The 56606-nt window shown below is 73.3% G+C and carries 50 protein-coding genes, 1 tRNA gene and 1 pseudogene (1 of these 52 only partly in view); 15 read left to right on the forward strand and 37 right to left on the reverse strand.

All coding sequences use genetic code 11. The features are described 5' to 3' along the window. Window positions 1-132 precede the first annotated feature (132 nt). Both ACIGO8_RS29650 and ACIGO8_RS29655 read right to left on the reverse strand, forming a co-directional pair. Window positions 133-495, reverse strand: coding sequence for a VOC family protein (locus ACIGO8_RS29650; RefSeq protein ID WP_399737046.1), 363 nt, complete (start codon window positions 493-495; stop codon window positions 133-135). Next, entirely contained in the window at window positions 495-1325 is an 831-nt protein-coding gene (locus ACIGO8_RS29655; protein ID WP_399737048.1) for a trans-aconitate 2-methyltransferase, read from the reverse strand. Before ACIGO8_RS29655 ends, ACIGO8_RS29650 begins: the two co-directional genes overlap by 1 nt. A 163-nt stretch (window positions 1326-1488) precedes the next feature. Here ACIGO8_RS29655 and ACIGO8_RS29660 point away from each other — a divergent pair, with 163 nt between their 5' ends. Next, the gene (locus ACIGO8_RS29660) at window positions 1489-1986 is read left to right on the forward strand and encodes a MarR family winged helix-turn-helix transcriptional regulator (protein WP_399737050.1); all 498 of its coding nucleotides are present in this window, start codon (window positions 1489-1491) and stop codon (window positions 1984-1986) included. Here the strand turns inward: ACIGO8_RS29660 and ACIGO8_RS29665 are convergent. From ACIGO8_RS29665 to ACIGO8_RS29700, 8 genes are all read right to left on the reverse strand, one after another. Then, entirely contained in the window at window positions 1945-2679 is a 735-nt protein-coding gene (locus tag ACIGO8_RS29665) for a LuxR C-terminal-related transcriptional regulator (protein ID WP_399737052.1), read from the reverse strand. The genes ACIGO8_RS29660 and ACIGO8_RS29665 overlap by 42 nt on opposite strands. 280 nt (window positions 2680-2959) lie before the next feature. Beyond that, entirely contained in the window at window positions 2960-4105 is a 1146-nt protein-coding gene (galK, locus tag ACIGO8_RS29670) for a galactokinase (RefSeq protein WP_399737054.1), read from the reverse strand. Between the two features lie 34 nt (window positions 4106-4139). After that, on the reverse strand, window positions 4140-5111 hold the full coding sequence (gene galE / locus ACIGO8_RS29675; protein WP_399737056.1) for a UDP-glucose 4-epimerase GalE: 972 nt from the start codon (window positions 5109-5111) through the stop codon (window positions 4140-4142). Continuing rightward, window positions 5108-6148, reverse strand: coding sequence for a galactose-1-phosphate uridylyltransferase (galT, locus tag ACIGO8_RS29680; RefSeq protein WP_399737058.1), 1041 nt, complete (start codon window positions 6146-6148; stop codon window positions 5108-5110). The genes galE and galT overlap by 4 nt, the downstream gene beginning before the upstream one ends. A 161-nt stretch (window positions 6149-6309) precedes the next feature. Further along, window positions 6310-6984, reverse strand: a complete 675-nt coding sequence (locus ACIGO8_RS29685; protein ID WP_399737060.1) for a LuxR C-terminal-related transcriptional regulator — start codon at window positions 6982-6984, stop codon at window positions 6310-6312. A gap of 161 nt (window positions 6985-7145) precedes the next feature. Continuing rightward, window positions 7146-9023, reverse strand: coding sequence for a PQQ-binding-like beta-propeller repeat protein (locus tag ACIGO8_RS29690; protein WP_399737062.1), 1878 nt, complete (start codon window positions 9021-9023; stop codon window positions 7146-7148). A gap of 40 nt (window positions 9024-9063) precedes the next feature. After that, window positions 9064-10875, reverse strand: coding sequence for a hypothetical protein (locus ACIGO8_RS29695; RefSeq protein WP_399737063.1), 1812 nt, complete (start codon window positions 10873-10875; stop codon window positions 9064-9066). A 134-nt stretch (window positions 10876-11009) separates the two neighbouring features. Then, a complete protein-coding gene (locus ACIGO8_RS29700; protein WP_399737065.1) occupies window positions 11010-12806 on the reverse strand; it encodes an ABC-F family ATP-binding cassette domain-containing protein in 1797 nt (598 codons plus the stop codon). 108 nt (window positions 12807-12914) lie between these two features. On the opposite strand from ACIGO8_RS29700, the gene ACIGO8_RS29705 reads away from it, so the two are divergent. The 3 genes from ACIGO8_RS29705 to ACIGO8_RS29715 are packed head-to-tail and all read left to right on the forward strand — an operon-like array spanning window position 12915 to window position 15844. Continuing rightward, the gene (locus tag ACIGO8_RS29705) at window positions 12915-14000 is read left to right on the forward strand and encodes a hypothetical protein (protein WP_399737067.1); all 1086 of its coding nucleotides are present in this window, start codon (window positions 12915-12917) and stop codon (window positions 13998-14000) included. Beyond that, a complete protein-coding gene (locus ACIGO8_RS29710) occupies window positions 13997-15142 on the forward strand; it encodes a hypothetical protein (RefSeq protein ID WP_399737069.1) in 1146 nt (381 codons plus the stop codon). The genes ACIGO8_RS29705 and ACIGO8_RS29710 overlap by 4 nt, the downstream gene beginning before the upstream one ends. Window positions 15143-15166: 24 nt before the next feature. Then, window positions 15167-15844, forward strand: coding sequence for a TetR/AcrR family transcriptional regulator (locus tag ACIGO8_RS29715; protein ID WP_399737071.1), 678 nt, complete (start codon window positions 15167-15169; stop codon window positions 15842-15844). A gap of 60 nt (window positions 15845-15904) precedes the next feature. Here ACIGO8_RS29715 and ACIGO8_RS29720 read toward each other — a convergent pair whose 3' ends face one another. After that, window positions 15905-17353 carry an acyltransferase gene (locus ACIGO8_RS29720; protein ID WP_399737073.1) on the reverse strand — a complete coding sequence of 483 codons (1449 nt, stop codon included), beginning with the start codon at window positions 17351-17353 and terminating at the stop codon, window positions 15905-15907. A 180-nt stretch (window positions 17354-17533) separates the two neighbouring features. Between ACIGO8_RS29720 and ACIGO8_RS29725 the strand changes: the two genes are divergently transcribed. Continuing rightward, window positions 17534-18559 (forward strand): hypothetical protein, encoded by a 1026-nt coding sequence (locus ACIGO8_RS29725; RefSeq protein ID WP_399737075.1) that lies wholly within the window; start codon window positions 17534-17536, stop codon window positions 18557-18559. A gap of 11 nt (window positions 18560-18570) precedes the next feature. On the opposite strand, the gene ACIGO8_RS29730 is transcribed toward ACIGO8_RS29725, so the two are convergent. The 6 genes from ACIGO8_RS29730 to rsmI all read right to left on the reverse strand — a co-directional run bounded on the left by ACIGO8_RS29730 (window position 18571) and on the right by rsmI (window position 24237). Next, entirely contained in the window at window positions 18571-19572 is a 1002-nt protein-coding gene (locus ACIGO8_RS29730) for a 4-(cytidine 5'-diphospho)-2-C-methyl-D-erythritol kinase (RefSeq protein ID WP_399737077.1), read from the reverse strand. Beyond that, window positions 19569-20453 (reverse strand): 16S rRNA (adenine(1518)-N(6)/adenine(1519)-N(6))-dimethyltransferase RsmA, encoded by an 885-nt coding sequence (gene rsmA / locus ACIGO8_RS29735; protein ID WP_399737079.1) that lies wholly within the window; start codon window positions 20451-20453, stop codon window positions 19569-19571. The genes ACIGO8_RS29730 and rsmA overlap by 4 nt, the downstream gene beginning before the upstream one ends. 81 nt (window positions 20454-20534) lie before the next feature. After that, window positions 20535-21692 carry a ubiquitin-like domain-containing protein gene (locus ACIGO8_RS29740; protein WP_399737081.1) on the reverse strand — a complete coding sequence of 386 codons (1158 nt, stop codon included), beginning with the start codon at window positions 21690-21692 and terminating at the stop codon, window positions 20535-20537. A 76-nt stretch (window positions 21693-21768) separates the two neighbouring features. Then, on the reverse strand, window positions 21769-22638 hold the full coding sequence (locus tag ACIGO8_RS29745) for a TatD family hydrolase (protein WP_399737083.1): 870 nt from the start codon (window positions 22636-22638) through the stop codon (window positions 21769-21771). Between the two features lie 128 nt (window positions 22639-22766). Then, the gene (locus ACIGO8_RS29750) at window positions 22767-23219 is read right to left on the reverse strand and encodes a hypothetical protein (RefSeq protein WP_399737085.1); all 453 of its coding nucleotides are present in this window, start codon (window positions 23217-23219) and stop codon (window positions 22767-22769) included. A gap of 139 nt (window positions 23220-23358) precedes the next feature. Beyond that, window positions 23359-24237, reverse strand: coding sequence for a 16S rRNA (cytidine(1402)-2'-O)-methyltransferase (gene rsmI, locus ACIGO8_RS29755; RefSeq protein ID WP_399737087.1), 879 nt, complete (start codon window positions 24235-24237; stop codon window positions 23359-23361). A gap of 209 nt (window positions 24238-24446) precedes the next feature. Here rsmI and ACIGO8_RS29760 point away from each other — a divergent pair, with 209 nt between their 5' ends. The 4 genes from ACIGO8_RS29760 (at window position 24447) to ACIGO8_RS29775 (ending at window position 29431) form a co-directional block, all read left to right on the forward strand. Further along, window positions 24447-26204, forward strand: a complete 1758-nt coding sequence (locus tag ACIGO8_RS29760; RefSeq protein ID WP_399737089.1) for a dolichyl-phosphate-mannose--protein mannosyltransferase — start codon at window positions 24447-24449, stop codon at window positions 26202-26204. Window positions 26205-26350: 146 nt separating this feature from the next. Beyond that, window positions 26351-28006: a penicillin-binding transpeptidase domain-containing protein gene (locus ACIGO8_RS29765; protein WP_399737091.1), complete on the forward strand. Its 1656-nt coding sequence runs from the start codon at window positions 26351-26353 to the stop codon at window positions 28004-28006. An 88-nt stretch (window positions 28007-28094) separates the two neighbouring features. Next, window positions 28095-28583 carry a YbaK/EbsC family protein gene (locus tag ACIGO8_RS29770; RefSeq protein WP_399737093.1) on the forward strand — a complete coding sequence of 163 codons (489 nt, stop codon included), beginning with the start codon at window positions 28095-28097 and terminating at the stop codon, window positions 28581-28583. Further along, window positions 28580-29431, forward strand: a complete 852-nt coding sequence (locus tag ACIGO8_RS29775) for an EamA family transporter (protein WP_399737095.1) — start codon at window positions 28580-28582, stop codon at window positions 29429-29431. Before ACIGO8_RS29770 ends, ACIGO8_RS29775 begins: the two co-directional genes overlap by 4 nt. 36 nt (window positions 29432-29467) lie before the next feature. Here the strand turns inward: ACIGO8_RS29775 and ACIGO8_RS29780 are convergent, their stop codons facing one another. From ACIGO8_RS29780 to ACIGO8_RS29795, 4 genes are all read right to left on the reverse strand, one after another. Then, entirely contained in the window at window positions 29468-30634 is a 1167-nt protein-coding gene (locus tag ACIGO8_RS29780; protein WP_399737147.1) for a serine hydrolase domain-containing protein, read from the reverse strand. Window positions 30635-30824: 190 nt separating this feature from the next. Next, on the reverse strand, window positions 30825-31574 hold the full coding sequence (locus ACIGO8_RS29785; RefSeq protein ID WP_399737097.1) for an energy-coupling factor ABC transporter ATP-binding protein: 750 nt from the start codon (window positions 31572-31574) through the stop codon (window positions 30825-30827). After that, window positions 31571-32332, reverse strand: a complete 762-nt coding sequence (gene cbiQ / locus ACIGO8_RS29790; RefSeq protein ID WP_399737099.1) for a cobalt ECF transporter T component CbiQ — start codon at window positions 32330-32332, stop codon at window positions 31571-31573. Before cbiQ ends, ACIGO8_RS29785 begins: the two co-directional genes overlap by 4 nt. Before the next feature lies 1 nt (window position 32333). Further along, the gene (locus tag ACIGO8_RS29795; RefSeq protein WP_399737101.1) at window positions 32334-33377 is read right to left on the reverse strand and encodes an energy-coupling factor ABC transporter permease; all 1044 of its coding nucleotides are present in this window, start codon (window positions 33375-33377) and stop codon (window positions 32334-32336) included. Window positions 33378-33537: 160 nt separating this feature from the next. Here ACIGO8_RS29795 and ACIGO8_RS29800 point away from each other — a divergent pair, with 160 nt between their 5' ends. Then, the gene (locus ACIGO8_RS29800; protein WP_399737103.1) at window positions 33538-33900 is read left to right on the forward strand and encodes an SsgA family sporulation/cell division regulator; all 363 of its coding nucleotides are present in this window, start codon (window positions 33538-33540) and stop codon (window positions 33898-33900) included. A 106-nt stretch (window positions 33901-34006) separates the two neighbouring features. On the opposite strand, the gene ACIGO8_RS29805 is transcribed toward ACIGO8_RS29800, so the two are convergent. Both ACIGO8_RS29805 and ACIGO8_RS29810 read right to left on the reverse strand, forming a co-directional pair. Further along, complete coding sequence (locus ACIGO8_RS29805; protein ID WP_399737105.1) at window positions 34007-36220, reverse strand: MMPL family transporter; 2214 nt, start codon at window positions 36218-36220, stop codon at window positions 34007-34009. Between the two features lie 108 nt (window positions 36221-36328). Further along, the gene (locus ACIGO8_RS29810) at window positions 36329-36901 is read right to left on the reverse strand and encodes a TetR/AcrR family transcriptional regulator (protein ID WP_399737107.1); all 573 of its coding nucleotides are present in this window, start codon (window positions 36899-36901) and stop codon (window positions 36329-36331) included. Between the two features lie 161 nt (window positions 36902-37062). Between ACIGO8_RS29810 and ACIGO8_RS29815 the strand changes: the two genes are divergently transcribed. Next, window positions 37063-40653 carry a S41 family peptidase gene (locus ACIGO8_RS29815; RefSeq protein ID WP_399737109.1) on the forward strand — a complete coding sequence of 1197 codons (3591 nt, stop codon included), beginning with the start codon at window positions 37063-37065 and terminating at the stop codon, window positions 40651-40653. Here ACIGO8_RS29815 and ACIGO8_RS29820 read toward each other — a convergent pair. The 5 genes from ACIGO8_RS29820 to ACIGO8_RS29840 form a co-directional block, all read right to left on the reverse strand. Further along, window positions 40596-41153: a GNAT family N-acetyltransferase gene (locus tag ACIGO8_RS29820; RefSeq protein WP_399737111.1), complete on the reverse strand. Its 558-nt coding sequence runs from the start codon at window positions 41151-41153 to the stop codon at window positions 40596-40598. The genes ACIGO8_RS29815 and ACIGO8_RS29820 overlap by 58 nt on opposite strands. 169 nt (window positions 41154-41322) lie before the next feature. Next, complete coding sequence (locus ACIGO8_RS29825) at window positions 41323-41517, reverse strand: hypothetical protein (protein ID WP_399737113.1); 195 nt, start codon at window positions 41515-41517, stop codon at window positions 41323-41325. A 218-nt stretch (window positions 41518-41735) separates the two neighbouring features. Continuing rightward, the gene (locus ACIGO8_RS29830; RefSeq protein WP_399737115.1) at window positions 41736-42620 is read right to left on the reverse strand and encodes an SDR family oxidoreductase; all 885 of its coding nucleotides are present in this window, start codon (window positions 42618-42620) and stop codon (window positions 41736-41738) included. After that, window positions 42617-43627, reverse strand: a complete 1011-nt coding sequence (locus ACIGO8_RS29835) for an alpha/beta fold hydrolase (RefSeq protein WP_399737117.1) — start codon at window positions 43625-43627, stop codon at window positions 42617-42619. The genes ACIGO8_RS29830 and ACIGO8_RS29835 overlap by 4 nt, the downstream gene beginning before the upstream one ends. Further along, the gene (locus ACIGO8_RS29840) at window positions 43624-45153 is read right to left on the reverse strand and encodes a flavin-containing monooxygenase (RefSeq protein WP_399737119.1); all 1530 of its coding nucleotides are present in this window, start codon (window positions 45151-45153) and stop codon (window positions 43624-43626) included. Before ACIGO8_RS29840 ends, ACIGO8_RS29835 begins: the two co-directional genes overlap by 4 nt. Window positions 45154-45568: 415 nt before the next feature. Here ACIGO8_RS29840 and ACIGO8_RS29845 point away from each other — a divergent pair, with 415 nt between their 5' ends. After that, on the forward strand, window positions 45569-46189 hold the full coding sequence (locus tag ACIGO8_RS29845; RefSeq protein ID WP_399737149.1) for a MerR family transcriptional regulator: 621 nt from the start codon (window positions 45569-45571) through the stop codon (window positions 46187-46189). Between the two features lie 45 nt (window positions 46190-46234). Here ACIGO8_RS29845 and ACIGO8_RS29850 read toward each other — a convergent pair whose 3' ends face one another. After that, on the reverse strand, window positions 46235-47038 hold the full coding sequence (locus tag ACIGO8_RS29850) for an exodeoxyribonuclease III (RefSeq protein WP_399737121.1): 804 nt from the start codon (window positions 47036-47038) through the stop codon (window positions 46235-46237). Between the two features lie 58 nt (window positions 47039-47096). On the opposite strand from ACIGO8_RS29850, the gene ACIGO8_RS29855 reads away from it, so the two are divergent. Both ACIGO8_RS29855 and ACIGO8_RS29860 read left to right on the forward strand, forming a co-directional pair. Then, complete coding sequence (locus ACIGO8_RS29855) at window positions 47097-47588, forward strand: GNAT family N-acetyltransferase (protein ID WP_399737123.1); 492 nt, start codon at window positions 47097-47099, stop codon at window positions 47586-47588. Window positions 47589-47770: 182 nt separating this feature from the next. Next, window positions 47771-48743, forward strand: a pseudogene (locus ACIGO8_RS29860) (trypsin-like serine peptidase). Between the two features lie 135 nt (window positions 48744-48878). Here the strand turns inward: ACIGO8_RS29860 and ACIGO8_RS29865 are convergent. From ACIGO8_RS29865 to galU, 7 genes are all read right to left on the reverse strand, one after another. After that, window positions 48879-48952, reverse strand: a tRNA-Ala gene (locus tag ACIGO8_RS29865). Window positions 48953-49048: 96 nt separating this feature from the next. Continuing rightward, the gene (gene glpR, locus ACIGO8_RS29870; RefSeq protein ID WP_399737125.1) at window positions 49049-50191 is read right to left on the reverse strand and encodes a gephyrin-like molybdotransferase receptor GlpR; all 1143 of its coding nucleotides are present in this window, start codon (window positions 50189-50191) and stop codon (window positions 49049-49051) included. 136 nt (window positions 50192-50327) lie between these two features. Beyond that, on the reverse strand, window positions 50328-50954 hold the full coding sequence (locus ACIGO8_RS29875) for a GNAT family N-acetyltransferase (RefSeq protein WP_399737127.1): 627 nt from the start codon (window positions 50952-50954) through the stop codon (window positions 50328-50330). Then, entirely contained in the window at window positions 50951-51490 is a 540-nt protein-coding gene (locus ACIGO8_RS29880; protein ID WP_399737151.1) for a molybdenum cofactor biosynthesis protein B, read from the reverse strand. The genes ACIGO8_RS29875 and ACIGO8_RS29880 overlap by 4 nt, the downstream gene beginning before the upstream one ends. 83 nt (window positions 51491-51573) lie before the next feature. Then, entirely contained in the window at window positions 51574-52059 is a 486-nt protein-coding gene (gene moaC / locus ACIGO8_RS29885) for a cyclic pyranopterin monophosphate synthase MoaC (RefSeq protein ID WP_399737129.1), read from the reverse strand. A gap of 57 nt (window positions 52060-52116) precedes the next feature. Next, the gene (gene glp / locus ACIGO8_RS29890) at window positions 52117-53394 is read right to left on the reverse strand and encodes a gephyrin-like molybdotransferase Glp (protein ID WP_399737153.1); all 1278 of its coding nucleotides are present in this window, start codon (window positions 53392-53394) and stop codon (window positions 52117-52119) included. A 160-nt stretch (window positions 53395-53554) separates the two neighbouring features. Next, a complete protein-coding gene (gene galU / locus ACIGO8_RS29895; RefSeq protein ID WP_399737131.1) occupies window positions 53555-54454 on the reverse strand; it encodes a UTP--glucose-1-phosphate uridylyltransferase GalU in 900 nt (299 codons plus the stop codon). A 144-nt stretch (window positions 54455-54598) separates the two neighbouring features. Here galU and ACIGO8_RS29900 point away from each other — a divergent pair, with 144 nt between their 5' ends. Next, a complete protein-coding gene (locus ACIGO8_RS29900) occupies window positions 54599-55204 on the forward strand; it encodes a 5-formyltetrahydrofolate cyclo-ligase (RefSeq protein ID WP_399737133.1) in 606 nt (201 codons plus the stop codon). A 114-nt stretch (window positions 55205-55318) separates the two neighbouring features. On the opposite strand, the gene ACIGO8_RS29905 is transcribed toward ACIGO8_RS29900, so the two are convergent. Beyond that, on the reverse strand, window positions 55319-56606 hold the 3' end of the coding sequence (locus ACIGO8_RS29905; protein ID WP_399737135.1) for a penicillin acylase family protein. It continues 1445 nt past the right edge of the window; the window shows 1288 of its 2733 coding nt (coding positions 1446-2733); its start codon lies off the right edge, out of view — the gene reads right to left on this strand; its stop codon occupies window positions 55319-55321.

Genomic DNA, 56606 nt, shown 5'->3' on the forward strand with positions numbered 1-56606 from the left:
TCGGATCCCGCCCCGTCCGGGCGCGCCTCCACCACCCCCCCCCTCCCCGGACCCCCCCCCCCCCCCCCCCCCCCCGGCGGCGGGGCGGGGGGGGGGGGGCCCCCCCGGGGCCGCCCCCCCCCCACCCCCGTGTCACTCCATGGGCTCCAGGAACTCGAGCCGGTTGCCGACGGGGTCCTCGGAGAAGAAGCGGCGGTGGCCCGGCAGCCCGTCGTCCCAGACGACCGGGCCGCCGTGTCTCTCCACCCGGGCCGCGAACGCGTCGATCCCGCTGACTCTGAGCCCGGGATGCGCCTTGCGCGCGGGCCGGAAACCGGCTTCGACTCCCACGTGCAGCTGGACGGGCCCGGCGGCGAACCAGCAGCCGCCCCGGGCGGCGAGCGCGGGCGGCTTCGGGATCTCGGTCATCCCGAGCACGCCTTCGTAGTACGCGCGCAGCAGCGGCTCGCTGCCGGCCGGAGCGGCCAGCTGGACGTGATCGATGGCCCTTAACATCAGGCGGTGGCCTTCCTGGCGACGGCGAAGATCCTGCGGAACGGGAACAAGGTGCCGTGCGGACCCGGCGGATAGGCCTCGCGCAGCCGTTCGCGGTACTGGGCGAGGAAGGCGTCGGCGGCCTCCTGGTCGTCCCGCAGCGCGGTGAGCACGGGCCGGAGGGCGGTGCCCTTGACCCAGTCGAGGACCGGGTCCTCGCCGGCGAGCATCTGGTGGTACGTCGTCTCCCAGACGTCCGTCTCGCAGCCGAGGTCGGTGAGCCGCTGGAGGTAGGCGCCCGGGTCCAGGATGTGGACGAAGCGCCGGCCCTGGTCGCCGACGCGGTCGCGCCACTCGGGGCTCTCGCACAGCTCGCCGAGCAGGGCGTGGCTGGGCGAGGTGAAGTTGCCGGGCACCTGGAAGGCGAAGGTGCCGCCGGGCCGCAGTCCGTCGATCCAGAGGGCGAAGGACTCGGGATGGTTGGGGACCCATTGCAGGGCCGCGTTGGACACGATGAGGTCGTACGGCTCGTCGGGCGTCCAGTGGGCCGCGTCGGCCGGCCGGAAGTCGAGCCAGCCGCCGCCGGCGGTGGTGCCCGCCCAGTCCTTCTCGGCCCGCTCCAGCATCTCGGGCGAGAGGTCGTAGCCGGTGATGTGGGCGCCGGGCCAGCGGTCGGCGAGGAGAGCGGTGACGTTGCCCGGTCCGCAGCCGAGGTCGGCGATGCGGGCGGGGTGGTTCGGCAGCTGCGGTATTCGGGCGAGCAGATCGAGGAACGGCCTGGTGCGGTGGCCGGAATGGCGGAGGTACTGCTGTGGGTCCCACGTCGGTGCGGCGGAGTCCACGGAATACATGTTCGAAGCCCCCTTGCTGGAACGAGTTGCCGAAGCGGAACGGAGTTCCGGCCCGGTCCCTTCCCCATAGTCAAGAAGACTATATCTCTACGTCAAGATACTTGATGTCAAGAAACTCAAACCCAAGAGACTTTATGTCAACAGACCCTCTACACTGATCGCCATGGAGGACGAGGTCGACCGACTGGTCGCTGCATGGCGCCGCGAGCGCCCGGACCTCGACGTGGAACCGCTCGAGGTGCTCAGCCGTGTCTCACGGCTGGCCCGCCACCTCGACCGCGCCCGTCGACTCGCCTTCTCCGAGCATCAGCTCGAGCCCTGGGAGTTCGACGTCCTGACGTCGCTGCGCCGGGCCGGCGCGCCCTACCAGCTCTCGCCCGGCCAGCTCCTCACCCAGACCCTGGTCACCTCCGGCACCATGACCAACCGCATCGACCGGCTCGCCAAGAAGGGCCTGGTCGAACGGCTCCCGGACCCCAGCGACCGGCGCGGAGTCCTGGTCCGCCTCACGCCCGAGGGGCGCGACCGCGCCGACCAGGCGCTCGCCGGGCTGCTCACCCAGGAGCGGGCCATCCTGTCCCGCCTCTCCCGCGGCGAACGCGGCGAACTGGCGGCCCTGCTACGCCAGTTGACCGCCCCGTTCGACAACATCCCCGGCTGAGGCGAGCGCTGGGCCGGCCGGCTCGTCGGCCGGGCCGACACCGGCCCGGCGGGCCAGCGCCACCGCCGCCAGTGTCGAGTGCACGCCCAGCTTCCCCAGCACGTTCTGCATGTGCGTGCGCACCGTGTGCGGCGACAGGAAGAGCCTTTCGGCCACGGCCTTCCGGCCGAGCCCGGCCACCATGCAGCGCAGCACCTCGCGCTCCCGCGGCGTCAGCGACTCCACCAGCCGCTCGCTCTCCGTACGGTGCCTGCGGGCCTCCGTCAGCTCCCGCAGCACGCCCGTGAGCAGCGCGGGCGGCAGATGCGTCTCGTCCCGCAGCACACCCCGTACGACCGCCAGCAGCCGCTGCAGCGAACAGTCCTTGGCCACCCAGCCCGAGGCGCCCGCCTGCAGCGCCAGCGCCGCACGGTGGGCCTCGTCCTTCTCGGCGAGCACCACGGCCCGCAGCCCCGGCCTGCCCTCGCGCAGCTGCGCCACCAGCGCCACGCCGTCCGCCCCGCCCAGCTCGGCGGCCATCAGGACCACGTCGAAGCGCCGGCCCTCGGCGACGGCCCGGTCCAGACAGCGCACGGCGGCCGGCCCGCTGCCCGCGGCGGCCACGTCGACATCGGGCTCGGCCGCCAGGGCAGCGGCCAGCGACTCGGCGAAGACGCGGTGGTCGTCCACCACGAGAACCCGGATACGGGCCACGGAACCCCCAAGTGGTCGAGGAACGCCCCGGCGCGGGCACGGCACTTCGGGAGCGGGTCCGTCGCACGGCCGCCGCCGTGCTCTGACAGTTACCCCGCCCCGGGTGCCGTACCCGGCCGGTCTCGATACCCCTGATCAGCACCGGCCCCCACCGGCACTGCGCACCAGAGTAGGGGTCAAGTCCGCCCGCCGCGGCAAAACGCGGATGTCCACGGCCCGTTGGAGTGAAGCCGGCCCGTCGGCCCGACGGCCGGCGCCGTGAAGCGGGCCGGCCGCCGGGTCACGACAGGCGACGGGCACCCGGCGCCGGAACGGCCGGGAAGACGCGCGGAGGCGCGAACGCGGCCGTCTCGAACGCGTGCGTCACCGCCTTCGCGACGGCGTCGGCGCGCGCGTCCTCCACGAGGACGACGGCGGAGCCGCCGAAGCCGCCGCCCGTCATGCGGGCGCCCAGCGCCCCGGCTTCGTTCGCCGCCTCGACCGCGAGGTCGAGCTCCGCGCAGGACACCCGCAGGTCGTCACGGAGCGAGGCGTGGCCCTCGGTCAGGACCGCGCCGACGCCCCGCACGTCGCCCGCGTCGAGCAGCGCGAGCGTGCGGGCCACCCGCTCGTTGTCGGTGACGACGTGCCGGACATAGCGGCGAACCGTTTCGTCGCTCAAACGCCCGAGGGCGTCGGACAGGTGCGCCGCGCTCACCTCGCGCAGCGCGCGCACACCGAGCGCCCGCGCACCCGCCTCGCACCCGGCGCGCCGCTCGGCGTACGCGCCGTCGCCGAGCGCGTGCGAGACGCGCGTGTCGACGACGAGCAGCCGCAGCCCGACGGCCGCGAGGTCGAACGGCACCTGCCGGTACGACAGATCGCGGGTGTCCAGGTGCAGCGCATGGCCCTCGGTGGCGCACGCGGAGGCCATCTGGTCCATGACGCCGCACGGCACGCCGACGAACGCGTTCTCGGCCCTCTGGGCGAGCACGGCGAGCTCCGGCCGGGACAGGCCGAGACCGAACAGGTCGTTCAGGGCGAGCGCCGTCACGACCTCCAGGGCCGCCGAGGACGAGAGCCCGGCCCCGGTCGGCACGGTCGAGGCGAGGTGGACGTCGGCACCGGTCACCCGGTGCCCGGCCTCCCGCAGCGCCCAGACCACACCGGCCGGATACGCGGCCCAGCCGGGCACGCCGCCCGGCGTGAGCGCCGCCACGTCGAGCCGTACGACACCGTCCGGCACGTCACGGGAGTGCAGCCGCAGCACGCCGTCGTCCCGGCGGGAGACGGCGGCGACGGCCGTGTGCGGCAGGGCCAGCGGCAGCACGAAGCCCTCGTTGAAGTCGGTGTACTCCCCGATCAGGTTGACCCGGCCGGGCGCGGCCCAGACCCCTTCGGGCCCGGCCCCGTACAGCTCACCGAACTCCGCCGCGACACCGCTCATCCGCCGTCCCCGCTCCTTCTTCGCGCTCTTCGCGCTACTGCTTCTTCTTCTGCTGCTCCTGGGCGAAGGCCCAGGCGTCCTCGACGATGGCCGCCAGGTCCGGGCGCGACGGCGTCCAGCCGAGCCGCTCGCGCGCGGAGTCGGCGGAGGCGACGAGCACGGCCGGGTCGCCGGCCCGGCGCGCGGCCATGACCTCGGGCACCGGGTGGCCGGTGACCTTGCGGACGGTCTCGACGACCTCCCGCACGGAGAAGCCGTTGCCGTTGCCGAGGTTGCAGATCAGGTGCTCGCCCGCGGTCATCGCGTCGAGCGCCTTCAGGTGGGCCTCGGCGAGGTCGGCGACGTGGATGTAGTCGCGGACGCAGGTGCCGTCGGGCGTCGGGTAGTCGTCGCCGTAGACGTTGATCGCGTCGCGCTGCCCGAGGGCCACCTGCAGCACCAGCGGGATGAGGTGCGACTCGGGGTCGTGGCGCTCGCCGCACGTGCCGTAGGCGCCGGCCACGTTGAAGTAGCGCAGCGACACCGCGGCGAGGCCGTGCGCGGCGCACTCGCCGCTGATCATGTGGTCGACGGCGAGCTTGGTCGCGCCGTACGGGTTGGTCGGCGCGGTGGGCGCGGACTCCGTGATCGGCACGGTCTCCGGCTCGCCGTAGGTGGCGGCGGTGGAGGAGAAGACCAGCTTGCGCACGCCCGCCGCGCGCATCGCGGCGATCAGCGCCATGGTGCCGCCGACGTTGTTGTCCCAGTACTTCTCGGGCTGGGCGACGGACTCGCCGACCTGCGAGAAGGCGGCGAAGTGCAGGACGCCGTCGTAGGAGGAGTCGAGCCAGTTCGCGGCGTCCTGGATGCGGCCCTCGATGAACGCGGCCCCGGCGGGCACGCCCTCGCGGAAGCCGGTGGAGAGGTCGTCGAGGACGGTGACCTCGTGTCCCGCCTCCAGGAGGTGGGCGGCGACCGTGCTGCCCACATAGCCGGCTCCACCGGTCACCAGGTACTTGAAAGTCACGCGCTCTTCACCTCTCGGAGTCTGTCGGCCGCGGACTCCGGAGAGACGTCGTTCATGAAGGCGCCCATGCCGGATTCGGTGCCCGCGAGGTACTTCAGCTTGCCAGAGGCCCGGCGGACGGTGAAAAGCTCCAGGTGCAGCGCGAACTCGTCCCGGTCGGCGTGGGTGGCCGGCGCCTGGTGCCAGGCGGCGATGTAGGGCGTCGGCGGCTCGTCCGTACCGAAGATCCGGTCGAAGCGCCGCAGCAGTTCCCGATACATCCGCGGGAACTCGGCGCGCGCGTCCGGGCCGAGCGCGGTGAGGTCGGCCACCCGCCGGTGCGGGTAGAGGTGGACCTCGTACGGCCAGCGGGCGGCGTACGGCACGAAGGCGGTCCAGTGCTCCCCGGCCAGCACCACCCGCTCGCCCTTCCGCTCCTCCTCCAGGCGGTCCTCGAAGAGGTTGCGCCCGGTGCGGGCGCGGTGGGCGGCGGCGTTGCGCAGCATGGTGGCGGTGCGCGGGGTGGCGAAGGGGAAGGCGTAGATCTGGCCGTGCGGGTGGGCGAGGGTGACGCCGATCTCGGCGCCGCGGTTCTCGAAGCAGTAGACCTGCTCGACGCCGTCGCGGGCGGAGAGTTCGGCGGTGCGGTCGGTCCAGGCGTCGAGGACGAGGGCGGCCCGCTCCTCGCTCAGGTCGGCGAAGGAGGCCTGGTGGTCGGAGGTGAAGCAGACGACCTCGCAGCGGCCGTTGGCGCCGGACAGCGAAGGGAAGCGGTTCTCGAAGACCACGACCTCGTAGTCGTGGGCCGGGATCTCGCTGTGCCGGCCGGTGGTGGAGGGGCACAGCGGGCAGGCGTCGGCGGGCGGGTGGTAGGTGCGGCCCTGGCGGTGGGAGGCGATGGCGACGTGCTCGCCGAGGAGCGGGTCGTGGCGGATCTCGGAGGCGGAGACGACGGGTTCGAGCGGCCGGCGGTCGACGGCGTCGCGCCCGGCGCCGTCGTGCGTGTCGAAGTAGATGAGCTCGCGGCCGTCGGCGAGGTGGGTGACGGTCTTCTTCACGGCGGGCGGCCTCCAGCAGCCTCATCCAACAGAACCACCCATAAAAAACCACAATCAAACATCACTGGTCAACACTCGGCAGCCCGCCACCACCTCAAGGAAGTACGGCCCGGGCGCCCGTGCGGACCAGGAGCGCTGGGGGCGAGCGGGGCGGAGACGGCCTAGCCGCGCTGCACCGGCACCCGGTCCAGCAGTCCCGTCCGCGCCGCCAGCGCCGCCGCCTCCAGCCGCGAACCCACGCCCAGCTTCATCAGCACCCGCTGCACATGCGTGCGCGCCGTGCTCGGCGCGATGGCCATGCCGGCCGCGATCAGCCGGGTGTCCTCGCCCTCCGCGACCCGGACCAGTACCTCCGCCTCGCGCGGCGTGAGCAGCCGCAGCAGCAGCTGCCCCTCGTCGTCGGGCTGCGCGGCCGGGTTCAGCAGCTCCGCGAACGCGCCCTGGATCAGCTGCGGCGCCACCGCCGCCTCGCCCGCCCGGGCCTTCACAAGTGCGCGCTCGACGCCCTCGATCCGCTCGTCGTGCCGCACGTATCCCGAGGCCCCGGCCGCGAAGGCGGCCGCGATCCCGCGCGGCGAGGGCACCGGACCGAGCACCACGACCGCCACCTGCGGCCGCTCCCGCTTGATCCGTACGACCGGGTCGAAGGCGCCCGGCTCGGCCGGCGCGGCCGTGCCGAGCAGGCAGACCTCCGGCGCGCGGCTCACCACCAGCTCCGCGGCGCCCGCCACCGGCGCCGTCGCGGCGAGCACCCGGTGCCCGCGCAGCTTCAGCGCCGAGGCCAGCGCCTCCGCGTGCAGTCGGTGGTCGTCGACCACCATGAGCCGAACGCCCATCGGTCCTCCCCCATCTCCGGGCAGGCCTTCCCCAGGCCGCCCTGCTGCCCGGCAAGCTACACACTCCCCCGCCCCGCTTTGCCCCAATCGCACGTGGGGCCCCTCCAAAGGGAGGGGCCCCACGAGTGAACGCCGTCCGCCGCGGCGGGCGGGCGGGCGGGTCAGCCCGCGGTGGTGAAGCCCACCGCCAGGTAGCGCTTGCCGTACGAGGACGTGGACGCCGTCGTCTTGCTCACCAGCGTCTCGGCGACGAAGAAGTGCCCGTTCGCGTACTGGAACTCGGCGCCGGTCTGGCTGAAGCTGGTCTCGGCGTCGCGGTTGGCCTTGTCGCCCGGGTTCTCCATCAGCAGCGTCGACTTCATCGTGCCGCCGTCGATGGAGACGATCTGCCCGCCGCGGTCGTAGGGCGGCCACTTGTAGGCGATCAGGTTGCCGCCGTCCATGCGCAGCGGCATCAGCGTGTAGCGGTCGCCCGCGTCCGCCTTCTCCGGCGCCGACTGGCCGGTGGCCAGGTCGAAGGCGACGATCTCGTTGGTCTCGTCGCCGTACTCGCCGGTGCTGCCCTCGTGCTCCTCGGTGGGCACGTAGAGCCGGCCGTTGCCGACGAGGACCTGGGAGCAGCCCTCGACCTTGGTCGAGCGGCAGCGGGCCGCGTAGCGGTCCGCGTCCGCCGTGATCTTCGCCTTCAGCTTGCCGGTCTTCTCGTCGATGGAGAAGAAGTCGGAGATGTTGCTGCCGTCACCGGCGGTGTCGCCGACGTCGGCCGCGACGACCAGCGGCTTGGTGGAGACGACCGACGCGTAGTCGACGCCCGAGGGCATCTTGAACTGGGCCAGCGGCCGGCCGGACATCGGGTCGAGGTTCTGGATCGTGACCGTCGGGCTGTCGTAGGAACCGCACTTGCGCACCGCGACGAGGCCGCCCTCGCCGCCGCCGTAGCCCAGGTCGTCGCAGTTGTCGGCGTTGGGCTGGGGCTTCCAGCGCACGTTGCCGTTGGCCACGTCGAAGGCCGCGCCGCCGTCGAGGCCGCCGGCCGCGACGGTCCGGTCGTGCAGGGTGATCTCGCTGAAGCGGACCTTGGCGTCGCCGCCGTTGCCGCCGGTGACCGAGGTCTGCCACACCAGCTTGCCGGTGGTGAGGTCGAGCAGGCCGACCTCGGTGCACGGCTGGTAGTAGCGCGGCGCGACCCGCTTGGTCGCCTCGAACAGGATCGGCACCTTGTGGTCGGCGGTGGTGTGCCGGGAGGTGCCGCAGACCTGGCCGGTCAGGGGCAGGGTCCACAGGACCGTGCCCTTGTTCAGGTCGTAGCCGACGACCGAGTTGACGCCCGTCTTCACGTACGCCGTGTCGGTGATCCAGGAGCCGCCCAGGTCGGTGACGTCGGGCACGGTCGGCAGCTGGAGCTGGAAGGCCATCTTGGACTTCGGGTTGGCCGGCGGCTTCTCCTTGCCGCCACCGCCGATGCCGGCCGAGCCGCCGTCCTTGCCGCCGTCGCCGCCGGTCCCGCCGGAGGTGCCCTTGGCGGTGTCGTCCTTGCCGCCGTCGTCACCGGAGTTGGCGTACCACAGGCCGCCGCCGATCAGCAGCACGACGGCCACGACCGCCGCGATGACGATCTGCATCTGCGCGGACAGCTTCTTACCGCCGCCGGCGGCCGGCACCGGCGGCGCCTGCTGGAACTGCGGCTGGGTCGGATACCCGTACGGCTGCTGGGGCTGCTGCGGGTAGCCGTACTGCGGCTGCTGCGCCGGCTGTCCCATCGGCTGGGTCGGCGGCTGCGCCGGGTAGCCGTACGGCGGCTGCTGCCCGGGCTGGCCCACCGGCTGCGTCGGCGGCTGGGCCGGCGGCTGCGGGGGCTGCTGGGGCTGCTGGTGGGGCTGCTGGGGCTGCTGCGGATAGCCGTAAGGCGGCTGGGCCGGCGGCGGCGTGGGTGCGCCGAACCCGCCCGGCGGCGGGTCCTGCGGCGCACCGAAACCGCCCTGCGGAGTCCCCGGTGGAGGCCCCGGCGGCTGGTTCGGCGGCGGTGGCGGCTGCGTCATGACGTGGGCACCTCTGCGGTGTCGAAGGGCGGTCGGGGCGTCACTTGCCGTACGCCATCATCGTCTTGGTCTCCTTCTCCGCCTTGTCGTTGGAGGCGGAGACCCGGCCGGCCGCGATCACGAACGTGCCGTTGGAGTACGCGTACCCGGCGTCGAAGAACGAGCTCTCCAGCGACGTGACCGCCGCCTGGCCCTTGAGCAGCACCTTGGGCGCGCCACCCGTCGGGGCGAGCGTCGCGACCGCGCTGCCCGCGTCGTACTTGGGCTCGATGTAGAGCAGCACCTCGGAGCCCTCCATGCGCAGCGGGATCATGCTCTGCTCACCGGGCGACTTGGCACGCCACTTCTGCTTGCCGGTGTTGAGGTCGAAGGCGACGACCTCGTTGGGCGTGCCGTAGGAGGTCTCGGTCGCCATGTAGAAGGTGTTGGCGTCGGCGGCGACACCGGTGCAACCCTGGAGGTTCTTGCCGAAGACGACGAAGGATCCGCCGCACTTCGGGGCGAACTTGTCCGTACCGCCGCCCTGGATCTGCGAGCGCAGCTTGCCGGCCGGCGTGAGGGAGAAGATGCCCCACTTCTTCTGCTCGCGCTGGTTCATGGAGACGACCAGCGGGTCGACGGAGTAGACCCGGTCGACCTCCCAGGTGGCCGGGAGCTTGTAGCTCCACTTCGGCTTGCCGGTGGTGGGGTCGACCTCGCTGATCTCGTGCTGTTCCTTGTTCACGTCGCCCGTGGGGCACTGCGAGGCGGCGATCAGCTTGCTGCCGCCCGCGTACGCGTAGGGCTTGCAGCCGCTGGTCGGCGAGGTGAAGAGCTGCTTGCCGTCGGCGACGGAGAAGCCGTACGCCGAGCTGGAGCCGGACGCGGTCACCGTGTTGCCGCTGATGGCGAGGGTGTTGTCGGAGAAGGCGAAGAGGCCGGTCGGCTTGGGGATGGCCTTCTTCCAGCCCGTCTTGCCGGTCTTGAGGTCGACCTGCTGCATCTGGAGGCACTTGGCGCGGTCGCCGGCGCTGTCCTCGTAGCCGAAGACCATGACGCCGTCGGCGTTCGGCTCCGGCGGCGCGGCACACAGCTTGTAGGGCACGTCGATGTGCCACTTGCTGGAGCCGTCGGACAGGCTGTAGCCGTCGATGCTCTTGTACATGGCCTTGACGACGGTGTCGCCGACGATCCACGGGCCGTACACGTCGGAGCCGTTGCGCGGCAGGTCGACGTTGTTCATCAGGAGCCAGTTGATCTTGGCTTCGCCGTCGGCGCGCTGCGCGTTGAGGTCGCCCTCGTCGCCGTTGCCGCCGTCGCCCTCGCCGTTGCCCTGGTCGACGGACGCGGTGGGCTTCGGCCCCGTGGTGGCGGAGTTGGAGGGCTTGGCGACCGGGTCCTTGTCGTCGCCGCCGCCGAACGCGAACCAGGCGCCGCCGCCGACGAGCAGCAGACCGGCGACGGCCGCGGCGATGATCGCGCCGGGCTTGCCCTTGAACGGGTTCTTGCCGCCGCCGCCCGGGGCGGGCGCCGGCGCCATGGGCGTGGCCGGGTAGCCGCCGTAAGGGTTCTGCTGGCCGTAGGGGCCGGGCTGCTGGGCGTACGGGCCGGGCGCCTGCTGCGGATAGCCGTAGGGGCCCGGCTGGGCGGGCGCCTGCTGCGGATAGCCGTACGGGCCGGGCTGGGCGGGCGGAGCCTGCGGCGGCGACTGCGGCGCGCCTTGCGGAGGCACCGGCGGCGCCTGCGGCGGAACGGGCGGAGCCTGCGGCGGCATCGGCGGAACCGGAGGCACGTTGCCCTGGTTCGCGCCGGGCGCGTTCGGATCGGGCGCGCCGAAGCCTCCCGGCGGCTGGTTGCTGGGCGGCTGGGTCATCAGCGCTTCCCCCTTGATGTGAGCGGGTTTTCTTTCTACCACTCACGGCTTGGCGCAAAAGTGACCGGTCCGTCCCTTGTACCCAAGGGAGGACCGGCCCGTGATGCCCTCGTTACGCGTCCTCTACGACATCTCTACGCGTCTTCGGCGAGTTCGAGCCAGCGCATCTCCAACTCCTCGCGCTCACCCGCGAGTTCGCGCAGCTCGGCGTCCAGCTTCGCCACCTTCTCGAAGTCGGTGGCGTGTTCGGCGATCTGGGCGTGCAGCTTGGTCTCCTTCTCGGAGAGCTTGTCGAGCTGCCGCTCGACCTTCTGCAGCTCCTTCTTCGCGGCGCGGGCGTCGGCGGCCGACTTCTCCTTGACCGGGGCGGGCGCCGGCGCCGGGGCGGCGGCCTCGATCATCTTCTGCCGCCGCTCCAGATACTCGTCGATGCCGCGCGGCAGCATCCGCAGGGTCTGGTCGCCGAGCAGCGCGAAGGTGCGGTCGGTGGTGCGCTCGATGAAGAACCGGTCGTGGGAGATGACGATCATCGAGCCGGGCCAGCCGTCGAGGAGGTCCTCCAGCTGGGTGAGGGTCTCGATGTCGAGGTCGTTGGTGGGCTCGTCGAGGAAGAGCACGTTGGGCTCGTCCATGAGGAGCCGCAGCAGCTGGAGCCGGCGCCGCTCGCCGCCGGACAGGTCGCCGACCGGCGTCCACTGCTTCTCCTTGGAGAAGCCGAACTGCTCGCACAGCTGGCCGGCCGTCATCTCCCGGCCCTTGCCGAGGTCGACCCGGTCGCGGATCTGCTGCACGGCCTCCAGGACGCGCAGCTGGGCGGGGAGTTCGGTGACGTCCTGGGAGAGGTAGGCGAGCCGGACGGTCTTGCCGACGACGATGCGGCCCGCGGCGGGCTGGATGTCCCCGTCGGTGACGGCGGCATCGGCCAGGGCGCGCAGGAGCGAGGTCTTGCCGGCGCCGTTGACGCCGACCAGACCGACGCGGTCGCCGGGGCCGAGCTGCCAGGTGAGGTGCTTGAGCAGGCTCTTCGGACCGGCGGTGACGCTGACGTCCTCGAGGTCGAAGACCGTCTTGCCGAGGCGGGCGTTGGCGAACTTCATCAGCTCGCTGGTGTCGCGGGGCTCCGGCACGTCGGCGATGAGCGCGTTGGCGGCCTCGATGCGGAAGCGCGGCTTGGAGGTGCGGGCCGGCGCGCCGCGGCGCAGCCAGGCGAGCTCCTTGCGGACCAGGTTCTGGCGCTTGACCTCCTCGGTGGCGGCGATCCGCTCCCGCTCGGCGCGGGCGAAGACGTAGTCGGAGTAGCCGCCCTCGTACTCGTACACGCTGCCGCGCTGCACGTCCCACATGCGGGTGCAGACCTGGTCGAGGAACCAGCGGTCGTGGGTGACGCAGACGAGCGCGGAGCGGCGGGCCTGGAGGTGGCCGGCCAGCCAGGCGATGCCCTCGACGTCGAGGTGGTTGGTGGGCTCGTCGAGGACGATCAGGTCCTGGTCCTCGATGAGCAGCTTGGCCAGCGCGATGCGCCGCCGCTCGCCGCCGGACAGCGGGCCGATGACGGTGTCGAGGCCCTGCTCGAAGCCGGGCAGGTCGAGCCCGCCGAACAGGCCGGTGAGCACGTCACGGATCTTGGCGCTGCCCGCCCACTCGTGGTCGGCCATGACGCCGATGACCTCGTGCCGGATGGTGGCCTTCGGGTCGAGCGAGTCGTGCTGCGTGAGCACGCCGAGCCGCAGTCCGCCGCTGTGCGTGACGCGGCCGGTGTCGGCCTCCTCCAGCTTGGCCAGCATGCGGATGAGGGTGGTCTTGCCGTCGCCGTTCCGCCCGACGACGCCGATCCGGTCCCCCTCGGAGACGCCGAGGGACACCCCGTCGAGCAGGGCACGGGTGCCGTACACCTTGCTGACGGACTCGACATTGACCAGGTTGACGGCCATTTCACTCCTGTACCGGGGGATCGATCGACTCCAGGGTAGACGGGCGGGACGGGTGGGATAGCGTGCGGTGATTCGTTCGCGAGTGCGACGACGGGGACGGGGACTTCGATGACCGGATCGGCATGGGCGCGCTTCCGCGAGCACCGGTGGCTGCCGCAGGCGACGGTCGCGGTGCTGGCGGCGGCGGTGATCGCGGGTTTCGTGCTGGTGCGGGCCGAGCGCCGGGAATGGAACAACGAGGACGCGCTGGCGCGGGCCTGCGGCGGAGTGCTGCCGCGGGAGGCGGTGCGCGGGCTGCTGCCGGACGACGAGTGGTGGCGGGTGCGGGCCGCGCCGGGACCGCGCGACCTGACGGACTGCGGTGTGGGCGGCGAGGAGGGCGCGGCGCTGCGGGTGACGGCGGTGCCGGTGCTCGACGCCCCGCTGAAGGGCGTACGGGTCGAGGACCTCACCGGCGATCCGTACGAGCGCGCGCCGGGCTGGTCCGAGGAGTACGAGCGGGCCGACGCGCAGACCGTGGTGGCCTGCCCGGCCGGTCTGCCCGGCGTGCCCCGGCCGGTGACGAGCTTCCGTGTCCACGGGACGCTGTCCGGCGACGAGGCCGGCGCGGACACGGTCGACGAGGTCGGCCTGGCGGTCGCCGCCGTCGCGAACCGGCTGCGCGAGCGGTACGGCTGCGGCGGCGCCCCGGTGCGGCCCGCCGACGTGCGCCCGGCGCCGCGCCCGGACGACGAGGCCGAGGACGCGGCCGGGAAGAAGGGCGAGGCGGAGGCCTGCGGCTGGTTCCGGCCCGCGTACCTCGGCGCCGGCTGGCGGCCGACCGGACAGCCGGCCGACGGCGCCGCCCACGCCTGGGCCCGGGCCTGCTGGACCGGTGCCCTGAAGGGCGCGCGGACGGTCGGCGTGACCTCGGCGAGCTGGTGGGGCGAGGTCCTGCCGGAGGCGCGGACCGCGTACGGGCGGGAGCTCGCCGCCCTGGACGCCGCCGCCGCCCCGCCGAAGAACGGGCGGACCGCCACGCTCGCCGCGTGGGCGGAGTCCCGGTGCGCCGGCGGCCCGGCCCTGCACCGGGTGAGCCTGACCGCCAAGGAGCCGGCCGGCCTGCCGGCGCAGGCGGACGCGCTGCTCCGGCGCTATCTGGACGCGGCCCACGGCTGCCGCGACACGAGGATCCTGGGAAAGGTGTGGAGTTGAGTCACCGGAGGCTGAAACTCACGGCGGCGGTCACGGCGGGCGCCGTGGTCGTGGCGGGCGGCCTGTTCTGGCTGTCGGGCGGCTGGGACGAGTGGCGCCACGACCGGGCCCTGGACTCGGCCTGCGACGGGACGCTGGCGGCGGAAGCGGTACGCGACCTGGTCGGCGGCGCGGAGGTGACCGCCGAGATCCGGCAGGACGACCACGGCATCCGCTGGTGGCAGTGCCGGGTCGGCGAGGTCGACGACGACGCGGACGGCCGCATCGACGTGCGCGTGACGGTGAGCGAGCTGGCGGACCGCTTCGCCGACGTGGAGGCGTCGGCCACCGACGCGCCGCTCGGCCACGGCTGGACCGGCGGCTTCGCCTTCGATCCCGACGCGGACTCCGACGACCGGGGCGAGGCGACCGCCTCGCTGTTCCTCGCCTGCGACAACGACAAGGCGGGCGACAGGACGGGGGGCACGGCGGGAGCCGAGGCGGGCGACGAGGCGGGCGACGAGGCGGGCGACGAGGCGGGCGGCGGGTTCGCCGCCGAGGCCAGCGCGCGGATCGACCGCGCCGCCGACTTCGGCCGCCCGGAGGCCCGGGCCGCCCTCGTCGGCGTGCTGACCCGGACGGCGGCCGCCTACGCCCGGCAGCAGGGCTGCGAGGTCACCGAGGGCACGCCGGTGCGGGAGGTCGGCGTCTCGGTGAACGCCTGGGACCACAGGCCCTTCGGCTCGGTCTCCGGCAGCTGCGCCGGCATCCTGGACGCCCCGACCGCCGCGCGCTGGGGCGTCCGTACGGCCGTCGAGACCCTCGCCGGCCCCAAGCCGCAGGAGGGCTGCACGCTCGGCGGCCTGAAGGGCGCCCCGCTCTACACCTTCACCGCCTCCTACGGCCCCGCCCTCCACCGCGTCGTCGAGGACCGCCTCGAAGACCTCCCGACGGCCGACGGGCCCACCGACGCCCCGGACGGCCGCTACGTCCTGTGGGCCGACTGCGCCCATGCCCCGACCCGCGCCGTCTACGAGGTCTCTCCCGCCGGCGACCGCCTGGCCCTGGACCAGCCCGCGCTGCGCGCCGCCTTGAAGTCCTTCGCCACGCGCTCGGCGAAGGCCCACGGCTGCACGCTCGGGAAGGCCCGAGGAGGCGCCTGAACTTTGTTCAAGTAGAGTGTGTCCATGGCCCGAAGCACGCTCACGCCCGACCAGATCGTCCGCGCCGCCATCGAGCTCCTCGACGAGGAGGGACTCGACGGCCTCAACATGCGCAGCCTCGGTGCCCGACTCGGCACCGCCGCCACCGCCGTCTACTGGCACATCAAGACCAAGGACGAGCTGGTCCGGCTGGCCGGCGACGCGGTGTGGACCGAGGTCGAACTGCCCGACCTCGACGCCATGGACTGGCGGGCCGCCGCCACGGCGATGGCCGGCAGCATGCACGCGATGCTCACCCGACATCCGTGGCTCGGCCAGGCCTTCGGCAGCCACCTGCTCTACGGGCCCGGCAAGTCCCGCCACGACGACCACAGCCTGGCCCTGTACGAGAAGGCGGGCTTCTCGCCCGCCGACGCCGACCGGGCCGCGGCCGCCGTCTTCGTCTACGTCCTCGGCAGCGCCCTCGGCGCGGCCGCCCAGGTCTCCCTCACCCGTCGCCTGAGCAAGAGCGGCGACCCCGAGAAGGAACTGGCCGACACCATGGCCGCCGCCGCCGAGGTCGCCAAGGCCTTCCCGCGCCTGCGCGCCCGCCTCGACGACCCGGCCGCGGCGACGTACACCGCGGGCCCCGACGACGCCTTCTCCTTCGGCCTGCGGGCCACCCTGGACGGCTTCGAGGCCGCGCTCGCGAAGAGCCGTTAGGAAGAACCGTCGGGAAGACCCGTCGGGAAGAGCCGTCGGGAAGAGCCTTGGGAAGAACCGTCAGGACCGGGGCCGGGGCCGGGGCCGGGAGCGGCCCGCCCGTTCCACCAGGAACCAGCCGGCGAGCGCCATCGCCACGGCCGCCGGCGCGGTGACCCGGACCGCGACCAGGGTCGCCGTGCGGCCCTCCAGGAGGCCGCCGAAGCCGGTCATCGACAGGCCGAGCACGCCGAACAGCGCGAGCGTGACGCCGACGGCGGCGACCGGACCGCCCGAGCCGGACGCCGGGGCGGGCGGCACCGGCCGCTCGGCGCGGCGGAAGACGGCGACCAGCACCGCGGTGAGGACGGCCGCGGCGGCGAGCCGCGGCGGGACCTGTGCCCACCAGGCCGCCGTTGCCGGTGCGGGCAGCCGGACGCCGAGGGCGAGCAGCATCCCGTACACGCCGAGCATCGCCGTCAGGTGCCACAGGAACGCGGTCATCGCGATGCCGTTCGCCGCGACCACCGCCCGCCACACCCGCGCCCGCGCCGCGAACCGCGCTCCCGCGCCCTTCAGGAGCTCCACCGCGCCGACCAGCCACAGGCCGTGGCAGAGCAGGGCGAGCGTGGGCGGGGCCATGTTGGAGACCTCCTCGCCCGGCATGCCGACCATGGACAGCGGATACGGCCCGAGGGCGACCAGCAGTCCCGCTCCCGCGAGGCCCGCGGCGGCGAGCAGCGCGGGGCGGCGGATCATGCCGTCCGCGCGCAGGAAGCCGAGCTGATGGACCGCCAGCCACACCAGCGCGAAGTTGAGGAACTCCACGTACGGCACGCCGGCCGCGAACCGCAGCACGTCCACCAGGACCGCACCCGCCGCGAGCGCGCCGAACGCGCCCCAGCCCCACCGTCCGTGCAGCCGCAGCAGCGGCGGCGTGAAGGCGACCATCGCGAGATAGATGCCGACGAACCACAGCGGCTGGGTGACGAGCCGCAGCGCCACCCCGGTCAGGCCCCGGTCCGCGCCGAGCAGCTGGACGGCGAGCGCGAGCACGCCCCACACGGCGATGAAGACCGTCGTCGGGCGCAGCAGCCGCTGCAGCCGGGCCCGCAGGAAGGCGGCGTACCGCGGGCGCGAACGGTGGGCGAGCGCGTGCGCGAAGCCTCCGACGAAGAAGAACACCGGCATGACCTGGAGGCCCCAGGTCAGGATCTGGAGGCCGGGCACGACGGCGAGCAGATTGCCGACCTGCCCGTCCGGCGTGACGGCGGCCATGAGCCAGTGGCCGAGCACGACCACCGCGAGCGAGGCGACCCGCAGCAGGTCGACGTAGCGGTCACGGGTCGCGGGCGTGGCGGCGGCGAGATCGCGGGCGCGGGCACCGACGGCACCCTTCCGCCGAAAGCCGCCTCGGCCGGTTGTGCCGGTTTCGCCGGTTTCGCCGTTCTCGGCGGTCTCGGCGATGCCACCGCCTCCACCGGATCCGCCGGCCCCTCCGCTGTCGTCGCGCTCTCCGCTGATTCCCATACGGGCACGGTGCCGCTCCCGTGCCCCGACCCGGCACCGCTCGGATACTCAACTCGCGTATGAGTACGGATGGCTGGCCCCGGTGCGCCGCGCGGGCGACCTCGCGGCCCGGGCTGCCGCACGGCCGGCCCCGCGGACCGTCATCTTCGTCTGGTGTCGCACCCTCACAAGGAGAGACCCATGACCCGCCTCCCCCTCCTCCCCCGACTGGCCCGCCTCCCCCGACTGGCCCGCCTCCCTCGTCTGGCCCGGCCGGCCACCGCGCTCGCGGCCGGCGCCGCCCTCGGCATGCTCGCCGCGGGACCCGCGTCCGCCGCCGATCCCACCGTGACGGATCCGCACGTCGTCGCCCACTTCGACTTCGGCGCCGGCGAGACACCCGAGAACATCGCCCTCGAACCGGACGGCTCCGCCGACATCACGCTCGCCTACGCGCACGAGGTCGTCCGCGTCGACCACCACGGCGACCGGGAGCCCGTCGCCGAACTGCCTCCCGTGGCGAACCCGCAGACGCCCAACATCGGCGCCGCCATCGCCACCGGCATCGCCCGCGCCCACGACGGCACGCTGTACGTCGCCTACGCCACCGGCACCGAGGAGACCGGCATCTGGCGCATCGCCACCGACGGCGCGCTGGAGCAGATCGCGCACCTGCCGGCCGACGGGCTGCCCAACGGCATCGCACTCGACGAGCGGTGCGGCGTCCTGTACGTCGCGGACTCGGCGCGCGGCGTGGTGTGGCGGGTGCCGGTGAACGGCGACGAGCCCACGGTGTGGGCCTCCGGGCCCGCCCTCGAGCCGTCCGCGGACCTGCCCTTCGGCGCCAACGGCCTCAAGATCCACGACGGCGCCGTCTGGGTGTCCAACACCGCCGCCTCGGCCCTGCTGCGCATCCCGGTCGGCCCCGGGCCCGACCATGCCGCCGGCCCGATCGAGACCCGGGCGACCGGGCTCGTCGGCATCGACGACTTCGCCTTCACCGGGCACAGCGACACGGTCCTCGCCGCGCTCGTCCTGGACAGCGAGCTGGAACTCGTCCGCCCCGACGGCAGCCACAAGACCGTCCTGACCGCGGCGGACGGTCTGTCCAACCCGACCTCCGTGGCGGTGCACGCCAAGAAGGTGTACGTGACCAGCGCGGGCTACTTCGTGCCGAACCCGGACCCGAACCTGCTGCTGGCCCGCATCTCGAAGAACAAGCTGTAGCCGGCCAGGGCTTAGGCCCGGTCGAGGACGGTGGCCCCGGCCGCCGGGGAGGTCGCCACCCGAGCCGTCCGGCAGGTGCCGGAGGCGATCAGGGCCGCGGCGACCGACTCGGCGGCCTCCGCGTCCTTCACCAGGAACGCGGTCGTCGGCCCCGAGCCGGACACCAGCGCGGCCAGCGCGCCGGCGTCGGTGCCGGTCGCGAGGGTCGCGGCGAGCGACGGCCGCAGGGAGAGCGCCGCGGCCTGGAGGTCGTTGGCGAGGGCGCCGGCGAGGGCGCCCGTGTCGCCGGTGCGCAGCGCGTCGAGCAGGGCCGGGGACGCCTCCGGATCGGGCACGGTCACGCCGTCGCCCAGCCGGTCGAACTCGCCGTACACCGCGGGCGTGGACAGACCGCCGTCGGCGACCGCGAACACCCAGTGGAAGGTGCCGCCGACCGGGAGCTCGGTCAGCCGCTCGCCGCGGCCGACGCCGAGGGCGGCGCCGCCGACGAGGCTGAAGGGCACGTCGCTGCCCAGCTCGGCGCAGATCTCCAGGAGTTCGGCGCGCGAGGAGTTCAGGCCCCACAGCGCGTCGCAGGCGAGCAGGGCGCCGGCGCCGTCGGCGCTGCCGCCCGCCATGCCGCCGGCCACCGGGATGTCCTTGGCGATGTGCAGGTGGACGTCGGGCGCGATGCCGTGCCGGGCGGCCAGGAGTTCGGCGGCCCGCGCGGCCAGGTTGGTGCGGTCGAGCGGCACCTGGTCGGCGTCGGGTCCCTCGCAGGTGACGGTCAGCGTCGCGGCGGGCGTCGCGGTGACCTCGTCGTGGAGGGACACGGCGAGGAAGACGTTGGCGAGGTCGTGGAACCCGTCGGGCCGGGCGCCGCCGACCGCGAGCTGCACGTTGACCTTGGCGGGCACGCGCACGGTGACGGCCCGGGACCGGCCGGCGGAGCCGGTGCGGGCGCCGGTGCCGGTGCGGGCGCCGGTGGTGTCCGTGTCTGCGAGCGCGTCCTCGTGACCCGTACCCGTGCTCACCGCTGTCCCGCTCCCTTGTTCTCGGCGATCCGCGCGAACTCCTCCACCGTCAGGGCCTCGCCCCGCGCCTGCGGCGAGATCCCGGCGGCCACCAGGGCCGCCTCGGCCGCCGCGGGCGAGCCCGCCCAGGTGGCGAGCGCGGCGCGCAGCGTCTTGCGGCGCTGGGCGAAGGCCGCGTCGACGACCGCGAACACCTCCTTGCGGGAGGCGCTGGTGGCCACGGGCTCGGTGCGCCGCACCAGGGAGACCAGACCGGAGTCGACGTTGGGCGCGGGCCAGAAGACGTTGCGGCCGATGGCGCCGGCCCGCTTGACCTCCGCGTACCAGTTGGCCTTCACCGACGGCACGCCGTACACCTTGTTGCCGGGCTGGGCGGCGAGCCGGTCGGCGACCTCGGACTGCACCATGACGAGCGTGCGCTCGATGCTCGGGAAGCGCTCCAGCATGTGCAGCAGCACGGGCACGGCGACGTTGTACGGCAGGTTGGCCACCAGGGCCGTCGGCGCCGGGCCCGGGAGCTCCTGGACGTGCATCGCGTCGGAGTGGACCAGCGCGAAGCGGTCCTTCTTCTCCGGCATGCGCGCGGCGATGGTGGCGGGCAGGGCGGCGGCCAGGATGTCGTCGATCTCGACGGCCGTCACGCGGTCCGCGGCCTCCAGGAGCGCGAGGGTGAGGGACCCGAGCCCGGGGCCCACCTCCACGACCACGTCGTCGGGCCGGACCTCGGCCGTGCGGACGATCCGCCGCACGGTGTTGGCGTCGATGACGAAGTTCTGGCCCTTCTGCTTCGTGGGCCGCACGCCGAGTGCGGCGGCCAGCTCACGGATGTCGGCGGGGCCGAGGAGGGCGTCGGGGCCGTCGGGGCCAGTGGTGGTGCTCACCGCTACAGCCTAGGCCCTGTCGGCCGGTGCCCCAGCGGCCGGCCGCACCGGGCCGGGGTCGCGCCCGGGCGTGCCGGGGCCTCACCCGTACAACCGGCGGCCGCAGTGCGGCCAGGGGCTCGCCCCGCGCTGGACGTAGAGCTTCTTCGCCCGGAAGGTCTGCTCCGCGGCCGGGGCGTTCTGGGCCGTGCCGGAGCCGCCGAGGGCGTGCCAGGTGCCCGGGTCGAACTGGTAGAGGCCGCCGTAGGTGCCGGACGGGTCGACGGCGTTCGGGCGGCCGCCGGACTCGCAGGCGGCGAGCGCGCCCCAGTTCAGGCCGTCGGCTCCGGCGACGGAGCTGGGCAGCGGGCGGGTGCCGACCCGGACCTGCTGGGTGACGGGTTCGCGGACGGTCTCCTCGGCGATCCGGCGCGGCCTCTGCCGGACGCCGTTGACGGTCCGCAGGGCGTACGTGACGCGGCGCACGCCCGGCACGCCCCGCCGTTCGACGACCTCGGTCCCGGCGAACAGCTCCGGGTCCCGGGTCCGCTCGACGGCGTACGGCACGGGCTCCTCGCGGATCTCGCGGGTGCCGGTGATCCGCAGCACGGTGATCGTCTGGCCGTCGCGCGGGAAGGAGTCGAGCGGTACGGAGGTGGTGTCCTGGCCCGAGAGCGTGATCCCGGCCTCCTCGACGGCCTCGCGGACGGTGGCCGCGTTGGTGCGGACGGTCCGTTCGCGGCCGTCGGCCAGCAGAGTGACCGCGCGCTCGGTGCGGACGTCGAGGGCGAGGCCCTGGCGGGAGATCGGGGCCGCGCGGGACACCGACAGATAGGCGCCCTCCGCGCGCACGCCGAGCTGGCGCAGGGCGCCGTCGACGGTGCGGGCGGTGGTCCACACCTGGCGGCGGCGGCCGTCGAGGGTGAGGGCGACCGGCCGCCCGTAGCGGACGACGACCTCGTCGCCGCCGCCGAGCGCGGTGCCGGGCGCGGGCGCGACGATGTCGTGCTCGCCGACCGCCAGGCCCTCGTCGGCGAGCAGCTCGTCGACGTCGTCGGCGAAGGTGTGCAGGGTGCGCGGGACACCGTCGACGGAGAGCCGGACGGACTTGTCGTTGACGACGAAGGCGCTGGTGCCGCCGGCGAGGAAGGCGACGACGAGGGCCTGCGGGACGATCCGCCGCAGTCCCTCGCCGGCGGACGGGCGCGCTTTGCGCCGCCGGGCGGCCCGGCGTGCCCCGGACCGATGCGAAGTGCTCACGAGGCCCGGACCCTAGCCGTGCGGCCGGTCACTCTCCAAAACGACCCGGCTACGTTGCGTAACCGTTATCTGAGGGTCAGTAGTCGAAGGCGCGGGCGGTGTTCGCGCCGATGGCCTCGGCCAGCTCCTCCTCCGTGATGCCGCGCACCGCCGCCATCGCCCGGACGGTCACCGGGATGAGGTACGGGGCGTTCGGCCGGCCCCGGTAGGGCGCGGGCGTCAGGAACGGCGCGTCGGTCTCGACCAGGACGAGCTCCAGCGGGGCGACGGCGAGGGCGTCGCGCAGCGGCTGGGCGTTCTTGAAGGTGACGTTGCCGGCGAAGGACATGTAATAGCCCTTGGCGGCGCAGATCTCGGCCATCTCGGCGTCGCCGGAGTAGCAGTGGAAGACCGTCCGCTCGGGCGCGCCTTCCTCGTCGAGGACGCGCAGCACGTCGGCGTGGGCCTCGCGGTCGTGGATGACCAGGGCCTTGCCGTGCCGCTTGGCGATCTCGATGTGGGCGCGGAAGGAACGCTCCTGCGCGGCCATGCCCCCGGGACCGGTGCGGAAGTGGTCAAGGCCGGTCTCGCCGACGGCGCGGACGTACGGCAGGGCGGCGAGCCGGTCGATCTCGGCGAGGGCGTCGTCGAGCGCCGCGTCGCCGCCCGCCTCGCGGGCGCCCTGCCGCGACCAGCCGTCCGGGTCGCCGAGGACGATCCGGGGCGCCTCGTTCGGGTGCAGGGCGACGGCGGCGTGGACGTGCTCGTGCCGGGCGGCGGTCTCGGCGGCCCACTGCGAGCCCTTGATGTCGCAGCCGACCTGGACGACCGTCGTCACGCCGACGGCGGCGGCCTTGGTGAGGGCCTCCTCGACGGTGCCGGACTGCATGTCGAGGTGGGTGTGCGAGTCCGCGACCGGGACCAGCAGGGGCTCGGGCAGCGGCGGCGGGGCGTCCTTGGAACTCATGGCCCCGATCGTACGAGGGCCATGAGTTCACGGGCGAAGGAATACCGCCGGGACGGACGCCCGGGCCGACGCCGGGGCGGATGCCGGGCCGGACGCCCCGGCGGATGCCCGGGTGGACGGAGCGGGGACTACCGGCGGGGCCGGAACGGGTGCAGCAGGTCGGAGAGGTGCCAGTGGTGCGGGACCGGGGGCTTGTCGGGCTCGGAGCCCTGGGCGCCCTCGGGGCCCACGGCGTCGTCCTCGGTCAGCTCCTGGCCGATCGGCCCGGCCGGACCCACCGGTCGCGCCGCCCGGGCCCCACGGCTGTGGCGCTCGGTCGCGGCCATCAGGTCGAGCACCGAGGACACCTGGCCCGCCCGCATGATCCGCACGACGTGACTGCCGCAGTTCATGCAGGTCGGCCTCGACAACGGCGACGGGACCCGCGCTCCGTCGGCCTTGTAGACGACGTACTCGTGCCCACGCGCGTCCACGTGGTGCTCTATCTCGTACGCCTGCTCCCAGCCGTATCCGCATCTCATGCAGGCGAAGGCGTAGGCCTCATGGGCGACGGGCGTTCCGGTGCCGGTGATCTCACTCATTCCAGCTCCTCTCCACTGATCCAGTGGACGCCTTTTTCGGCCGGAACGCATCAGCGTCGGAAGAACCATGGACGCAGTTTGGCGTTTCCTTGCCCAAAAGGCCTTCGAGCGGGCCCGCCGCCGGGTTCCGCTTTGCCTTTCAGGTTAGTCCTTTACCGTTTCCGGGGCCCGGCGCCGCCGCATTCTTTGCCGCCACGACGGCATCGAACACCTCGCGCTTGGGAATGCCGGCCTCGGCGGCGACCGCCGCGATGGCCTCCTTGCGCCGCTCGCCCGCCTCCTCGCGCACCCGCACCCTGCGCACCAGCTCCTCGGCGTCGAGCTCGGCGGGCCCGGTCTCCGGGGCGCCCTCGACGACGACCGTGATCTCGCCCCGTACGCCCTCCTTCGCCCACTCCACCAGCTCGGCCAGCGGGCCGCGCCTGACCTCCTCGTACGTCTTGGTCAGCTCCCGGCACACGGCGGCCCGGCGCTCCGCGCCGAAGACCTCGGCCATCGCGGCGAGGGTGTCGTCGAGCCGGTGCGGGGCCTCGAAGTAGACGAGGGTGCGGCGCTCGCCCGCGACCTCGCGCAGCCGGCCGAGCCGCTCACCGGCCTTGCGCGGCAGGAAGCCCTCGAAGCAGAAGCGGTCCACGGGCAGCCCGGACAGGGCGAGCGCGGTGAGCACGGCGGACGGGCCCGGCACGGCGGTGACCTTGATGTCCTGCTCGACGGCGGCCGCGACCAGGCGGTATCCGGGGTCCGAGACGGACGGCATGCCGGCGTCGGTGACCAGCAGGACGCGGGCGCCGCCGGCCAGCGCCTCGACCAGCTCGGGCGTGCGGGCGGACTCGTTGCCCTCGAAGTAGGACACGACCCGGCCCGTGGTGTGGACGCCGAGCGCGCGGGTCAGTCCGCGCAGCCTGCGGGTGTCCTCCGCGGCCACGATGTCCGCGTTCTGCAGTTCGGTCGCGAGCCGGGGCGGCGCGTCCGCGATGTCGCCGATGGGGGTGCCTGCGAGTACCAGCGTTCCTGTCACACGGCCATCCTCCCAGCCCGCTCGGACATCCTCGCCGCCCGGCCGCCGGACCGCCCGCCGCCCGGTCGCGTCGCCGGTGACCGCCCCGCCGTGCCCGCGGCCGCCCTCGGCCGCCCTCGGCCGCCCTGCGCCGCCCGCCCGGCCCGACACCGGCGCGGCTCCGCGCCCGGACAGGCGACGCGCACAGGCGCGTTCCCTACGATGGCGCGGTGACCAGTACCGCACCCGAGGCCCTGGAGGGTCAGCACCCCGTGGCACCGACCGTGGCCGAGCCCTCTTCGTGGCAGCGGAGACTGCGGCGCCACGGCTACCGCCCGGCCGGTCGGAGTTCCCTGTCCATCGGCCTGCGGGAACGGCTCGTCCCGCCGTACACCCGGCCGTCGCCGCGGCTGTGGTCGCTGCTCGGGATCTCCCCGGGCACCGCCCACCGGGTGTGGCGGCTCGCCGCCTGGGGCGGACCGCTGCTCGTCGCGCTGGTCGCGGGGCTGCTGCGGTTCTGGAACCTGGGCAGGCCGCGCGCGGTGATATTCGACGAGACGTACTACGCCAAGGACTCCTGGGCCCTGATCAACCAGGGCTACGAGGGCGCGTGGCCGAAGGACATCGACAAGACGATCCTGAGCGACCCGGGCTCGGTGCTCGTGCCGATCGACCCGGGATACGTGGTCCACCCGCCGGTCGGCAAGTGGGTGATCGGCGTCGGCGAGAAGCTGTTCGGCTTCGAGCCGTTCGGGTGGCGCTTCATGGTGGCGCTGCTCGGCACGCTGTCGGTGCTGATGCTGTGCCGGATCGGCCGGCGGCTCTTCCGCTCGACGTTCCTGGGCTGCCTGGCGGGCCTGCTGCTCGCCGTGGACGGGCTGCACTTCGTGATGAGCCGCACGGCGCTGCTCGACCAGGTGCTGATGTTCTTCGTGCTCGCCGCGTTCGGCTGTCTGGTCGTCGACCGCGACCGGGCGCGGGCCCGGCTCGCCGCGGCGCTCCCGGTCGACCCGGACGACGGCCTGCTGCGGCCGGACGCGGACGTCGCGCAGCACCTGCGCCTGGGCTGGCGGCCGTGGCGGCTCGCGGCGGGCGTGATGCTGGGCCTGGCCGCCGGCACCAAGTGGAACGGCCTCTACATCATGGTCGGCTTCGGCCTGATGACCGTGCTGTGGGACCTGGGCGCGCGCCGCACGGCCGGTGCCATGCGTCCGGTCGCGGCGGTGGTCCGGCGCGACCTGGTGCCGGCGTTCGTGTCGGTGGTGCCGGTGGCGATCGCCACGTATCTGGTGTCCTGGTCGGGCTGGATCTTCACCGACAAGGGCTACTTCCGGCACTGGGCCGCCGAGCAGGACAAGCTGAACGGCGGCGGGACCTGGGGCTTCCTGCCGGAGTGGCTGCGCAGCCTGTGGCACTACGAGACCGAGGTCTACAAGTTCCACGTCGGCCTGAGCTCGCCGCACACCTACGAGTCCAACCCGTGGAGCTGGCTGGTCCTCGGCCGCCCGGTCTCCTACTTCTACGAGTCGCCCGCGCCCGGCACCGCGGGCTGCCCCGCCGGCGCCACCGAGAAGTGCGCCCAGGAGGTCCTCGCGCTCGGCACCCCGCTCCTGTGGTGGTCGGCCTGCTTCGCGCTCCTGTACGTGCTGTGGCGCTGGGCCTTCCGCCGCGACTGGCGCGCGGGCGCGATCGCGTGCGGCGTCCTGGCCGGCTGGGCGCCGTGGCTGCTCTACCAGGAACGCACCATTTTCCTTTTCTACGCGGTGGTGTTCGTCCCGTTCCTGTGTCTCGCGGTGGCGATGATGATCGGGGCGATGGTGGGGCCGGCGGGTTCCTCGGAAAGACGGCGCACTTTCGGGGCGGTGGGCGCGGGCGTCCTGGTTCTCCTCATCGTCTGGAATTTCATTTACTTCTGGCCGCTGTACACGGGAACTTCGATTCCGCTGGACCAGTGGCGCAACAGGATGTGGCTCGACACCTGGGTCTAGACACCTCCTGGGTGTCACCGGCCGGCGGCGTTTCACGCATCGGAAAACAGACGGCCTGGTCGCTTTCCGGTAACGACCGTCGCCGGTGACACTCCTGCCCTCTAGGCTGCCGTGGGGCCGCACACCTGGGGGAGGGAGGCGCAGCCATGCGCAGTGGTGTCAAGGTCGCGATCGTCGGCGGGGTGTTCGTCGTCGTGGCGGGCGGGGTCGGGTACGGGGGCTACAACCTCTGGAACGGGCTCACGGGCGGGTCGGACGGCGGCACGGTGTCGACGTCCGGAACGGGCGGGAAGAAGACCGGGCCGGTCACCTCGGAGGAGGTGACGGCGACCGCGAAGGACTTCCTGGCGGCCTGGGCCGGCGGCGAGTCCGACCGGGCCGCGCAGCTCACCAACGACCCGGTCGGCTCCGGTCCCGCCCTGCTCGGCTTCCGGGAGCAGGCGAAGGTCTCCCAGGTGACGATCACGCCCGGGCCCGCGGCCGGAACGACGGTGCCGTTCACGGTGAAGGCGACCGTCTCGTACGAGGGCGTGACCAAGCCCTGGACGTACAGCTCGCGGCTCAGCGTGGTGCGCGGTCTGACGACCGGCCGGCCGCTGGTCGACTGGAAGCCGGGCGTGCTGCATCCGAAGCTGACCTCGAAGTCGGCGTCGATCCGCACCGGCGGCGCGAAGTCGGGCGAGATCCAGGCCGTCGACCACAAGGGCCGGCCGCTCACGGCGGAGAAGTACCCGTCGCTCGGGCCGGTCCTGGACCAGCTGCGCGAGCGCTACGGGTCGACGGCGGGCGGCAGGCCGGGCGTCGAGGTCTTCGTCGACTCGGGCGTCGAGGGCGTGCCGGACACCACCCTGCTGACCCTGGCCAAGGGCGAGCCGGGCCGGCTGGAGACGACCATCGACGCCGATGTGCAGGCGGCGGCCGAGCAGGCGGTGAAACGGTACGGCTCCGCGTCCGTGGTGGCGGTCAAGCCGAGCAGCGGCGCGGTGCGGGCGGTCGCCAACAACCCGGCGAACGGCTTCAACACGGCGTTCCTGGGCACGAAGGCGCCCGGCTCGACGCTCAAGATCGTCACGGGCGCGCTGCTCCTGGAGAAGGGCCTGGTGAAGGCCGACCAGGTCGCCGAGTGCCCGCCGACCGCCACGTACTACGGCCGGACCTTCAAGAACCTGGACGGCTTCTCGCTGGCGGACAAGCCGTTCGCCGTGAGCTTCGCCCGCTCCTGCAACACCGCCTTCATCAAGAAGATCGACGACGTCAAGGAGACCGAGGGCGACGACTTCGGGCTGGCCCGCGAGGCCAAGGAGGTCTTCGGCATCGGCCTCGAGTGGAAGACCGGCATCACGTCCTTCGACGGCAGGATCCCCGAGGCGACCGGCGGCGAGGCGGCGGCCCAGTACATCGGGCAGGGCACCGTCCAGATGAACCCGCTGAACGTCGCCTCGATCACCGCGACCGCGAAGGCGGGCGTCTTCCGGCAGCCGTACCTCGTCGCACCGGACGTCGACCACCGCACGCTCGCCGTCGCCGAGCGCCGGCTGCCCGCGTCCGTCGCCCAGCAGCTGCGCGAGATGATGCGGCGCACCGCGACGGCGAGCTACGGCACGGCCGTCGGGCCGATGGCCCCGGTGCGCGGCGACAAGGGCGCGAAGACCGGGTCGGCGGAGGTCGACGGCCAGGAGACCTCGGACTCCTGGTTCACGGCGTTCGCGGACGACCTCGCCGCGGCGGCCGTCGTGGAGGGCGGCGGACACGGCGCGACGGCGGCGGGCCCGATCGTGGCGCAGGTCCTGAACGCGGACTAGGCCCGCGACACGGCGACCCCGGGCCCGCCTGGCGGCGGGCCGGAACCCGGTCGCGTGTCTGCTACACGTACCGATAGCGTGGCGGTCCATGACGACGTCACACGCTGATGCCCATCCGCAGTTCGCCGCGGCCCTGAAGGAGCTGGGTCTCGACGTCGAGGTGCGGCGTTTCCCGGACGAGACCCGGACCGCCCAGCAGGCCGCCGACGCGATCGGCTGCGCGGTCTCGGAGATCGTGAAGTCGCTGATCTTCGCGGCGGACGGGGTGCCGGTGCTCGTCCTGATGGACGGCGCCTCGCGGGTGGACGTGGAACGGGTGCGCCAGGAACTGGGCGCGGCGGAGGTCACCCGCGCCGACGCGCGGCTGGTGCGGGAGACGACCGGCTACGCGATCGGCGGCGTGCCGCCGTTCGGGCACCGCACCCGGACCCGGGTCCTCGCCGACCGCGGGCTGCTCGACCACGACGTGGTGTGGGCGGCGGCCGGCACCCCGCACACCGTCTTCGCCCTCGACCCGAAGACGCTGGTCGCGCACGCGGGCGGCGCGCTGGTGGACGTCCGCGAGCGCACGGCGTGACGCCGCTCGTCGCCGCGGCCGTCCTGATGGCCGCCGTCACGCACGCCAGCTGGAACGCGATCGCCGCGCGCATCAAGGACCAGCTGCTGTCCTTCACGCTGATATCCGGCGGCGGTGCGCTCATCGGCGGCGTCACCGCCTGCTTCGTGCCGCTGCCGGCGGCCGGGGCGTGGCCGTACCTGATCGCCTCGGCCGTGCTGCACGTGGCGTACATGGCGCTGCTGATGAAGTCCTTCACGCTCGGCGACTTCGGCCAGATGTACCCGATCGCCCGGGGCACGGCGCCGCTGGTGGTGACGCTGCTCGCCGCGGTCTTCGTCGGCGAGATCCCGGACGCGGGACAGCTCGCCGGCGTCGCCGTCGCCTGCGCGGGCCTGACCGGCCTCGCCCTGTGGGGCATCCGCGGCAAGGGCGCCCGCCCGCACTGGCCGGCGCTGCTCGCCGCGGGCGCGACGGGCCTGGCCATCGCCGCGTACACCGTCGTCGACGGCGTCGGCGTCCGCGCGGCGCAGACGCCGCTCGGCTACATCGCCTGGCTGATGGTCCTGGAGGGCCTCGCCATCCCGGCCTACACCTTCTACCGCCGCCGCGCCGCCCTGGCCTCCCAACTCCGCCCCTACGCGGCCCGCGGCCTGCTCGCCGCCGCCATGTCCGTCGCGGCCTACGGCTTCGTGCTGTGGGCCCAGACCAAGGCGCCGCTGGCGCCGATCGCGGCCCTGCGCGAGTCCTCGATCATCGTCGGCGCGGCCATCGGCGCCCTCCTCTTCAAGGAACGCTTCGGCGGCCCGCGGATCGCCGCCGCGGGCCTGATGGTGGTGGGCATCGGCCTGATGCTGTACGCGAGCTGACAGGGCCCCACGCCGCGCCCGGCGCGGTGTCCGCCGTCAGAGGGAGGCGCGGACCGCGCGGATCAGCGCCTGGGCGCGCGGGTCGGCCGTGACCGTCTTGCGCATGCCGTTGGTGACGTAGCCGAAGGAGACGCCCGTGTCCGGGTCGGCGAAGCCGAGCGAGCCGCCGCGGCCGGGATGGCCGAAGGAGCCCGGTCCGAGGAGCGGCGAGGCCGGGCCGTGGAGCATGTGGCCGAGGCCGAAGCGGGTGCCGACGATGAGGACCCGGTCGGGGCCCGCCGACTCCTCCGTACGGGCCAGGGTGAGCGTCGCCGGCGCGAAGAGGCGCGGGCCGCCGCCGTCGACCGGGCCGAGCGTGGCGGCGTAGAAGCGGGCGAGGGCGCGGGCGGTGGCGACGCCGGCCGAGCCGGGCAGCTCGGCGGCGCGGTAGACCGGGTCGTTCTCGTCGGGCGCGGGCTCGATGACGCCGAAGGCGCGGCGGGTCAGCGACCCGGGGTCCCGGTAGGCCGCGGTGACGGCCGGCTTGGGGCGCAGCCGCAGCGCCGGGCTGTCGGCGGGCTCGGTCTCCTCGACGGGGCCGACCCGCCCGACCCGGTGGGCCTCGTCGTCCGGCAGGCCGATCCACAGGTCGAGGCCGAGCGGGCGGGCTATCTCCTCGGCGACCCAGCGGCCTATGGTGCGGCCGGTGACCCGGTGGACCAGGCCGGACAGCAGCCAGCTGAAGGTGTGGGCGTGATAGCCGTGGGCGGTGCCGGGCTCCCAGGCGGGGGCCTGGGCGGCGATGGCGGCGGTGGCGGTCTCGAGGTCGACGGCCTCGGCGAGGCTCAGCGGGCGGTCGAGCACGGGGACGCCGGCGCGGTGCGCGAGCAGCTGCCGTACGGTCACCCGGTCCTTGCCGGCCGCCTTGAACTCCGGCCAGTACGTGCCGACGGGCGCGTCGAGGTCGAGCTGGCCGCGCTGGTGCAGCAGCAGCGGCACGGCGGCGGCGACGCCCTTGGTGGCGGAGCGGACGATCTGGGCGGTGTCCACGGCCCAGGGCGCCGCGCCGTCGACGTCGCGGGTCCCCGCCCACAGGTCGACGACCTTCGCGCCGTCGCGGTAGACGGCGACCGCCGCGCCCCGCTCGCCGCGTTCTTCGAAGTTGCGCAGGAACGCGTCCCTGACCGGCTCGAATCCCGCCGCCACCGTGCCCTGGACGTCCACCTGACCCACGCTTCCTCTCCTGACCGATCCGGCCGGTCGTCCCGGCCGGCTCCCATGGTGCAACGGGAAGCGGGCCGCGCCGATTCCGGGGTGGCGCCCCGGCCGCCGTGAACCGGCCGCCGTCGACCGTGCGCGCCGTGAACCGGCCGCCGTCGACCGTGCGCCGCGGGCCGTCGCCGTCCGCCGTGCGTCAGACGACGGAGCTGGGCACGAAGCCGTACGGCAGTTCCAGGCGGTGCCGTGCCATCAGTTCCTCGTCGGCCAGGATCTCGCCGGTCGGCCCGTCGGCGGCGATGACGCCCTCGCTGAGGATCACCGAGCGCGGGCACAGCTCCAGGGCGTACGGCAGGTCGTGGGTGACCATGAGGACGGTGACGTCCAGGGAGCGCAGGATGTCGGCGAGTTCCCGGCGTGAGGCCGGGTCCAGGTTGGAGGACGGCTCGTCGAGGACGAGGATCTCCGGCTCCATGGCGAGCACGGTCGCCACGGCCACCCGGCGCCGCTGGCCGAAGGAGAGGTGGTGCGGGGGCCGGTCGGCGAAGCCGGCCATGCCGACCCGGGACAGGGCCCGGTGGACCACGGCCTCCAGCTCGGCGCCGCGGACGCCGGCCGCCGCCGGCCCGAAGGCCACGTCCTCGCGGACGGTCGGCATGAACAGCTGGTCGTCGGGGTCCTGGAAGACGATGCCGACGCGGCGCCTGATCTCGGCCAGGTTCCGCTTCTCCACGGGCAGCCCGGCGACCGAGACGCCGCCCGCGCCGCCGGTGAGGATGCCGTTGAGGTGCAGCACGAGGGTGGTCTTGCCGGCGCCGTTGGGGCCGAGCAGGGCGACCCGCTCACCGCGCCCGACGGTCAGGTCGACGCCGAAGAGGGCCTGGTGGCCGTCCGGGTAGGCGTAGGCGAGGCCGCGTACGTCGAGGGAGGGAGAGGTGGTCGTCATAGCGTCCATCCGAGGAGGCAGATCAGGAGGGCGGAGAGCGGGAGCGCGGCGGCCCGGCGCCACTGCGCCGTGGTGGCGGTCACCTCGTCGATGACCGGCATCGACCCGGTGTAGCCGCGGCTGACCATGGCGAGGTGCACGCGCTCGCCGCGCTCGTACGAGCGGATGAAGAGGGCGCCGGCGGACTTGGCGAGGACGCCCCAGTGCCGTACGCCCCGGGCCTCGAAGCCGCGCGAGCGGCGGGCGATCGACATCCGCCGCATCTCGTCGGTGATCACGTCGCCGTACCGGATCATGAAGGAGGCGATCTGGACGAGCAGCGGCGGCAGCTTGAGCCGCTGGAGTCCGAGGAGCAGGGCGCGCAGCTCGGTGGTCGCGGCGAGCAGCACGGAGGCGGCGACGCCGAGGGTGCCCTTGGCGAGCACGTTCCAGGCGTCCCACAGGCCGGGGACGGAGAGCGGGACGCCGAGGAAGGTGGTCTGCTCGCCCGGCACGACGAAGGGCATGAGCAGGGCGAACGCGACGAACGGGATCTCGATGAGCAGCCGCTTCAGCAGGAAGCCGGGCGTGACGCGGGCTCGCGCGACGACGGCGCCGAGCAGGACCGCGTAGAGCGCGAAGGCCCACATCGCCTCGCGGGGCGTGGCGACGACCACGACGACGAAGGCGAAGACGGCGGCGAGTTTGGTGTGCGGGGGCAGCTCGTGGACCGGCGAGTGCCCGTGTCGGTACAGCTTGTGCGCGTGCCCCGCTCCCATGTCAGGCCCGTGCCCCGGCGTCCGTGTGCCGGCGGCGGCGGACGGCCCAGAAGGCGCCGCTGCCGACGGCGAGGGTCGCGCCGACGCCGATGACGCCGGCGAGGCCGCCGGACAGGCGGGCGTCGGAAATGTCCTTCACGCCGTAGTCGGCGAGCGGGGAGTCGGCGGCGGCGTGCGGCTCGGCCTTGGCGTCGATGCCCTGGTCGGCGGCGACCTTCTCCAGGCCGTCGGGGCTGGCGGAGGCATAGAAGGAGACGAAGCCGGCGAGGAGGAGGGCGGTGACGACGCCGCTGATCCAGATCTTCTTCGGCGAGCGGGCCGCCACGGGCGTGGCCGCGGGCGCGGCGGCCGGGGCGGCGTCGACCAGCTCGCCGTTCACGCGCAGCTTCAGCGGGGCGGACAGGCCCCGGGCGCCGTGGACGAGGTCGGGGCGGACGGCGATGACGGCACCGACGGTGAGCATGGTGATGACGGCCTCGCCGATGCCGATGAGGACGTGGACGCCGGCCATGGCGGTGAAGACCTTGCCGAGCGGCACGTCGGTGGTGCCGCCGATCGCGTAGATGGCGGTGAAGGCGATGGCCGCGGCCGGTACGGACACGAGGGCCGCGACGAAGGAGGCGACGGTCACCGAGCCGCGCTTGCGGGGCAGTACGAGGACCAGGCCGCGGAAGAGGGCGTAGGCGACGACGACGGTCACGACGGCCATGTCGGTGATGTTCACGCCGAGCGCGGTGAGGCCGCCGTCGGCGAAGAGGACGCCCTGCATGAGCAGGACGACGGCTATGCACAGGACGCCGGTGTACGGACCCACGAGGATCGCCGCGAGCGCACCGCCGAGGAGGTGTCCGCTGGTCCCGGCCGCGACCGGGAAGTTGAGCATCTGCACGGCGAAGACGAAGGCGGCGACGAGACCGGCCAGCGGCGCGGTCCGTTCGTCGAGTTCCTTACGGGCTCCGCGCAGGCTGACGGCGACGGCGCCGGCGGCGACGACACCGGCCGCGGCCGATACGGGGGCGTTGATGAATCCGTCAGGTACATGCACGTCTCGCATGATACGGCGCTCCTGCGAAGCGTTTGCAAGAGCGTGATGAGGTCAGGAGGAGAGCATGCCCTCGCGGTGCGCGCCCGCGGCCGCCCGGCGCACGCCGCCAAAAAGTGGGACATTAGGGACTAACGACGTGAACGAGTGTGAGGAGCCGCCGATGCCCCGCGCCGCTGCCGACCACGCAGTCGAGGACCACGCCAAAGGCCGGATCATCAGCGACGCGCCGCTCTCCCGGCCGGTGCCGGTGGCTCTCCGCTTCGATCCCGGCTTCGAACCCGCCACCGTCCGCTTCGTCTTCCCCGGCAACATCGAATGGTCCTTCCCGCGCACCCTCCTGGAGACCGGCCTGCGCGCTCCCGCCCGGCGCGGGGACATAGGCGTGTGGCCGTGCGGGCGGGTGCAGGCGGTGGTGGAGTTCCACACGGACGACGGCGTCGCGGTCGTGCAGTTCGACACGACCGCGCTGCTGCGCTTCCTCAAGCACACGTACGCCGCCCGCGCGCCGATGTCGGCACGCTGACGGCGTACGCGCCGCGTCGGGTCCCCGTCCCCACAGGTCCCGGCGCGATCCGGGGCGCACCGCCCGCTCAAGCGGCGGCCCCGGGGTCTGATGGGCGCTCGACGGCTCAGACCGACAGCAGCTCCCGGTCCTCGTCCCGGCCTCCGCCGTCGCCCTTGTCCCGGCCGTGGCCCGCGCCCCGGCCGTCCTGGGCGGCCGCGAGGCCCTCGCCCTCGACGTCCACGTTGGGCAGCACCCGGCCGAGCCACTTCGGCAGCCACCAGGCCTTGTGGCCGAGCAGCGCGAGCACGGCCGGCACGACGGCCATGCGCACCACGAAGGCGTCGAAGAGGACGGCGACGGCCAGACCGAAGCCGATCATCTTGACCATCTGCTCACTGGAGCCGATGAAGCCGGAGAAGACCGCGATCATGATCACCGCGGCGGCGGTGACCACCCGGGCCCCGTGCCGGAAGCCGGTCACGATGGCCTCGCCGGGACGCGCGCCGTGGACGTACGCCTCACGCATCCGCGTGACCAGGAACACCTCGTAGTCCATCGCGAGACCGAAGACGACGCCCACCATGAAGATCGGCATCATCGACATGATCGGGCCGGTCTGCTCGACGCCGAACAGGCTGCCCAGCCAGCCCCACTGGAAGACCGCGACGACCGCGCCGAGGGCGGCGACCACGGACAGCAGGAAGCCGAGGGCCGCCTTCAGCGGCACCAGGACCGAGCGGAAGACCACCATGAGGAGCAGGAAGGCGAGTCCGACGACCAGCGCGAGGTAGGGCAGCAGCGCGTCGTTCATCTTCTGCGAGAAGTCGATGTTCATCGCGGTGGCGCCGGTGACCAGCACGTCGTCGCCGGTCGCGCCGCGGATGTCGTGGACGAGGTCCTCGGTGGCCACGGAGGACGGGCGGTCCTTCGGGATCACCGTGATCATCGCGGTGTCGCCGGCCTTGTTCGGCGTCGGCGGCGTGACGGCCGCCCAGCCGTCGAGGCCCTTGATCGTGGAGACGGTCTTGTCGGCGGTGGCCTTGTCGCCGTCGACGACGACGAGCAGCGGGCCGTTGAAGCCCGGGCCGAAACCGTCGGACAGCAGGTCGTAGGCGCGGCGCTCGGTGGCCGAGGTGGGCTTCACGCCGTCGTCCGGCAGGCCCATCTCCAGGGACGCGGCCGGTACGGCGATCGCGCCGAGGCCGAGGACGCCGACGAGCAGCACCATCAGCGGGCGGCGGATGACGAAGCGGGCCCAGCGGGTGCCGGCGTTCGGCTTGTCGCCGCCGTCCTTCTCCTGGCCGGCCGCGGCGGCCTTGCGCTGCTTGCGGCCCACGACCTTGTCGCCGGCGAAGCCGAGCAGCGCCGGGATGAGGGTGAGCGCGATCAGGACGGCGATCACGACCGTGCCGGCCGCGGCGAAGCCCATCTTGGTGAGCATCGGGATGTTGACGACGGCCAGGCCGACCAGCGCGATGACCACGGTCAGGCCGGCGAAGACGACGGCGGAGCCGGCGGTGCCGGCCGCGCGCCCGGCGGCCTCCTCCTTCTCGCGGCCCTCGGCGAGCTCCGCGCGGTAGCGGGAGACGATGAAGAGGGCGTAGTCGATGCCGACCGCGAGGCCGATCATCATCGCGAGGGTGGAGGTGGTGGAGCCGAGGTCGAGGACGCTCGCGAGCGCGGTGATCGTCGAGACGCCGATGCCGACGCCGATGATCGCGGTGAGCAGCGGCAGTCCGGCGGCGACGAGCGAGCCGAAGGTGATGACGAGCACGACGCCCGCGATGACCACGCCGACGATCTCGCCGGCGCCGGTCTCCGGCATCGACTGGAGCGCGTCACCGCCGATCTCGACGGTAAGTCCCTGGCCCTGCGCGGCCTCGCCGGTCTGCCGGAGCGCGCCACGGGTCGCGTCGGTCAGCTCCATCGCGTTGACCTTGTAGGCGACGGAGACGTAGGCGACGCGGCCGTCCTTCGAGAGCGCCTGCGCGGTGTACGGGTCGGTGACCCGGGCGATCTGGTCGGAGCCGGACTTCAGCGCGGCGACGGTCTTGTCGACCTTGGCCTTGTTCGCCGGGTCCTTCATGGTCTGGCCGGCCGGGGCCTCGAAGACCACGCGGGCGGTGGCTCCGTCGGCGCTGCCGCCGGGGAAGCGCTGCTCGAGCAGGTCGAAGGCGCGCTGGGCCTCGGTGCCGGGGATGGAGAAGGAGCTGGAGGTGGCGGTGGGCGCGGTGGCGGCGCCGACGCCGGCGAGCGCGAGGAGCGCCACCCAGATCAGGGCGACGAGCCGTCGGCGCCGGAAGGCGGAGCGACCGACCTTGTAGAGAAACGTGGCCACGGGGGCGTACTCCCGGTGTTGGGTGGGACAGGGCATGGGGAGCCGGCCCGACGGCGTGAGCGGTGCGACGTCAGGAACTGCGTGGGTGGTGCGGGATGCGCGGGGTGGTCAGGCGCCGAGTGAGGGGAGCACGACGGCGTCGACGTAGGCGCTGAGGAAGGCGTGGTCCACCGGCTGGTCTTCGATCAGCGGGCGGGCGATGAACGCCCCGATCAGCATGTGGGGCACGAGCCTCAGCGCCGGGTTCCCGGCGTCGATCTCGCCCCTCCGGACCGCTCGGTCCAGCACCTCGTGAAGGCCGGTCATCTCGGGTTCGATGAGCAGCTCGCGCAGCGCCTGGAGCAGTTCGGGGTTGTTGTGGACGGCATGGGCCAGACCCCGCATCAGCGCGGAGTCCTTCTCCATCTGACAGTCGTCGGACCGCTCCAGCATGGCCCGGAAGTCGCCGCGCAGGGTGCCCGTGTCGATCTCGGCGAGCGAGACCGGCTTGTTGTGGCGCAGGGCCTTGGCGACGAGTTCGGGCTTGCTCCCCCACTGGCGGTAGAGGGTGGCCTTGCTGGACCGGGTGCGGGCGGCGACGGCGTCCATGGTGAGGGCGTCGTAACCGACCTCGCGCAGCAGGTCGAGCACGGCTTCGTACAGCTCGGCCTCCCGCTCGGGGGTGAGCCTGCTGCGTGCCATGACCGGCCTCCTGTCCGACAGATCATCGAACGAAACGGTTTCGTACACCACGACGATACCCGGGACCGCGAGCGAAACGAAACCGTTTCGTACGTGTTCTGGGCCACATGCGGACGCACGTACGAGTTGCCGCGCCCCCTTGTGGCGGAAAGCATGAGGAGGTGAGTGACGACCTCGCGTATCTCCGCTTCCCGCACCTCCACGACGAGCTGCTGTGCTTCGCGGCCGAGGACGACCTCTGGGTCTCCCCCCTCGCGCCCGAGGGCCAACGGCCCGGCAGAGCCTGGCGGATCACCGTCGACCGGACCCGGGTCGGCCACCCGCGCTTCTCGCCGGACGGCCGCCACATCGCCTTCACCAGCTGGCGCAGCCTCGATCCCGAGATCCACCTCGCGCCCGTGGACGGCGGCCCCGCCCGGCGGCTCACCTACTGGGGCTCGACCGACACCCGGGTCTGCGGCTGGTCACCACCCGACAAGGACGGCAGGTGCGACATCCTCGCCGTCTCCTCGCACGGCCAGCCCTTCTCCTACTTCTCCTGGGCCTACTCCGTCCCCACCGACGGCTCCCCCGGCGGCCGGATGCCCTGGGGCCCGGTCTCCGACATCGCCGTCGCCGACCTCGACGACCAGCGCCGCACCCTGCTCCTCACCGGCACGCCCCCGCACGAACCCGCCTCCTGGAAGCGCTACCGCGGCGGTGCCATGGGCCGGCTGTGGCTGCACGGAGAACGGCTGCTGGCCGACCTCGGCGGCCACCTCGACGCGCCCATGTTCGTCACCGCGCCGTCCGGCGAGGGCGGGCCCCACGGCGTCCGCATCGCCTTCCTCTCCGACCACGAGGGCATCGGCAACCTCTACTCCTGCCTTCCCGACGGCACCGACCTGCGCCGCCACACCGACCACGACGAGTTCTACGCCCGCAACGCCTCCAGCGACGGCCGGCGCGTGGTCTACCAGTGCGCCGGCGAACTGTGGATCGTCGACGAGCTGACCGCCGACTCCCGGCCCCGCCGCCTCGACGTGCGCCTCGGCGGGCCGCGCACCGGCCGCCGCCCCTACCAGGTGCCCGCCGCCCACCACGTGGACGCGCTGTCCGTCGACGAGACCGGCCGGGCCAGCGCCGTCTCGGTGCGCGGCAGCCTCTACTGGCTGACCCACCGCGACGGCCCCGCCCGCACCATCACGGACACGCCCGGCGTACGGGTCAGGCTGCCCGAGATGCTGGGCAGCGGCGGCCAGGTCGTCTACGTCACCGACGCCGAGGGCGAGGACGCCCTCGAGATCGCCTACCTGCCCCGGGCCAGCGGCGACCGCCCGCCCCGCCGGCTCGCCGCCGGTGAACTCGGCCGGGTCGAGGAACTCGTCGCCGACCCCGACGGCGAACGCCTCGCCATCGCCTCCAGCGACGGCCGCCTCCTCCTCATCGACACCGCGGAACTCTCCGACCAGGAGCCGGCGCCCGCGCCGGCGACGGAAACGGAAGCCCCCGGTCCGGCGCCCGGTCCGACGCCCGCACCGGGCCTGGACGCGGACCCGGCGGGAGCTTCCGCGGAGCCGGACGCGGACCCGGAACCGGCGGGAGCAGCCTCCGCGGAGCCTTCGGCCGAGGGCGGCGCGGCAGGCGGCGCGGCGCGCTGGGAGGCCGAGGGCTCCGACGGTGGCGCCGGGGCCGAGGCTTCCGGCGGTCTCGACGGCTCCGACGGCTCCGACGGCTCCCAGGGCGTGGTCACCGAGTTGATCCGGTCGGTCAACGGGCCCGTCCGTGACCTGGCCTTCTCTCCCGACGGCGCCTGGCTGACCTGGTCGCATCCCGGCATCGGGCGTTCGCTGCGCTCCATCAAGATGGCCCGCATCTCCGGGCCCGGCGCTCCTCTCATCGTGGACGTCACCAACGGCCGCTTCGAGGACGAGAACCCGGTCTTCACCCGAGACGGCCGCTATCTCGCCTTCCTGTCCTGGCGGGGCTTCGACCCGGTCTACGACGTGCACACCGGCGACCTGTCCTTCCCGCTGGGCTGCCGCCCCTATCTCGTACCGCTCTCCTCCGCGACTCCCTCTCCCTTCGCGCTCCTTCCCGACGGCCGGCCCGCCGCCGGCGGCATGGATCCCGCCGACGAGGAGGCGGGCGGCGCCGGGGACGGGACGGTCACCGTCGAGATCGAGGGGCTTCCCGACCGCGTCACGCCCTTCCCGGTGACCGCCTCCAAGTACTCCGCCCTCCAGCCCGTCGCCGGCGGCGGCCTCGTCTGGCTGCGCTGGCCCATCTCCGGCGCCCTCGGCGAGACCTTCGCCAACCCTTCCGATCCCTCGCCCCGGCCGACCCTGGAGCACTACAACATCACCAGGGCCCGCAAGACCGAACTCGTCGACCACCTCGACTGGTTCGCGGTCAGCGGCGACGGCAGCCGGCTCGTGGTGGTCGACGAGGGCGAGCTGCGCGCCGTGCCCGCCACCGAGTCCGGCGACGGCGACACCACCGTCTACCTCGACCTGCGGCGCATCGTGCACGAGGTGGACCCGGCCGCCGAGTGGCGGCAGGCGTTCGACGAGGCGGGCCGGATCGTCGAGGCCTACTTCTGGGAACCGGACATGGGCGGCGTCGACTGGGCTGCCGTGCTCGACCAGTACCGCCCGCTGGTCGAACGCGTCGCCTCACCCGACGAGTTCGCCGACCTGCTGCGCGAGGTCCTCGGCGAACTCGGCACCTCCCACGCGTACGTCACGCCGGCCCGGCGCAACGAGGGTCCGCCGTACTACACGCGCCCGCAGGGCCTGCTCGGGACCAACCTCGTGCCCCGCGAGGAAGGCTGGGTCGTCAAGCGGATCCTGCCCGGCGACTCCTCCGACTCCAAGGCACGCTCGCCGCTCGCCGGCACCGGCATCCGCGAGGGCGCGGTCCTCACCCATGTCGACGGCCGGCCCGTCGATCCCGTCGCCGGTCCCGCTCCCCTCCTCTCCGGCACCGGTGGCACCACCGTCGAACTCACCTTCACTCCCGCCGGCGGCGAGGGCCGCTCCCGCCGCATCGCCGTCGTGCCGCTCATCGACGAACGCCCGCTGCGCTACCAGGACTGGGTGACCAAGCGGCGCGCCGTGGTCCACGAGGTCAGCGGCGGTCGCTGCGGCTACCTCCACATCCCCGACATGGGCGGCTCCGGCTGGGCGCAGTTCAACCGCGACCTGCGGATGGAGGTCTCCCGGCCGGCCCTCATCGTGGACGTCCGCGGCAACGCCGGCGGCCACATCAGCGAGCTGGTCATAGAGAAACTGACCCGCAAGATCCTCGGCTGGGACCTCACCCGCAACGCCCAGCCCGTCAGTTACGCCTCCAACGCGCCGCGCGGCCCGGTCGTCGCCCTCGCCGACGAGGCCACCTCCTCCGACGGCGACATGATCACCGCGGCCTTCAAGCTGCTGCGCCTCGGCCCCGTCGTCGGCCAGCGCACCTGGGGCGGAGTCGTCGGCATGACGGGCCGCCACCGGCTCGGCGACGGCACCCAGATCACGGTCCCGATGAACGCGGCCTGGTTCCCCGAGTACGGCTGGTCCGTCGAGAACCACGGAGTGGCGCCGGACCTGGAGATCCTGCGCACCCCGCTCGACTGGGCCGAGGGCCGCCACGCCCAGCTGGACGACGCGGTCCATGTCGCCCTGGCGCTCCTGGAGGAGAACCCGGCCGCGAGCCCGCCCGGCTACGAGGCCGTGCCGGACCGCTCCCGGCCCAAACTGCCGCCGAGGTCCGACTCGTAGGCCGTGAGGTCCAGCTCGTAGGCGATCCCGGGCTGGTCGGCGAGCGTGACGCTCCCGACCGCCCCGAAGCCGACCCGGGCGAGCACCGCCCGGGACGGCCCGTTGGCGAGGGTCGTGGCGGCGGTGAGGCGGCTGAGCCCGTACTCCTCGCGGGCGCGGCGGCACAACTCCCGTATCGCCGCCGTCGCCACGCCCCGCCCGGTCGCCTTCTCGGCCAGCCGATAGCCCAGCTCGGCGCTGCCCTCGGCCACGTCCACCAGATTGAAGCGGCCGACTATCGCGCCGTCACCCGCCACCAGCACATGGAAGTGGATCGTGCCGGCCTCCTGCTCGTCGAGCAGGGCCCGGTGCCGGGCGGCGAATCCGTCCGGCTCGAAGAAGGCGTCCCCCCGGTCGGGCACGGACGCGCTGAAGAAGGCCCGGTTCTCCCGCTCGAAGGCGAGGACGGCGGGCGCGTGATCGGATCGCAGACGCTCGAGTACGAGCTCGGTGACGGCCATGGGCATCACGGTACGTAACTCCGCGATTCCGTGCCGCCGGTTATCCACAGGTGCCCGGCAGGCAGACACCTGCCGGGTCCACCTGTGGAAAACGCGAAGGCGCACACCCTTAGGCGCAAACGCGAAGGCGCACCCGGCGTCCCGGGTGCGCCTTCCTCACAGGACGGCGTCAGGCGTCGTAGTCCTGCTCGAACCGGTCACGGTCCTCCGCCTCCTGGCGGGTCCGGTCCGACTGCGGGTCACGCGGACGGCCCTTGGCCTGCGAGGCGCGCTCGGACGCTTCGTCCTTCACGCCGCGCGCCCGGCTCTGAGCCTGGTCCTTGAGCTCCTGCGCCTTGTCCTGGAACTGGTCCTTGATGCCCATGAAGATTCACTCCTAGTGGGGGTGTGAGGGAGTCGGGGCGTGTAGCCCCTGGGCCTCGACCAGATTGACACGGCCGGACACACTGCGCATTTCGATCACATACGGACAGTCATCGGCCGTCCGGACCGGCTCCCCACCCGGCCGGCCGCCTTCCCGCCCGGCCGGCCACTTCCCGTCCGGCCACCTGGCGCGCGCCAGGCGCCCGTCCTCCCTCTCGCCTAGGCGCCCGTCCTCCCGCGCGCCTGCTCGTCGGCCGCGCCGCCCGCGCCCACCAGGCCCTTGGACACGGACGCGAGCCGCGGCTCGAAGCGCTGCATCTCGCGCCGCCCGACGGTCGCGATGATCCCCGGCAGATAGCCGCGGCTCGACTGCATCCCGCGCAGCCACCACTGGGCGTAGACGTGCGCCGAGCGCCGCTCGATGCCCGCCACGATCCGGTCGACGGCCGGGCCGAGCGGATACGTGCGGTTCGACGGCCACGGCAGCCGGGAGCGCAGCTCGCGCATCACGTCGTCCTGGTCCGCGCCCCGCACCATGTCGGTGTCGGTCCAGGAGAGATAGCCGACGCCGACCTTCACGCCCTTGTAGGCGACCTCGGCGCGCAGGCTGTGCGCGAAGGCCTCGACGCCGGACTTGGAGGCGCAGTACGCCGTCATCATCGGCGCCGGCGTCATCGCGGCCAGCGAGGCGATCTGCAGGAAGTAGCCGCGGGACTCCATGAGGACGGGCAGGAAGGCCCGGGCCGTCACGGCGCCGCCGATCAGATTGACCTCGATGACCCGCCGCCAGGCGACCGGGTCGGAGTCCACGAACGGACCGCCCGCGGCGACACCGGCGTTGGCGACCACGATGTCCACCTTGCCGAAGCGTTCCTTCACCTCGGTCGCCACCCGCGCCATGGCCTCGTGGTCGGTGACGTCGGCGTGCCACCAGTCCGCCTCGGTGTGCAGCCGGCCCGCGACCTCCTTGAGGAGCTCCGGCTCCAGGCCGACGAGGGCGATCTTCGCGCCGCGCGCGGAGAGTTTGCGGGCGAGGAGTTCGCCGACACCGCGCGCTCCTCCGGTGACGACCGCCACCTGTCCTTCCAGGCTCACCCTGCTCATGCCCCTGCCTCCTCCTTCTGCTGCGTCGTGGCGGCCTGCCGCTCGGTCACTCCCAGATAGGTGAGCGTCAGTTCGCGGATCTGCGCGGTGACGGCCTCCGGGGCCTCCACCGGCGTCATGTGTCCCGTCCCGGCCAGTTCGACCAGTCCCGTGCAGTGCGGCAGGGCCGCCGCCATGGCGCGGGAGTGGCCGGGCGGCGTGAGCCGGTCGGCGGTGCCGACGAGCACGGCCACGGGCAGCCGCAGCTCCCGCACGCCCGCCTCCAGGTCGAGCCCGGCGAGGACCTGCGACCAGCCGTGCCGTGCGCCGCGCGGGCACGCGTGCACGATCCGGGCACAGGCGTCGACCCGCTCGGGCGCCGTTCCCGGTCCCATCGTCGCGTACTTGAGGATCTTCTTCGACACCGGCGTGACCGGCCCGAGCGGCGCCTTCGCACCGAGGACCGCCGCGGTCAGCCGGGTCCGCAGGCCGCCCGGCCGCAACGGCACGACGAGGGCCTCGGCGGTCAGCCGGGACGGCCCGGTCGAACAGAGCAGCGCGGCGGCGGCGTGCTGCCGGAAGAGCGGCCGCCCGGCGGCGGCCATGAGCGTCATGCCGCCCATGGAGTGACCGGCGAGCACGGCCCGTTCGCCCGGCCCGAGCGTGGCCGCGAGCACGGCCTCCAGGTCGTCGGCGAGCGCCTCGGTCGAGTAGCCCGTGGTCGAGTGGCCCTTGGCCGAGGAGCCGTTGGTCGAGTGGCCCTTGGCCGAGTAGCCGTTGCCGCCCGCCCCGGGTTCGGGGGCCGGCGAGCCGCCGTGGCCGCGCTGGTCGTAGACGACGACCCGGTGGTCGGCGGCGAGGTCCCGGATCTGGGCGTCCCAGAAGCGGGTGGAGCAGGTCCAGCCGTGGGCGAGGACGACGGCGGGCGCGCCCTCGGGGCCGTACACCTCGACGTGCAGGCGGGACCCGTCGGCCGAGGTCGCGGTGAGGACGCGAGGGCTCGGGGCGGGCGGGTGCGTGGCGCTCACTTGACGGCCTCCTTCTTGCGGCCGTCCCGGCGGGCGCCCGCGGCCGGTGCCTTCGCGGGGGCGCGCAGCACCTCGTACTCGGACAGGTCGACGGACCGCGTCTCGCGCCGGAACTCGCCCGTCGTGCCCGGCCACAGGGTGGTGTTGCGGCCGTTGGCGTCGAGGTACCAGCTCTGGCAGCCGCCCGACTTCCACACCGTCCGCTCCATCCGGGCCTGCACCCGGCGGTTCCAGGCGCCGACGGCGGAGGGCCGGGCGGCGAGGGCCGCGCGTCCGCCCAGGACGTCGAGCTGGCGCAGGTAGTCGGCCATGTAGTTCAGCTGGGACTCGATCATGAGGATCATCGAGGAGTTCCCGAGGCCCGTGTTGGGGCCGATGATCGTCATCCAGTTGGGGAAGCCGGCGGCGGTGGCGCCGCGCAGCGACTCCATGCCGCCCTTCCAGTGGTCGGCGAGCGAGCGGCCGTCGGCGCCGATGACGCGCGGGGCGATCGGCATGTCGGTGACGTGGAAGCCGGTGCCGAAGATGATCGCGTCGACCTCGGTCTCGGTGCCGTCGGCGGCGACCACGACATTGCCGCGGACCGCCTGCAGACCGGACGCGACGACGTCGACGTTGGGCCGGGTGAGCGCCGGATAGTACGTGTTGGAGAGCAGGATCCGCTTGCAGCCGAGGCGGTACGAGGGAGTCAGCTTGGCCCGCAGCGCCGGGTCCTTGACGGCCCGGGCGATGTTGGCCTTGGCGAGCCGCTCGACCAGGCCGAGCTCGTCGGGCCGCTTGGTGAAGGCGCTGACCTGGAGTTCGCGGATGCCCCACAGCAGGCCGCGGCGGGCGGTCGCGGTGAACGGCAGCTGCCGGTGCAGCCAGCGCTCGGGCCCGCTGATGGCCCGGTCCACGCGCGGCATGACCCACGGCGGCGTGCGCTGGAACAGGGTGAGCCGGCCGACCTTCGGCTGGATGGACGGGACGATCTGGATGGCGGAGGCGCCGGTGCCGACCATGGCGACGCGCTTGCCGGTGAGGTCGTAGTCGTGGTCCCAGCGGGCCGAGTGGAAGACCTTGCCGGGGAAGTCGGCGAGCCCCGGAATGTCGGGGATCTTGGGGTCGGAGAGCGGACCGGTGGCGGAGACGACGACGTCGGCGGAGAAGGAGCCGTTGCTCGTCTCGATCTCCCAGCGCAGCTCCTCCTCGTTCCAGGCCGTCTTCATGACCTCGTGGTTCAGGCGCAGGTGCGGCCGGATCCCGAACGTGTCGGTGACGTGCTCCAGATACGCGCGGATGTGGCGCTGGCCGGAGAAGGTGCGGGGCCAGTCCGGGTTGGGCGCGAAGGAGAAGGAGTAGAGGTGGGAGGGCACGTCGCAGGCGCAGCCGGGATAGTCGTTGTCCCGCCAGGTGCCGCCCACCGCGTCGGCCCGCTCCAGGACGACGAAGTCGGTGATTCCCTCGCGGCGGAGCCGGACGGCGGCCCCGATCCCGCCGAATCCCGATCCGATCACCGCCACTCGTACGTGCTCGTGCTTCGCCATGCCGCCTCCCGTGCGCCCGGCCAAGATTCCGCCAGCAATCACTGGCACAATCGGGACTGTAGAGCAGCGGCATACCGAGCGGTAGGGGTCGGGCGAGGGAAAGTTACCGGCGGTACAACATAGGCTGGCGTTCGTGGCAGAACGATCGGGCGAACAGGCGGACAGGGCCGAGGTCAAGGCCGAGGCCGGGACGGCGACCGGCGTGACGGCGGGGGCCGGGACGGGGACGCGGGCTGACACGGAGGCCGGGACCGAGGCCGGGACGGCGACCGGCGTGACGGCGGGGGCCGGGACGGGGACGCGGGCTGACACGGAGGCCGGGACCGAGGCCCGGGCCGACACCCAGGCCGGGAGCGGGGCTGACAGCGGGGCCGGGGCTGACGCCGGGGCCGAGGCCGCGCCGCGTGAGTACCGCATGGCCGACCTGGCCGCCGCGGCCGGCATCACCGTACGGACCCTGCGCTTCTACCGCGAACGCGGACTGATCCCGCCGCCCCGCCGCGAGGGCCGGATCGCCTGGTACGACGACCAGCACCTGGCCCGTCTGCGCACCATCGCCGCCCTCCTCGAACGCGGCCACACCCTCAACGGCATCGCCGACCTCACCGCCGCCTTCGAGTCCGGCCGCAACGTCGGAGAGGTGCTCCAGCTCGGCACACCGACCGAGGAGGAGCCGGTCCGCCTCACGCCCGAGGAGCTCGCCGACCACTTCGCCGGCGAGGTCACGCCCGAGAACCTGGCCGCCGCCCTCGACCTCGGCTATCTCGCCACCGACGGCGAGGACATCGTCCACGTCAGCCGCCGGCTCCTCGAGGTCTCCTCCGCCCTCGTCCGCGAGGGCGTCCCGCTGGCCGCCGTCCTGGAGGCGGGCGGCCGGGTCCGCGAGCACGCCGAGGCGCTGGCCGAGCTCTTCACGGAACTCCTCGGCAAGTACGCCGACGAGAAGGACGTCCAGCGCCTGCGCCCGCTGGCGAAGAGCGTCGTCGAGGCCGAGCTGTCCCTCGCCCTCGACCGCCGCCGGCCCGAACCCTCCTGAATCCTCCCGCCGAGCCCCGTACCGGCCCGCCCGGGCCCGCCCGTCCTACTGGCCGTAGACGGCGGTGACGGGCGCGTGGTCGCTCCAGCGCTCCGCGTGGGTGGCGGCCCGCTCGACGTACGCCTTGACCGCCTTCGCGGCCAGTCCGGGCGTGACGATCTGGTAGTCGATGCGCCAGCCGGTGTCGTTGTCGAAGGCGCGCCCGCGGTAGGACCACCAGGAGTAGGGCCCGTCCTGGTCGGGGTGGAGCTCGCGTACGACGTCCACGTAGCCGCCGTCGCCCTCGGCGAGGACCCGGCTCAGCCACGCCCGCTCCTCCGGCAGGAAGCCGGCGTTCTTCTGGTTGGCCTTCCAGTTCTTGAGGTCGGCCTCGCGGTGGGCGATGTTCCAGTCGCCGCAGACGACGACCTCGCGGCCGTCGGCGGCGGCGCGCTCCTTGAGTTCCTTCAGATAGGGCAGGAAGACGTCCATGAAGCGGATCTTCTCGTCCTGCCGCTCGGTGCCGACCTCGCCGGAGGGCAGGTAGAGGCTGGCGACGGTGACGCCGGGCAGGTCGGCCTCGACGTAACGGCCGGCGGCGTCGAACTCGTCCGACCCGAAGCCGATCCGTACGGCGTCGGGCTCGCGCCGCGTGTAGAGGGACACGCCGGCGCGGCCCTTGGCGGCGGCGGGCGCGTGCGCGGTGAACCAGCCCTCGGGCGCGCGGACCTCGGCCGGCAGCTGTGCCTCCTCGGCGCGGACCTCCTGGAGGCAGACCACATCGGCGGAGGTCCCGGCCAGCCACTCGGCGAAGCCCTTCTTGGCGGCGGCTCGGAGACCATTGACATTCACGGACGTCACAGTGAGCATCCCGGGAGAATACCGACAGGCCGACGACCGGCCACCGCATAGAAGTACGATAGTCCGCATGAACATACGTCCGACGCCCTTCGACCACCCCGACGCCGTCAAGCTCAACGACGCCGTCCAGCTGGAGTACGCCGAGCGCTACGCGGACGACGACGGTGACGGTGAGGGCGATCTCACACCGCTCACCCCCTCGATGTTCGTCCCGCCGCAGGGCCTCTACCTGATCGCGTACGACCCGCAGGACCGCCCCGTCGCCACCGGCGGCTGGCGCACCCAGCACGCCAACGACGAGGGTTACGCGGACGGTGACGCCGAGCTGAAGCGGATGTACGTGGTCCCCGAGGCGCGCGGCCTGGGCCTGGCCCGCCGCATCCTCGCCCTCCTCGAGGACGACGCCCGGACCGCCGGCCGGACCCGCATGGTCCTGGAGACGGGCACCGCCCAGCCCGAGGCCATCGCGCTCTACACCTCCAGCGGCTACGCGCCCTGCGCGAAGTTCGGCTTCTACCGCGACTACCCGAACAGCCGCTGCTTCGCGAAGGCCCTGTGACGGCACGACAGAAGACACGGCCTCGGCTCCACGCAAGCGGGCGGAAGCCGTGGCGGCCCTGGAAGCCGTCACCCATGGCTATGACGCGCTCCTGACAAACACCTCGCACTCTGGCACGCTGCCTCACGCACGTCGATCCGCACCGCTCTCATCCCCACCTGCCCCGGCAGAAGGAGACATGCGTGAGACGCCACCGCTTCGCCACAGCCGTCCTGCTCTCCGTCGGCGCCCTGTTCGCCGGCGGACTGACCACCACGGCCACGGCCCAGGCCGCCGGTGACACCGGCCACTCGTTCAAAGGCCGCCGACCAGCGCGCGGCCGCCGCCTTCTGGACCCCGGACCGGATGCGCGCGGCCGTCCCGCTCGACCTGGAGGCCGCCCCGCACGCCCTGCGCCAGGTCCCCGGCGCGGCCCGCCCGACGACGATCGCGCCGACGCGCGCGGCCACCACGGCCTCCGCCTCCCCGACCGCCTTCCCACAGGCCGGCGGTGCCTGGACGGGCGGCGGCGCAGTGGTGAAGACCTCCGGCCGCGTCTTCTTCACCTTCCAGGGCCGCTCGGCCTCCTGTTCCGGCAACGCGGTCACCAGCAACAACGGCAGCACCGTCATCACCGCCGGCCACTGCGTGAAGTACCAGGGCGCCTGGCACACCAACTGGGTCTTCGTCCCCGCCTACAACAACGGCAACGCGCCCTACGGCCAGTGGACGGCCACCAAGACCCTCACCACACCGCAGTGGGAGGCGAGCGAGGACATCAACTACGACGTCGGCGCCGCCGTCGTCGCCCCGCTGGGCGGCCAGACCCTCACCTCGGTCACCGGCGCCCAGGGCATTCAGTTCAACGGCGCCTACAACAAACCGATGTACGCCTTCGGCTTCCCGGCCGCCTCGCCCTACGACGGCGCCAAGCTGGTCTACTGCTCGGGCAACTCCTCGAAGGACTTCCTGTTCTCCCAGGACCACTCGCTCGCCTGCAACATGACCGGCGGCTCCAGCGGCGGCCCCTGGTTCACCTCCTTCGACGAGGCCACGGGAACGGGCCTGCAGTCCTCGGTGAACAGCTTCGGCTACAACTTCCTGCCGAACCGCATGTTCGGCCCGTACTTCGGCACCGACGCCCAGAACCTCTACAACAAGGCCCAGGCTTCCTGAGCCTTCCACCCGACCCCGGCCCCGGCCCGGCTCCGGCCCGGCTCCCGCCCCGACCCCGGCCGGGCTCCGGACCGGGTCCTGACACAGCAGAGGACCCCGCCCGATCTTCCGATCGGACGGGGTCCTCTGTGTCTGTGGACCTGTGGGGATTTGAACCCCAGACCCCCTCGATGCGAACGAGGTGCGCTACCAGACTGCGCCACAGGCCCTTGCGACGTGTGAAACATTAGCATCCCGACCGGCGTAGTTGGAAATCCGCTCCTCCGCAGGTCAGCCGGGGGCCGTCGCGGGCCCCCGGGGCCGGGTCATTCGTTGGCCGCGCGGGGGCGGTCGTCGTCCGCGTACTGATCGAAGAGCGGGGTGCGGCCGTGGTCGCGGCGCGGCCGGGGCTGGGCGGTGCGCTGGCGCGGGGCCGGGGCGGGAGCCGGCGTGGGATCGGCCGCGGTGGAGGAGCGGGCCGCGCTCCAGGTCTCCGGGTCCGTGACGTCGACGCCGCCGGTGGCGCGCGGGGCGACCGGAGCGGTGACGTACGTCGGGAGCGGGACCGGGACCGGGTCCCAGCTGTCGCCGCGGGACGGGCCGCGCTCGCGCTGCTGGTCGACCCACTCCGCGTGGTCCGTCTGCTCCACCAGGGCGCGCCGGTCCGCCTCCTGCGGGGAGACGGCCTGCGCGGGCGCCGGGACCTGGGCGGGTTCCGGCTCCGGCGTCGGGGCGGGGCGGCGGCTCTCGCGGAGGCGGGCCGCGGCGGCCTCGGCGTTGCGGCGGTCCATCACGTAGACGAAACGCCGCCGTTCCTGGACGCGCAGATAGACGATGTACGCGCTCAGGAGCACGGCCGGGATGCCGGGAGCCCACAGGAAGGCGAGGCCGCCGACGGCCGCGACGACCGCGCCGAGGGTGAAGGCGAGGAAGAGGAGCACGGTGGTGCGCCGGCGCCGGGCGAGGACCTTGCTGCGGCGAGCCCGTTCGGCGGCCGCGCTGGACCCGCGCCGCTTCGAGGCCGCGGCCGCGGCCGCGGCCGGGCTCGGGGCGGACGAAGAGGCGGGCGCCGAGGCCGGGGCCGCGGGAGGGGCCTTGGGGGCCTGAGGGGCCGAGGGGCCCTGGGGGACCTGGGCTGCCTGGGGTGCCGGATCGGGAATCTCCAGGCGGGCTTCCGTCCTGGCCGCGGGCGCGCAGAAACCCCGGACGTCGACCGAGCTCAGATGCTCCGTCTCCGCGTCCGGATCCACGTCGGGCGCCGCGCCGTCCGCCGCCCGTTCCCGGTCCCTGAGCTCCTTGGCGTAACGGCGCTCCATGCCCGCCCGTCCGGACAGCAGCCGGATGGCGGTGCTGAAGCGTTCCGTCGGACGGGCCTCGTTCAGCTCGTCCTGCCTGCGGAGCCACATCGGCACCAAGTAGGCGGCCCAGGCCCCGACGATGACTGCGTAGATGAGGCCGCTGCTGCTCACGCCTCACACGGTAGAGGGGTTCGGGTGAAGGCATCGGCCAATTGGCCCGGTGTGTCGCACGATCTGGCTGATATCACTGAAGTTTTTTGTGATTGTTCCGATCGATTGACGCCCAACCTCGATTGAATTCGAACACTTATTGGAATTCCCGCGGCTGACGACGTGCCTGATGCCAGCGGCGGAGCAAGCCCTCGGGCACCTCCTCCGCCGTCAGCGCGAAGACCAGGTGGTCACGCCAGGCGCCGTCGATGTGCAGGTAGCGGGGCCGCAGCCCCTCCTCCCGGAATCCCAATTTCTCCACGACCCGCCGCGAAGGCGCGTTCTCCGGGCGAATGCAGACTTCCATCCGGTGCAGTCCCACCACCCGGAAACAGTGGTCGACGGCGAGCGCCACCGCCGTCGGCATGACACCGCGGCCGGCCACCTCGCTGTCGACCCAATAGCCCACATGACCCGAACACATCGAGCCCCACGTAATGCCCGCCACCGTCAACTGCCCGACCAGACGGCCCTGGTACTCGATGACGAACGGCAGCATCCGGCCCGCGTTCGCCTCCGCCCGCAGATGACGCACCATCTGACGGTACGTGGGACGCCGCGCCACCGGCCCGCCCGGCCCGGGCGGCGGAACGGTCGCCTCCCACGGCCGCAGCCAGTCGCGGTTGCGCCGGTTCACCTCGCGCCAGGCCCGCTGGTCGCGCATCCTTATCGGCCGGAGCAGCACCTCACCGTCCGCCAGCACCACGGGCCAGGACGGGATCATGACTGCGGGCCCGCTTCCGCGGCAGGTCTCGGGTGGTCGCCGCCACGGATCTGGTCGACGGCATGGACGAGGAGCGGCTCCAGGACGGCCATCCCGTCCCGCACCCCGCCCGTCGAACCGGGCAGGTTCACGATCAGCGTGCCCCGGGCGACGCCCGCCAGACCGCGCGAGAGCGCCGCCGTGGGCACCTTCTCCCGGCCGTACGCGCGGATCGCCTCCGGGATGCCCGGGATCTCCCGGTCGAGGACGCGCCGGGTGACCTCGGGCGTCTCGTCGGTGGGCGAGATGCCCGTACCGCCCGTCGTCACGATCACGTCGTAACCCGCCGCGACACCGGCCCGCAGCGCCGCCTCGACCGGCGCGCCGTCCGGCACCACCTGCGGGCCGTCCACGGCGAAGCCCGCGCCGCGCAACGCCTCGGCGATCAGCGGGCCGCCCTTGTCCTCGTAGACACCGGCCGCCGCGCGGTTGGAGGCGGTGACGACGAGCGCCGCGTACGGAGCGAGCAGCGCCCCGCCGGCCCCGGCCTCCAGCACCGCCGCCTCGCGCGCCTCGTGCTCCTGCGCCTCGTGCTCCTGCGCCTCGTGCTCGTGGGCGCCCGCCACCTTGCCCGCGCGCGTCACGACTCGCCCCGCGTCCAGTGCCCGGACTTGCCGCCGGTCTTCTCCTCCACCCGTACGTCGGAGATGACCGCGCCCTTGTCGACCGCCTTCACCATGTCGACCACGGTCAGCGCCGCCACCGACACCGCCGTCAGGGCCTCCATCTCCACACCCGTGCGGTCGGTGGTCTTCACCGTCGCCAGGATCTCCACGGCCTCGTCGGTGACCGTCAGATCCAGCTTCACGCCCGACACGGCCAGCGGATGGCACAGCGGAATCAGGTCCGGCGTCCTCTTCGCCCCCATGATCCCGGCGATCCTGGCCGTGGCCAGCGCGTCCCCCTTCGGAACCCCTTCACCGCGCAGCAGCTCGATCACGCGCGGCGAGACGAGGACCCGTCCACTGGCCCGAGCCGTCCGGGCCGTGACGTCCTTCCCGGAGACGTCGACCATGCGGGCCGCCCCCGCCTCGTCGATGTGGGTGAGACCTTGCTGCGTGCTCATGGCGGTGACACTCCCGGTCGCTGTTGGGGACGACACCGTACCCCCACCATGCCTCCCTCAGCCGAGGAGGACCACTTCCAGCTCCGTGCCGGGCTCCGCGGTCGTCGTGTCCTCCGGGACGACGATCAGGGCGTCGGCGTGGGCGAGTGCGGCGATCAGGTGGGAGCCGGAGCCGCCCACGGGAGTGACGGTGCCGGACTCGGGGTCGTAGGTGCCGCGCAGGAACTGGCGGCGGCCGGACGGGGAGGAGAGGGCGCGGTCGGCCTTCAGGACGGCGCGGACGCGGGGGCGGTGGGTGTCGGGGCGGTCGGCGAGGCCCATCAGGGCGCGGATCGCGGGGCGTACGAAGAGCTCGAAGGAGACGTACGAGGAGACCGGGTTGCCGGGCAGGGCCAGCAGCGGGGTGTGGTCGGGGCCGATCATGCCGAAGCCCTGGGGCTTGCCCGGCTGCATCGCGAGCTTGCGGAAGTCGACCTCGCCGTCCGCGGTCAGCGCCTCCTTCACCACGTCGTACGCGCCGACGCTGACGCCGCCCGTGGTGACGATGAGGTCGGCCCGGATCAGCTGGTCCTCGATGGCGGCGCGCAGCGACTCGGCGTCGTCGGCGACGGCCGGGACGCGGTAGGCGAGGGCTCCGGCGTCGCGGGCGGCGGCGGCGAGGGCGAAGCTGTTGGAGTCGTAGATCTGTCCCTCGGCCAACGGCTCGCCGGGCTGGGTCAGTTCGCTGCCGGTGGAGATCACGACCACGCGGGGGCGCGGGCGCACGCGTACGGTGCCGCGGCCGATGGCCGCGAGCAGGCCGATCTGCGGCGGGCCGAGGACCGTGCCGGCGGCGAGTGCCAGCTCGCCGGCCCGGACGTCGCTGCCGCGGGCCCGGACGTGGGCGCGGGCCTCGGCGGGGCGGTGGACGCGGACCTCGCCGGCCGCGCCTTCGGGTGCGGCGCTGGCGGGGCGCATGCCGCCGGCCGTGCCCTCGCCCGTGCCTCCGTCGGTCCATTCGACGGGGACGACGGCTTCGGCGCCGGGCGGCAGCGGGGCGCCGGTCATGATCCGGGCGGCCTGGCCGGGGCCGACCTCGGGCAGGCCGCCGGCGCCGGCGGCGACGTCGCCGATGACGGTGAGGACGGCGGGGAACTCCTCGCTCGCGCCGGCGACGTCGGCGACGCGGACCGCGTAGCCGTCCATGGAGCTGTTGTCGAAGGGCGGCAGCGCGACCGGCACGGTGACGTCCTCGACCAGGACGCAGCCCTGGGCGTCGGGCAGCTGCAGCTCGATGGGTTCGAGCGGGGAGACCGCCGCCAGGACGTCGTCGAGGTGCTCGTCGACGGACCACAGGCCGCGGTCCGGGCCGGCGCAGGGATCGCCGGCGCCGTGGCCGTGGTCGTGGCTGTGACCGTGGCCGCCGTCGTGACCAGGGCCGTGGCCGTGGCCGTGGCCGCCGTGGTGGCCGTGGGCGTCGCCGGGGGCCGACGGTGCCGCGCTGCTGCTCAAGGTGCTACATCTCCTCGCTGACGTAACTGCGGAGCCAGGTCCGGAAGTCCGGCCCCAGATCATCACGTTCGCACGCCAGTCTGACAATGGCACGCAGATAGTCGCCGCGGTCCCCGGTGTCGTAGCGGCGGCCCTTGAAGACCACGCCGTGGACCGGGCCGCCGGCCGTCTCGTCCTGGACGAGTTTCTGCAGGGCGTCGGTCAGCTGGATCTCGCCGCCGCGGCCCGGCTCGGTCTCCCGCAGTATCGCGAAGACGGCCGGGTCGAGGACGTAGCGGCCGATGATCGCGAGGTTGCTGGGCGCCTCCGCCGGCTCCGGCTTCTCGACCAGGCCGGTCACCTTGACCACGTCCGAGTCGCCGGTCGGGCCGACGGCGGCGCAGCCGTAGAGGTGGATCTGCGAGGGCTCGACCTCCATCAGCGCGACGACGCTGCCGCCGAACCGCTCGCGCACCTCGATCATGCGGGCGAGGAGCGGGTCGCGCGGGTCGATCAGGTCGTCGCCGAGCAGGACGGCGAACGGCTGGTCGCCGACGTGCGGGGCGGCGCACAGGACGGCGTGGCCGAGGCCGCGCGGGTCGCCTTGACGCACGTAGTGCATGGTGGCCAGGTCGCTGGACTCCTGGACCTTGGCGAGCCGTTCCTCGTCGCCCTTGCGGGTCAGCGCCTCTTCCAGCTCGTAGTTCCGGTCGAAGTGGTCCTCGAGCGGGCGCTTGTTGCGGCCGGTGATCATGAGGACGTCGGAGAGTCCGGCCGCGACGGCCTCCTCCACGACGTACTGGATCGCCGGTTTGTCGACGACCGGCAGCATCTCCTTGGGCGTCGCCTTGGTCGCCGGCAGGAACCGGGTGCCCAGGCCGGCGGCCGGGATGACAGCCTTGGTGAGGGACGGCGTCTGAGTCATGCGGAGCACCCTAGCCGTTCGGTATGGGAAGGAATATGAGAAAAGCAGCGAAAAGCAGTGAGAAGACGTGAGAAGCAGCGCCTCTCCCTGCCTTTCTCAACGCCCGTACCGCTACCGCCCGATACAAGAGGATTCTGAGCCGCGTTGAGCATCGAACCGCCTGAGGAACCGACCGAGAAGGCGCTGTTGCGCCGTGCCCTTCTCACCGCCCGCGCCGCGCTGACGCCGCAGGACGTCGCGCTCACCGCCGGTCTGCTGGCGGAGCACGCCCTGGAGCTGCCCGAGCTCGCGAAGGCGGGCACGGTCGCGGCGTACGTCTCGGTGGGGCGCGAGCCGGGGACGCGTGCGCTGCTCGACGCGCTGCGCGAGCGGGGCGTGCGGGTGCTGCTGCCGGTGCTGCTGCCGGACAACGACCTGGACTGGGCGGCGTACGAGGGGGCCGAGCGGCTCGTCAAGGCGGGCCGCGGGCTGCTGGAGCCGGTCGGCAGCCGGCTCGGGCCGGAGGCGGTGTGCGAGGCGGACGCGGTGCTGCTGCCGGGGCTCGCCGTGGACGGGCGCGGGATGCGGCTCGGGCGGGGCGGCGGTTCGTACGACCGGGTCCTCGCCCGGCTCGTACGGGCGGGCGCGGATCCGGCGCTGGTGGTGCTCCTCTACGCGAACGAGGTGGTCGCGCGGGTCCCGGAGGAACCGCACGACCACCCCGTGCACGCGGTGGCGACCCCGGAGGGGGTCAGGCGCTTCGAGCGCTGAGAGCCGGCCGCGCCCTGGCGGCCGCGAGGACTTCGCCCACCGCCGGGGCTACGGCCGTTGCCACGGCCACGGCCACGGCAACGGCAACGGCAACGGCAACGGCCAGGTCTACCGCTACGGCTCCAGCTTGAGGGTGTCCTGGGTGGTGGCCTCGACGGCCGCCTGCCCGTACGCCCAGTCGAGCAGTTCGCCCTTGGCCCACTTGTCGGTCTGGTCGGTGTAGTGGCTGTTGAAGGCGTGGCCGGAAGCACCGCTGAGGTTGATCCAGCGGGACCGGTCCCAGTCGCCGACGTTGAGGACCATCCGCATGGACGGCACCCAGATGACGTCGTAGCCGCCGGCCGCGTTCCAGCCGGTCGCGTTGACCGCGGCCTCGCCGCCGCCCATGTTCCACGGGCCGCGGTTGAGCATCTTCTGCACGGCGCCGGGGCCGGCGGTGCCGAGGGTCTGGTTCTTCAGGGTCAGCTGGTGCAGCCGGCCCCAGCTCCAGGTGGAGACGTCCTTGCCGAGCTTGGCGGTCAGCTCCCAGCGGGCGTCCTTCATGGCCTGGGCGAGCAGCTGGTCGCGGGTCTCGGTGGGGGCGTTGAGCCGGTCGCCCGGCGTCTTCCACCAGTCGTTCGTGTCCTGCTTGAGGAGCGGGCGGACCACCTCGTACCAGCGGTCGCCGCCGTCCGGCTGTGCCGAGTCGGGGTCGCGCTCGCCGCACTCGGGGACCAGCTTGTTCTGCTCGTCGACGGGTCCGGTGGCGTCGGCGACGCGGACGTTGATGCATTCGCCCTCGACCCGCAGTTCCTTGGGCAGCTTGTTGCCGAAGGCGAGCTTGAGGACGTTGCGCCAGACGGCGTTGAAGTACGCGGCGGCGGCCGAGTCCGGCTCCTGGGTGTAGTCCCAGCCCTCCAGGAGCTTCTGTGCCTCGCGGACCTGCGGGTCGGAGATGTCGATCTTCAGCAGCAACGGGTTGAGCAGGGTCGCGATCTCGCTGCGGTTGTCGATCTGCATGGTCTGCATGTCGTCCGGCGAGATCTTGCCGCCGTCCTTGGTCTTCGACTCGATGAGGTCGTTGATCCGCTGGCTGCGCGAGCCGTAGCCCCAGTCCCGGGTGAGGAGGTGGGGGTACTTCTTCTCGTCGATCACGGCCTGGTTGGCGGTGACGATGTAGCCGCGCTTCGGGTTGTACTCGTAGGGCAGCTCGTCGAAGGGGATGTAGCCCTTCCAGTCGTACGAGGAGTCCCAGCCCGGCGCGGGCATGGTGCCGTCGTAGGCCTTGGCCTTGCTGCGGACCGGGATCTTGCCGGGGGCCTGGTAGCCGATGTTGCCGGCGGTGTCGGCGTAGATCAGGTTCTGGGACGGGACCTCGAAGTGCTCGGCGGCGGCCCGGAAGCTCTTGAAGTCCTTGGCGCGG

This window comes from Streptomyces sp. NPDC053493 (assembly GCF_044544825.1).
Taxonomy (GTDB): Bacteria; Actinomycetota; Actinomycetes; order Streptomycetales; family Streptomycetaceae; genus Streptomyces.

Bases quoted from the DNA above. Each gene is read 5' to 3' on its own strand.
- ACIGO8_RS29765 (WP_399737091.1), top strand. From the start codon at position 26,351: ATGCGCAGTGGTGTCAAGGTCGCGATCGTCGGCGGGGTGTTCGTCGTC.
- ACIGO8_RS29690 (WP_399737062.1), bottom strand. From the start codon at position 9,023: ATGACGCAGCCGCCACCGCCGCCGAACCAGCCGCCGGGGCCTCCACCG.
- ACIGO8_RS29850 (WP_399737121.1), bottom strand. From the start codon at position 47,038: ATGCTCACTGTGACGTCCGTGAATGTCAATGGTCTCCGAGCCGCCGCC.
- ACIGO8_RS29770 (WP_399737093.1), top strand. From the start codon at position 28,095: ATGACGACGTCACACGCTGATGCCCATCCGCAGTTCGCCGCGGCCCTG.
- ACIGO8_RS29705 (WP_399737067.1), top strand. From the start codon at position 12,915: ATGACCGGATCGGCATGGGCGCGCTTCCGCGAGCACCGGTGGCTGCCG.
- ACIGO8_RS29825 (WP_399737113.1), bottom strand. From the start codon at position 41,517: ATGGGCATCAAGGACCAGTTCCAGGACAAGGCGCAGGAGCTCAAGGAC.
- ACIGO8_RS29695 (WP_399737063.1), bottom strand. From the start codon at position 10,875: ATGACCCAGCCGCCCAGCAACCAGCCGCCGGGAGGCTTCGGCGCGCCC.
- ACIGO8_RS29810 (WP_399737107.1), bottom strand. From the start codon at position 36,901: ATGGCACGCAGCAGGCTCACCCCCGAGCGGGAGGCCGAGCTGTACGAA.
- ACIGO8_RS29785 (WP_399737097.1), bottom strand. From the start codon at position 31,574: ATGACGACCACCTCTCCCTCCCTCGACGTACGCGGCCTCGCCTACGCC.
- ACIGO8_RS29655 (WP_399737048.1), bottom strand. From the start codon at position 1,325: ATGTATTCCGTGGACTCCGCCGCACCGACGTGGGACCCACAGCAGTAC.
- ACIGO8_RS29715 (WP_399737071.1), top strand. From the start codon at position 15,167: ATGGCCCGAAGCACGCTCACGCCCGACCAGATCGTCCGCGCCGCCATC.
- galU (WP_399737131.1), bottom strand. From the start codon at position 54,454: ATGACTCAGACGCCGTCCCTCACCAAGGCTGTCATCCCGGCCGCCGGC.
- ACIGO8_RS29800 (WP_399737103.1), top strand. From the start codon at position 33,538: ATGCCCCGCGCCGCTGCCGACCACGCAGTCGAGGACCACGCCAAAGGC.
- ACIGO8_RS29700 (WP_399737065.1), bottom strand. From the start codon at position 12,806: ATGGCCGTCAACCTGGTCAATGTCGAGTCCGTCAGCAAGGTGTACGGC.
- ACIGO8_RS29725 (WP_399737075.1), top strand. From the start codon at position 17,534: ATGACCCGCCTCCCCCTCCTCCCCCGACTGGCCCGCCTCCCCCGACTG.
- ACIGO8_RS29840 (WP_399737119.1), bottom strand. From the start codon at position 45,153: ATGGCGAAGCACGAGCACGTACGAGTGGCGGTGATCGGATCGGGATTC.
- cbiQ (WP_399737099.1), bottom strand. From the start codon at position 32,332: ATGGGAGCGGGGCACGCGCACAAGCTGTACCGACACGGGCACTCGCCG.
- ACIGO8_RS29745 (WP_399737083.1), bottom strand. From the start codon at position 22,638: ATGAGTTCCAAGGACGCCCCGCCGCCGCTGCCCGAGCCCCTGCTGGTC.
- moaC (WP_399737129.1), bottom strand. From the start codon at position 52,059: ATGAGCACGCAGCAAGGTCTCACCCACATCGACGAGGCGGGGGCGGCC.
- ACIGO8_RS29720 (WP_399737073.1), bottom strand. From the start codon at position 17,353: ATGGGAATCAGCGGAGAGCGCGACGACAGCGGAGGGGCCGGCGGATCC.
- ACIGO8_RS29750 (WP_399737085.1), bottom strand. From the start codon at position 23,219: ATGAGTGAGATCACCGGCACCGGAACGCCCGTCGCCCATGAGGCCTAC.
- ACIGO8_RS29875 (WP_399737127.1), bottom strand. From the start codon at position 50,954: ATGATCCCGTCCTGGCCCGTGGTGCTGGCGGACGGTGAGGTGCTGCTC.
- ACIGO8_RS29820 (WP_399737111.1), bottom strand. From the start codon at position 41,153: ATGGCCGTCACCGAGCTCGTACTCGAGCGTCTGCGATCCGATCACGCG.
- ACIGO8_RS29660 (WP_399737050.1), top strand. From the start codon at position 1,489: ATGGAGGACGAGGTCGACCGACTGGTCGCTGCATGGCGCCGCGAGCGC.
- ACIGO8_RS29830 (WP_399737115.1), bottom strand. From the start codon at position 42,620: ATGAGCAGGGTGAGCCTGGAAGGACAGGTGGCGGTCGTCACCGGAGGA.
- ACIGO8_RS29685 (WP_399737060.1), bottom strand. From the start codon at position 6,984: ATGGGCGTTCGGCTCATGGTGGTCGACGACCACCGACTGCACGCGGAG.
- ACIGO8_RS29845 (WP_399737149.1), top strand. From the start codon at position 45,569: ATGGCCGACCTGGCCGCCGCGGCCGGCATCACCGTACGGACCCTGCGC.
- ACIGO8_RS29650 (WP_399737046.1), bottom strand. From the start codon at position 495: ATGTTAAGGGCCATCGATCACGTCCAGCTGGCCGCTCCGGCCGGCAGC.
- ACIGO8_RS29855 (WP_399737123.1), top strand. From the start codon at position 47,097: ATGAACATACGTCCGACGCCCTTCGACCACCCCGACGCCGTCAAGCTC.
- galK (WP_399737054.1), bottom strand. From the start codon at position 4,105: ATGAGCGGTGTCGCGGCGGAGTTCGGTGAGCTGTACGGGGCCGGGCCC.